Origin of the sequence: Ochrobactrum sp. BTU2, assembly GCF_024539785.1 — a bacterium.
In the GTDB taxonomy this organism is placed as follows: Bacteria; Pseudomonadota; Alphaproteobacteria; order Rhizobiales; family Rhizobiaceae; genus Brucella; species Brucella anthropi.
Map to the genome: position 1 here is coordinate 1 of NZ_JAHWRG010000013.1, position 54,046 is coordinate 54,046.

Below are 54,046 nucleotides of genomic sequence, written 5' to 3' on the forward strand. Positions count from 1 at the left end.
GGAATTATGGTAGATTGCAACTCACCGTGCAACTGCACAACAAAATGGCACCGCCAACGGATATGCCCCGCTTACCCGCTTAACCCCTGAACATTACCCGCACTCCATAGACTAACATAGTCAATGTATTGGATAAATTCTCCGATATGAAATCGAATAAATGCCTTACTTTCGTTACATAGACGCTATCTTTCTGTCCCTCTAACATCCGATAAGTATAGGTTATCGAAGCTTATTGATTTGAAGCCGCAAATCAGTGAAAGTCAGGCAAAGCCGCGCCGCTGAAGGCCCGTTTTCAGGCCCACCAAGGAGTTTTTTGCCCGTGTCATCACCGAAAGTTTCTTCTGAAGAACAGCGCGCCGAAACGCTCGACACAATTGCCGCCGTCTTGCCGATGAACCGGCGCGACATGCTGGCAGGCATTTTGACAGACGACGATGTCGAGACGCTGCGCCATCTGGTCAATGAAGGCATGGGTGAAAACACGCTACGCGCGCTGACTTCGGATCTGGCCTATCTTGAAGCCTGGTCGACGGCTGCAACCGGCAATCCCCTTCCCTTCCCGGCGCCGGAAGCACTGCTCCTGAAATTCGTCGCCCATCATTTGTGGCGCCCCCAGCAACGCGAGATCGAACCGGATCACGGCATGCCGGCTGGCGTGGAAGAGGAATTGCGCCAACAAGGCTTTCTGCGCGTGTCGGGACCGCATGCACCGGCAACCGTCCGTCGTCGTCTCGCCAATTGGTCGACGCTGACCCGCTGGCGGGGTCTGGAAGGGTCGTTTTCATCGCCGTCCGTCAAATCGGCAATCCGGCTTGCGGTGCGCGCCCTGAACCGGCCCCGCAGCCGCAAGAGTGCCAATGCCATTACCGGTGATATTCTGGGCAAGCTGCTCGCAACCTGTTCCGGCGAAGATCTCACCGCTATCCGGGATCGGGCTATCCTGATGGTGGCCTTTGCCTCCGGCGGGCGCAGGCGCAGCGAAGTCGCCGGCTTGCGTCTAGAACAGCTTGTCAAACAGGCCCCTGTCACCGATGTGGACGGCTCTCCCCTCCCCTCGCTCGGTATCCACCTCGGTCGCACCAAAACCAGTGGTGCCGATCACGATGAAACTGTCTATCTGACCGGCCGACCCGTCGAAGCCCTGACCCGCTGGCTGGAAGCAGCCAGGATCGACAAGGGCAGTGTGTTTCGAAAAGTCGATCGTTGGGGCAATGTTGCGGGCCGTGCGCTCGAACCAAGCGCCATCAACCAGATTGTCAAACAGCGTGTGCAAATGGCAGGACTCGACCCAAGTGAGTTTTCCGCGCACGGGTTACGCTCCGGCTATCTCACCGAAGCAGCCAATCGTGGTATTCCGCTCCCCGAGGCGATGGAACAATCGCGTCATCGCTCCGTGCAGCAGGCATCCGACTATTACAACAATGCTAAACGGCGGAGCGGGCGGGCGTCTAGGTTGATTTGAGGCTTAGGTTAGGGCAGAAAGACAGTAAAGTAGATGTTGCGAGTGAAATATAGATACAGAGGCAATGGAACTGCTTCGCGACCTCCCCACCCAATTATCTATGTCAGCTGATTAATCATTTCTAACGGGCCGTTACTGATCGAAAGAGAACCGCCGGGAGATAAGCAACTCTGAGCGAATTTGAATCACTTTATTTAGAACCAGATATAGTGTATTTTTCTGCTTCCTTTCCCTGACCATTTAATTTTAAGTCGTTCTTTGCTAGCAGGTAAGACTGCTGATATGACTCACCGTGTGCAAGAGCTCTGTAGAACGCCCTTGTAAACAGAATCGCAGCGGTGTCGCCTATTGAAACGTCGCAACCTATGACAGCCTCAACATGTGGTGAAATAAGTTTTGATACCGAGTCCGAAAAGCATGCATTTAGTACAACGCACTTAATTGTAGAAACTAGCTCGACAAGACCAGCAAGATCATCGCCTGATACTGCAACGGCTTTTCCTGCTGTATCCTCAAAGACCAACAACCCTGAGTCGCCGTGTCCACTAAAATGTAAAACATCGGGCCTGGAGTTTAGGATCTCGCGCTGAAGTTGATCAGTGCGGATGGCCCAAGCGTGCTCCACCACCACCGGAGATTTCGCGTCACGCACTAAAGCGAGCTGTTCTTTAAGATCGCTCGCCTCCTTGTCGATTTTCAATGGCACTTGGCCTATCGGATTTGCTGCTAAAAATAATACCTTCATTGTTTTTACCTTTTTTGACGGCTCGGGTGTCTTCTGGAACAACCCTGTAACGCCGTGCGTTGATCCAAACAAATCGGACATACCCTCTTTACGAATTAATGTCCTAATCTTTCCATACAGATATTTGCCCTCTGCTCCGAGGAGCACTCTATCTGCGAGCTTAGGATTCGCATCAACTATCTCGATTGCTTTATCGAAGTACGGACCGCTGTCATCAGAGAACCTAGCGAAATGCTCGGCGAGCAACTCGATCACATCCGGATCGTTCTCCACGTCGAACCAGCTAATTGTAAGGTCTTCCAAACCATCGTAATAGCTTAGCTTCAGTCCCTTCGCCAAACCCAGCCTTGCCTCGGGCAATTCGTTGAAACTGCCTTCATGGATTATCCGGTGGCGCGTCTTAAGATCGCTTTCTCGCTCAGCAGCGAGTTGCAACAACTTTGCCTGTACGTTGGAAGGTTGGGCTCCGATCATGTCGAATGATATTCCGAGGTCAGCAAGGGTTAATTGTTTATTCTCCAACACTGACCAGACGCTATATTGTCTAACTATGGGATCGTCGTGCTGTCCGAGTTGTTTCACTATTGTTCCATTTGAGTAACGAGGATGCAGCAGATTCTGGATATCCTTGTTCATGCCCACAACTAACAAAGCTAGCTTTAGGACCTCTTTATCTGATTTATCAATATTGATCGACAAACTCGATAAATCTAATTTATCTACGTCAGTCGTCTGCATCGCTGCAAGTATGCGAACGGACGGATCGACGAACGATAACTCAGGCACTGCTTCAAAGTGGCCATGATACATGCGAGAGAGAGCCGCAACAGCGGCAGCAACAATCTCCGGCTCATCTTGGTATTGTTTCATTGCCGCGGAAACATATCGACTGCTGCCTTGACGTGTGCCGATTCTGGCAAGCGTATTAAGGCACCAACGGACAACTTTGTGATCATTCTCACTTAGGACGATGCCATTAATGGTTTTCTCGAACGAGTTTTTCCCTTCGGCATTCAGCTTGTCGCCTTGACGATACCGGCGTGTAAGCTCTTGCAAGGCGACTTTCCGTCTCCTTGCATCACCGTTTTCAATTTCGAACTTAAGGAAGGCTGTCTGACCTGAAGAAATAATCGCCACTAAATTATGCCAACCTCTTCGATGGCTTCCAAAGTAGCCTTACTCCAAGGTTCGAAGTCTTCGATGTCGTTTGGCGAAACTCTCAGGTCAAGCCAGCGTGGATCGTTAAGTGATAACCGGCGAGTTGTTGGTTCAAACCACGAAGGACAAATCCAGTCTAAGACAACTAACAGGACTGGTTGCCCGTTACTACGATGCACGCGTATTGCAAAACGAGGCTGTGGATCTGCAAGTTTCTCGCCGTGAACCGCTACAGCAGAGATATCCAAATCAGATAAAATAGAGTTGAGAGCATTTTCCTTGGCGCCGTAGTCACCGTCAGAGAATAATGTGCAGTCAAAAAAGCTGATTACGCCGGGAAATCCTATAGTGCGTTTATTCGTGAATGTGTCAGCATCACTGCGGTATCGACCCGTTCTGTAAGAGAGAACCTCGGTGCCTCGTCGAACAACGGAGAATGTCCACACCACGAGCGCTCTGTCAGTATCCTCACGCGTTTGGAGATAGTGAAGCGCATTGGACGACTCAGCGGTTCTGATGAAGTCATGCCAGTTGGATACTAATTCCCCTCCAAGCCCATTTACAAAGGAAGAGTCCACCGCGAGGAACGGTGCGACATGCAGGTCCCGCGTACGTCTTCTTGCCTCATACTTCTCTTTGTACTTGGCGGGTATCGAAAGATCGCTAACTAATTCATTGAGGAAAAAATACCCCGGTTCTGTACGGAAAAATGCAGAATGTTGGTTGCGTAGTACGTCTTCGCTCAAACGCGCTCTAAGAGTCTTCACCTGGGTTTTGCCATAAAGGTGTCTTGGAACAATTGAAGCTGCGTAGGCTGTTTCAAGGATGCCACCCGCAGTCATAGGGCGCCGAGACGCTCTAAGTACCCGCTGAGCTATCTCAAGATACGAGTCCATCTTTCCTCACGTGAACAAACTACATTCATTTTATACGCCAAGCTTTTAAAGAACAAGACTTCGCTTATTTCAGTTAGCATCATCAAAAGTGGCGCCACCACAGGGAGTCGTGGCTTTATCTGTGCTCAAGAACCGCCATCAGGGTCTGACACCATCGTTATCGTTCTAGCTGAAGCGATCCAGGAAATGGGATTCATTATCAAGAATGCCTGCACGTGACAGCTATCGATATCGACCGCAGATAGCCTCCCGAATTATCACGAGGAATGGTACACGCCAGTCCATGTTAGGGGGAAGGGCAAAGCAGGCTCGCTAAGGCAAATGCATGTTCCCGTGGCGGGCGCTGTCGACGTGAGCGCCAATGTTCAGATAGTTGGCAGCCAGCCCAATGAAGCGGGGAATGGCGGCCAGTTTGCAGCTATTCGAGGCCGTGCCGACCATCTGATTTTCAAGACGAAGAGAAATAATTCTACCGCGGTAGAATCGCGATTAGCCGTGGGATTATTCGTGCTGCTCAATGGTAACATAGTGATTTCCATCAACATCTGATCGGCTGATCACAGACTTCTGATCAGGATTCTACCGCGGTAGAATCGTGATCGATTAGCGGGGCCGTATTGGAATCTCTCAAAAACGGCTTTGGTTAACAAGTTTGTAAAAAAGTAACGAATCGCGGATAGTCTGATTATCGGTATTTGGCACCCATACGAAGGCGTTACCGTTAATGAAGGCAGTAGAATGTTGATGAAGCGTGAATTCTCCTTGATAGATGAACACATCCCGTCGGTTTTGAAGGATGATGCAGCTGAGCTGCAGCATCAACTTAAAACTCATCAGGATCGTATCTATTCACCAACGTCAAAGAAGAGCCTTCGATCGTTTACGCCAAGTGAGGTGACGAACTATCTCGGCATAAGCGAAATCTATCTGAGGAAGCTGGCCCAGGAACTGGAAATTCCAGTCGGGACAAATGGCCGTCGTCTGTATACCCAGGGAGAGTTGAATTTTATTCGGGATGCTCTGCACGCCAAAAACTCCGATGCATTCTACAAAAAAAACCGGGTCGAAGGTGAAGCGCTTCAAGTCATCTCAGTAGTCAATTTTAAGGGTGGTTCATGTAAGACCACCACGGCAGCACACTTATCTGAGTATCTTGCATTTAGGGGACACAGAACGCTCGTTATCGATCTGGATGCACAGGCATCACTAACGGCGATGTTTGGTTTATTGCCTGAGAAAGATGTTCGCGAGGGTGAGACTTTGTATGGTGCTGTCACCTACGATAATCCCCGGCCAATCCAAGAGGTCATCAGAAAGACCTATATCGACAATCTGGATCTTATACCGGGTAATCTTGAGCTTATGGAATTCGACCATGAAGCTCCGTTGGCGATGCAGGCCGGTTCCAAACAGCCAATGTTTTTCACACGCATCTCCAACCGGCTGGAGGAGATTGAGGGCGAGTACGACGTCGTTATCATCGATTGTCCGCCGCAGCTTGGTTTTCTCACTATGTCGGCACTCTGTGCGTCCACGTCGCTACTTATAACTATTCACCCCGAAATGCTCGATGTTATGAGCATGTCCCAGTTTTTAAAGTCCACCGCTGATTTGATGGACGTTGTGGATAGAGCTGGAGGATCGACGACGTCGCGTTGGATACGTTATTTGCTGACGCGCTTCGAACCCAATGATGGCCCTCAACAGCAAATGGCCGGTTTCATGCGTTCAATATTTGGAAAACGATTGTTGAACAATCCCGTTTTGAAATCGACTGCGGTTTCGGATGCTGGGATCACAAAGCAGACACTCTATGAAATTGACCGCACTCAATTCCATAGAGCGACCTACGACCGTGCCGTGGAATCCATGAATAATGTGAATTCCGAAATTGAAGACCTCATCAGACAAGTTTGGGGGAGGGCGAAATAATGTCTCGTAAAAATCTCTTGCAGTTCGATGTTAGCCCTAGGGACAAGACCAGTAATGAAGAAGCAGCAAAAAGCTTTGGGCCATCGTCAGAGATTCGGAACATGGATCCGGCCAGCGACATACCTGCCAATCCGGTCAGCCGTGCTTTAAGAGGCATCGAAGAAAAAGCTGCGCGGTCGAACGAATACGACGAGAAAATTGCAGCGGGATTAGTCATCTATGAGCTAGATCATCAGCTTATCGATTTTTCGTTCATCAAAGATCGGATTGATCTTGAATCCGCAGCGATTGATGATCTGAAGGAGAAGATATCGGAAGTTGGTCAGAGTTCGCCTATTCTCGTCCGTCCGCATCCAACGGCAACTGGTCGGTATCAAATAGTCTACGGCCATCGTCGATATTTAGCGACAAAAGCGCTTGGTATCCCTGTTAAGGCAATAATCAAGGGCGTTGATGATAGAGAGTTGATCATCGCCCAAGGCCAAGAAAATAATGATCATGTGGGACTATCATTTATCGAACGTGCTCAGTTTGCTTTTGGCATACGCGCATTGGGCTATGAACTTGACGTTGTAATGCAAGCCATAAATGCTAATCAGTCGCTCGCTTACAAGATGCTGTCCATTGCTGAAAAAATTGGTCCGGAGCTTATCGCTAAGATCGGCCCTGCGCCTGGCATCGGACGTCGTAAGTGGGAAGAATTAGTCGATAAATTGAATGCAGCAAATTTCGCAGCAACTGACTTTCTGCAACAAAACGACATTCAGAAACTCGACAGCGATCAACGATTTGAAGCGTTGCTTCGATTTACTGATGAACAAAATGTCATCAGTAACGAGCCTCGAGCAAGACAGCTTTCTACCGCGGTAGAATCGAAAGGCCCTGAAACATGGACCTCGCCAAATAATGATTTGATAGTTCAAATGAAACCTAATGCGAAATCCTTTGAGCTTTCATTCAAGAAGCCTCAATCCCATCGCTTTGGGGTTTGGCTCTCCAACAGGATGAGCCAACTTTACAGCGAATTCCAAGATTCTGAGAACACTGAGAACAAAAACGGAGAGTAACGCGCAAAAAGAAAAAAGCTCCCAAAACGTCGCCGTCGTGGAAGCCCTTCTCGATTTGTAGCAGGATCAAGAATCGCATTTCCTCGAATCACTGTCAAGAGTCTTTGGCACCGTTTTGGTGAGTGGATTTCTTTTGCCTGAAGGAAGGTGAAGGACAATGCAGCTTGGAAATGTGACGACGCCCTTTGGGCGGCGGCCGGCGAAGCTTGCGCTCGTGAAGCGCCAGTTTGCCAAGCCCGAAGTGAGGGCAGGGCAGGCAGTCGACAAATGGAAAGTGTTCCGTGACGTATGCGAAGCGCGAACGATGCTTGGCATTCAAGATCGCGCGCTATCCGTATTGAACGCATTGCTGAGCTTCTATCCGGATGGCGAGCTGTCCGATAAGGCAGGTTTGATCGTTTTCCCATCCAATGCACAACTTACCGTTCGTGCCCACGGTATATCCGGCGCAACGCTTCGCCGTGCGCTCGCAGCGCTCATCGATGCAGGACTGATTGAGCGTCGTGATAGCCCGAATGGAAAGCGATATGCGCACCGGGATAGGGCAGGGAAGGTCGAAGAGGCGTTTGGCTTCAGTCTGGAGCCGTTGTTGGCCCGTCATGCAGAACTCGCGCAGCTGGCCCAGCAGGTGGCCGAAGAAGCCCGTCTATTCCGTCGCGCGAAAGAAGCTTTGACCATCTGTCGTCGCGATGTTCGGAAGCTAATTACAGCAGCGATGGAAGAGGGCATTTCCGGCAACTGGATTCATATGGAGACCGTTTACGTCGATCTTATGAGCCGCCTTCCACACTCTCCATCACGTCAAATCGTTGAAAGCTTACTCGAAGAGATGAAGTTGTTGCGCGAGGAAGTCATCAACCAGTTGGAAATTCACGCAAATTTCAATGAAATGAGCGGCAATGATGATCATAATGAGCATCACATACAGAATTCAAATACCGAATCCACCGCTGAATTTGAACCTCGCTCTAGAAAAGAGCAGGGGGCAACCGAAGCTCTAGTCGGACCAAAGACGAGCACGCCATTGAAAGCGTTCTCATTGGCTATGGTGCTGCAGGCATGTCCTCAAATCACCGATTATGGGCCGGCCGGCTCAATAGCAAACTGGCGAGACCTCATGTCAGCCGCGGTTGTGGTCCGATCGATGCTTGGTGTCAGTCCAAGTGCCTATCAGGAGGCCTGCGAAATAATGGGACAGGAAAATGCAGCCGTCGTGATTGCCTGCATTCTGGAACGTTCCGGACACATCAAATCGGCTGGTGGGTACTTGCGGGATTTAACTTCAAGGGCGGAGCGCGGCGAATTTTCACTTGGTCCGGTCATCATGGCTCTGCTCAGGTCAAACGCGCAGCATTTGAGCGTGGCGGGATAGTTATGTTTTTATGTGAACATTGCGCTTTTGAGAAAGCTTGTAATGTCAAAGGCGTCACGTCTAGCTTCGTAGTCGATAGACTATGAGGTATGTTGGCAAGCCGACAATCCAGGCGCCGTGTACTGTTAATACCATTGTTGCGAAGCCAAGCAAATCTTCGATGTTTGTGTCGTTTTTCACCCTCTTCGGCAACGGCCTCGATTATCTGGGCCTATCGGAACGAATAGTTCAATCCCGATTTTTGCCAAGCAGAGCAGCACGGATAAGGTCTCTCTTGCTTTGTGGATCAGCCACCACAAGAGGGGCGGAATGTTGCTTGGTAGTCTCGGTATTTTTCTGTTTAAACGTCGACAAGCATTTTTCAGCGTTCTGTCGATCATCGTCTGAAACAGGTTCCACAGGGTTGCCATTGCAATCATAACGCATGGCGCCTTCCTGGCGGCAAGCGAGATAATAGCGTTTAGAATGAACATATGCACCGATCGCACGACGTAATGCGGTTACACTGGCTTCTGAACTGAGGAGCGGAGAAAGTTGCTGGAAAAAACCAATTGATACCGGGCGGATGGGGTCACCGATCTCAGTAGGTAAAACGGCTAGCGATTGCGTCAATAAAGCCTGAATTGCGGAAGATCTACGGAGATCCTTTTCCGTAGCGATTATCGGCTTCTGATTCATTTTGAAAATACCCCCATCTAAAAGTTAGACTCGGCTTTATGAATAGAATGTGGGCACAGTTTGACCTTCGTCGCCGTTATGCTGCGCGGTATCTCTGAATTTGGATAAGGAAGTCTTTCGCCGCTCCCCAAGCCACTCCTTGCACGCGGGTAGGTTATAGCTTATATATTAGCTAAGTTAGCTAATGGAGGCTGAAATGCAGGTCACAGTCCACGCGGCAAAAACAAACTTGTCAAAGCTTATCGAGGCGGCACTGGCAGGCGAAGAGGTTATCATCGCCAAGGGCAAGCGTCCCGTCGTAAGGATCGTCCCCGTTCCTCAGAACGGATTCACGATTGGCCTGTTGAAAGGGCAACTGACAGGATCTGGACCCGATTTCTTCGAGCCGATGAGCGACGATGAGTTGGCGCTTTGGGAGGGTGGCGAGTGAAGCATATCCTGCTCGACACCCACACATGGACCTGGTCGCTGGCGGCGGACGCCCGCCTCTCAGTCATTGCCACGGAGGCCATTGAGCAGGCAGAGACGGTTTCAATCAGCGCCATTAGCTTGTTCGAGATTGGACAAAAGGTCCGGCTGGGCAAATGGCCGGAAATGGAGCCGTTTCTCCCCCGGTTGGTCGGGCTTGCCGACGAACAGGGCGGACGACTTGTGGAAGTATCGGCAGAGGCAAGCCTTCTTGCCGCTACGTTGGAATGGGCGCACCGCGATCCATTTGACAGGTTCATTGCGGCAACAGCGATCACGCGCGGATTGACGCTTGTCTCGGCTGATACTGCTTTCGATGCGTTGGTGTCCGAACCATCGTGGCCGGGACGGGTCTGGTGAGGTAAAAGTAGGATGTTGGAATCTATTTTGGGATATGGAATAATCCGCCGAAACAAGATCGGATGGAAAAGCGCCATGTTGCCCAAATATCTCCGGCCCGTGTTCGACCGTGAAGCCTATGGGCCGATTTCCAAGACGGAAAAGGCGGTACGCTTTGCCGTGTTCGTTCCCTTGTCTGTTCTATGCATGATTCCCGCTGTGGCGGCTCTTTTCTCCTTGGTAGCATCAAGGGGAATGATACCTGCGCGTATTTTTTCTGACGAAACAGGCACTATGACAACGCTACAAATCGCGATGTTCATTATAACGCCAATTCTATTTTTAATCGGTCTTGGCATACGGAAATATTGCTTGCCGTTTGATTGACTGTCGCAGGGGTGCGCATAAAAATACCGGCTCCAAGCCGGTATTTTTATGCCTTCTGAATTCCCGCTAATTCGTATCTTTGGATTTGTTCGTTCCTTCCAATCGTCGCTGTCTGTGTCCCAGTAGCGCGGCTCCAGACTGCTTAGTATCTGATTGCATCATTTTCATTTGAGCAGCAGCACTCAGGCCGGTACGGAGGGAAGACTGACTATCCAACTGGTCGCCAATGTCGTCGAACCAACGAAATACGCGGCCCGGGAAGGAGGCGATCAGCGAGAACGATAGTTCAATGATTGCCAGATATACGAAGACCATAAAAAACCCTATGACGCACATGCCTGCGTACCATGCGAAGCTAGTCCAACTGTCTGCTACTAAGGACTGCGAAGAGGTCAACGCATAATAAAGTCCAGCGTTCAAAAGATTGCCGGCAATACGAAATGCGATCATGCCCGCCAGCAAACCGAACAACATCAAAGTTGGCGTCAGGAGCAAGGAGAGCAGCAGGACATAACCCTTGCGAGCATGTGAGCCAGTCAGGCCATGCCCTCCCATCGAAAAGTGTGCGATGGTCCATAGAGGCGCTGCAAAAACTGCTTCAATCACTAGGATGATGAAGGAAATCAGCGCCATCACCCAAATGATGGTCGGCATCATGGGCATAACGAAGGCTAGAGTACTTCCAAAGGCCATTAGCGCAAGAAGCGCAGGCCCCATAATCGTTCCGAGCGTCGTCGCGGCACCGCCAACAAAGGGCATACCACCAAATAATACAATGGCAGCAGTAGCAATTCCGGCAATGGTCGTCATCTGGATACCAAATAGTACCAGAGCGTTCATAGGGTCAGTGACTGAGGAATCCGGTGCAAAGAGCGCAATGCTTTCCAGAACACCGCCAGAGGTTGGAAGGATGTTGGCCAGATCGCCGCCATTATCTGCGAAGGCCAGACGCTCATTTGTGAACGCCTTGATACCGCTCCGGGCGACAGATTCGTTCCACCATTCAACGGTTCCGTTATAGGTGGCGGTTATCTGGTTGAGGAATTTCTTTGCATCACCTTCGGCAGAGCCAAAAATGTAGGTGTTGTTGGCCGCATATTGTGATGACAGCGCAGTAAAGGACGAGCCGCTTGGATTGGACGCACCGCCAATAGCACCGCCTGGTGTAGTCGTCGGCATCATCAATCCAACTGAGTTAGCATCCGACGAAAGGCGGGAAATCAACTGATAATAGAAACCGGCCTGCGACCAGCCCCCATTTGTCACGTTGATGGAAAGCTTTTGTTCCTTGCTGTCGCCCGGTGTGATGATTTTTATATCGTCACTCTGATTAAACGCTGTTTGCGCAGACTGATTAATCCGGTCCGTACCGATGTATTTTGATAATAGCTCGCTCTGCATGCCGCGCCACAGTTCCATATCGGTGGCAAGGTTGCGGTAGGCGGGCAAGATCTGTCTTGTGGAGACTGCGACGGCCAGCTCGTCCGCCACTTTGGAAAACGCATTCGCCATGACGACAACGTTTGCCTGCTGGCCTTGCAGAAGCTCATTGAACTTGGCGCTGACTGTTTTGCTCAGATCATCCTTGCCGGTCGTATTGGCAGTTTCGGCCAGACGCCGGAAGCCAACAGTTTCGGTAGGCAACGAGACTTTGCCACAGGCCGCGCTATCTTCCGGAAGGCCGTATTGCAGAACACGAACACCGGCCAGAGTACTCCATGTCGCAGAAATGCCCTTCATGTCGTCGCCAGCCTTGGCGACTTCATAATTATAGACGGCACGGCACAGTTCCATGCGAAACAGAGCCTGCAAAAACTGGCCGTCTGCACTATCGGTATCGGCGGCAAGCACCGGCACTTTTTGCTCGACAACCAGTTTAGCGGTCTGATCCCAGAAGAAAGTTGCGGACGCAGTTCCGACCTTGACGATATAGGCCGAAACGACCTGGGCCGAATTGTAACCGCCGGGATGAACCGGAGCTAGCGCAGCAGCAGCAATAACAATTCTGACCGGAACCCAGATTGTGGAGTGGCGGCTACCGAGAACTTCGCCCTCATTGGCGGTATCGGCAGTCGCGATGAAGACGTTGTAGACGAAAATTACCAGCCCTATTGAGAAGAACAGGACGTTGAAATTAAACATCAGCGTCGAAATGAGTGTTTCGTCGTTCGGCCCGTCGAAGAGCGGCCCGAAGATCATATTCAGATAGGAATTGGTTCGTGGATCGCCATTGCCACTAATAATATCAACGACATTGATTTCCTCGGCGGCGCTGGCCTTAGAAACCGCAAAGGCTAAGAACGTCATCCATGACCATAGCAAGCGTTTAATCATCGGTGACTTTCCTTATTTCGGTCGATCCACGGTTTTTGCCAAAGAGAAATCCGCGCATTGATCCCATGCGTCGCTGCCTTATCTGCCAGCCGCGATAGGAAGCGCGCACGGCCAGCAGGAAAAAGGCGCAGCTAAGCAAAATGAGGCTGAAAATACCTGTCAGTGACAGGGTGTAAAAGAAATAGAGCGTGGGAATGAGCGCCAGACAAACGGCGGCAGAACCGAGAAAAATGGAGTTCTCTCGGTCCCACTTATAAATTGCGGCCTGAATATCCTCCTCACCAAGATCACCGACCAGATGCCAGAAACGGCGATAGCCGCCGTCATCATCTTGAAAGGAAAAGCCGCCTTCTTCTGGCTTGGGATAAGTGCGAAAGGCTCCCAAGCCGTCTTTTGCGGCTTTATATCCTTGCCGTGCGCCACGACCGACATCCTGATATGATTGAGCTCGCCACCGAACATATCGGCCAAAGACTCCAAATCGCTCTTTCTTTTCTCTGTCAGCCATGAGGCTTATCCTCTCTGATCGAATGCAGATCAGGTTCCGCTACCTGCTTCCATCGGAATATTCGTCGTGTGCGTGTCGCGGTTATCCAGAATCGTGGAAAGGACAGCAGCCAGAGCGATCGCATTGCGGCGCTCCAGATCAAAACGCATCCATTCGATTTGTTGTGTTAGCGCGGTTGCAAGCAACTGTTCGCGCTGAACAGCATCTGGCGACATACGCGCAAGCTGTTCATGCCATTTGGCGTTCGGGAAGCGGGAGCGCACGAAAATATCCATCGCCTGCAATTGCGATACCTGATCACCAATCTGATAGGGATAACCTTGCGGCGCGGCTTTCTTTGCCCATGCAGCCAATTCCGAGCTACCCGTAGGGGTCGCCAGATCGCCAATGTAGCTCATGATGGCATGTGCGGCTGATCTACGGCTTGCATCGACTTCACGGGCTGCAATCTGTGCACGGCCCGCTGGCGTTTTGCTTTCGGCTTCCGTAATGGGCTTGGCCGGGATCGGATCGACAATATTGTTTACGAGCCGGATATGTGCACCTGCAATTTCTTTCTTCGTCGTATCAAGCGTGATGGCGTCAGTGATCAGACGGGCATCGCTTGTCGGATCGGCAAAGCCGCCGACACCCTTAAAGCGGTCACGATCGGTAATAATGGCGTTGGCGACAGCAAGTCCGCCCTGGGCAACCGGTGCGCCGATATCTTCATTGCCATAAGACCAATTGCGGGAGGCATTGGTAATGTCCTTGCCGCTCAATCCTTGGCCACCGCCCGCCTTACCGATGGAGAATATGCCGGACAGATCCACACATGCCGAAGAAGCAGGATCATAGCGTCCACTTTCAGCGATACCGCGTGCAATTTGCTTCTGTCTGGTCACGTCATTGACTTGTGCAGCTTCGGTAATGCGCTTTTGAGCTTCCGTTGCCCGTTTGGAGTAGGCGCTAAGCTGCGCAACGCCCTGCAAGATCGTATTGGCAATATCATTGCCAACATCTGTCGTGTGGTCATTAACGCGGTTCACCCCGTCATTGACGATGTTGCGAATGCTACCGCAATCGCAATCCGCCAATGCCGACTGTGATCCTGCAATAATTGAAACGAATGACGCCGCAGCCAGAAATGCAATCTTCTTCATCGGCTCAGTTCCCGTACAAATTCTGGTAAAGATCGTTCATGATGGACTGCGCGTTTTCTCGCGGGCCGGAATCCTGCACGTTCGATCCGCTTTGGCCTATCCCGCCTTGCCCGATGCTGAAATCAATGTCCGGACCACCGCTGGCGCCCATGCCGGGAAGATTGAGACCCTGCAATTGCGGAAACTGAAATGCGTTCTGCAGCGGCTCGGTCAGCTTGCTAATTTGCTCTTGCGCCATCGAGCAAACCTGATTTTCCGCATCAGACAAAGCCTTGTTGAAAATTGCGGACAGGTCGGGAATCGTGATCGCAATATCCAGATTGGTGTCCATCAGGCTATCAAGGCAGCTTAGACCGGATAAAGGAGCAGGCATTTTCAATGCCGCTTCCTGCCGTTTGACTTCGCCCTCAATGCCGCTGTTGATTGCGTCCTTGAGGCTGACTTTCACCGTTTCAAGACAACCTTCGCCCGCGCCTTGGAAAAGGTCATCGCCAACTTCGGCATGTGCCGCCGCTGGAGCAGCCAGCAACAAAATACTCAAAAGAAGCTTGCGCATTACAGGTTCTCCTTTTCGCCCTGAAACGGCGGCCTTTCCTGAATAAGAACGGGCCGGACATTGCCGATGCCCGGAAAGCCTGCCGTGTCCTGAAACATGGGATCGCCGCCAGCAGGCGCACCGCCTATGCCGTTGCTGATACCGGAGTTGCCAGCACCGTTCGCCATGCGTTTCATGACGTAGGCTTGCAATTCCTCGTAGGATTTGAAGCCGTTTGCGGTCAGGTAGCTTGCGGGCAATACGCTTGGGTCAAATCCGGATGCGACCCATTGATTGAGAGCGCCCGCACCCAGAAAATGCGATGCCTGCAACAATCCATCTTCGGTAATGAGAACGCCATTGACGGTCTGCCCGACAAGTCCGCGTGTCTGCGAAGACATGGAAGCCCAATTCTCCGATGCCAATTCCTGATTAGCCCTGTCTTGCAGACTTGCGCCCGCAGACGAATAACGAAGATCGCTGACCGAGCTAACACCCGCAGCGGTTGCCTTATCCGTAAAGGAATAATTCGAATAATCCGATTTGCTGCCGGAACCATTGTAAGAAATATAGCCGAGATTTGCCCATGTTCCGGCTGTTATCTGGTAGCGTCCCAGAGCGGACGAGCCGCCTTGGTTCATGATGGAATAGGAGTTGCCGCCCTCATACTTGGCAATGCTGTCGTTATAGTCTGCCAAGGCTGCAAAGGATCCAAACGCCAGCGATAGCGCAAGAATGCTTGATCCGAAAAAGCGACGAGCATTCATTTGCGGTCCCTCCCGGCAATGATGGGTGTTTGGGCATCAATGGTGAAATCTGGCTTCAACCCGCCAAGCTGATATACGGTCAGTCCCTTGGACGTGACGGTTTCAATAAGCGGGTTGGCGTCCTTATCGCGAAGCGGAGAGGCACCGGCTTGCGATTCAATGGCATCGTAATTGCCGACAAGTTCCGACTTCTCATTGAGAACGAAAGCCGGACAATTCAATTGCCCGCAATAATATGGGCTTTGAATGGAAACGATTGCGCCGGTTCCGTTCTTCAAAGGAAGATCGAGAACCGAATAGGTCGTGTCGTCGCGCTTCTCACCTGTACCGGCTGATAGCGCCGCATCGACTGCCCGCTTTTCCTCTGGCTTGGCATCGCGATAAAGGAATTTGTATTCGGCAAGCCCCGGCCAGTATTCATCGCCGGTCCATTGCCACATGCGCGATCCATCATAGATTCCGCGCATTCCGTTATCGCCTAGCGGCCCAAGCTGAAATTCCTTGGCCGTACCCCGCCACAATTCCAGCCATTGCTTGTCATCGTAGAACAGGACGGCATAGGTGCAATTATCCGTGCAGGTACGTTCCGTCGAAAGACGAACAACCATTTGCTCATAGCCATCGTCAGGCTCCTTGAGCCAGACGCGCTTTGCATCGACAAGGCGAAATTTCTTGCCATACATTTTGCGGGCTGTACTCGTCGCCTGGGAATCCGAACCGTCAAAATCGACTTTGATTTCTGGTTGAAATTTCAGATAGCGCAGTTCGTCGCGGGCCAATGCGTCGGACAAACCGACAAGCGTTGATGCGCAGCCAATGCTCATGAAAAGTAATGCTCTAAACATCCCGGAACCCTCTGATAATTTCGTCTGCAATCTGTCGGATCAGGTTTTCTTTGGCGCTTTCATCGACAACGACACCGCGCGCTTCCATCTCGGTTTTGCGCACTTCGATCAGTTCGGACGCCGTACCTTGCGGGAAGCGCTTCGCCAAAACGCGTCGGCCCATTTTGGGGCCGAACGCTTCGTAAATGAGCGAGCGCAAGGCAGTATCGCCTTGGGTGGTGGAAAGCGCCCAACTCTCAATCGGGCCAATGTCGTTGAACAAATATTGCGTGTAGATGCCGGTTTTCAGCTTCATCATCGCTACGAAGGGAGCGCCTTGTCCTGCAATCGGGCCGTTCAGACCGCGCAAGACCGACTGGATTGTCGGTGAGAAATTGAAATTCTCACCTATCGACCTGATGGCACCTTCGGACGGTACATTGCAGAAAAAGAAATTGTTCGCGAGTTCCTGAACTTCTCTATCGAAGTCGTCGATCAGCTGCGAAGCGTAGACCTGTTGGACACCAGTCTTACGCCCAACGCGGGCATCATTTTCATTTTGCTTGCGGAAGAACGCCAGATTGCCGGTTCGATGATATTCATCGTAGGCGAGGCGCTTTTGCATCTGTTTATTGTTCGTCACCCTTTCCAAGTGATAGGCGCGAACATTGGCTGGAATGGAAACCTTATCCAGATCGTCTTCGTGCAGCCAGAAATCAGACGTGATTGTATGGCGGGTCAGCATGTACATAACCGCCGACTGGCGATGTGCATGTGCCCCGGTGTTGGAAGTCACTGCTTCCAAATCAAATGCGATAATACGAGCGTCCGCGACACTAAAGCGGGTAGGGCGGGCAAGGATCGGGAAGTCACGACAGGCGGCAGTCACCATGCGCTGGAACGCAACCACGACCGATTCACTCGTTGATTCAACGCGCATTTCCCGGAACGGCTCTTTGACCGTTTCGCGGTTGGACATGCTCACCAGATCGGCCATGACAGGCACCGCAAAGCGCTGCGCAAGCGTTGCCTCGTGATGCTTGTCCTTATCAAACAGGAACTTGACGACTTCCCACCACGTCGTTTGCGCGTCCGTTTCATATCCCAGAGCATCGAGTGCATTATCAACGTCAACGCTATCGGTTCTCGAATAGCGTTTCGGGTTCATGTCCTCCGAATAATACTCGTATGCTTCGTTGATTGCCGCACGCGCCAAGGCGCTAATGCCGTCATAAGGACTTTCCCGATCATCGGCAGTGCAGCACAGGCAAACGAGATTGACGAGAAATTCCAGTTCGTAAGGAAATGGCTTTTGAACGCACAAGTTCAGGTCGAACGGATTGACGGAATATTCTTCGCGATTTTGCAGCCGCAAATGCATCGCTTCATGACGGCGCGATGCTGGCAGTGCATCCTTGATCAGTTGTATAAGCCCCTGGCTTGAAGGGCCAATATCGATGATGGAAATGCGCGGCAGCAATGATGCGCCTGTTTTGGACCGTCCGACTTGCGGCGACAGGGCAATGGACAGGTTCATGGAATTAGACAGAACCGATTTGCCCGAACCCGGTTGGCCGACAATAATATCAACCCAACCAAGTTGCCGGGACGATCCGGGATTATACGGCCAAAGCTTACCGTCCTTTGTGCGGAACAGGATCACGCCACGCCGCCACGGACTGGACGGGCGCGATAATGGCGCAAGCGCGAACACGTCCGTCAGATAAGCCGATGCAACGGGAGCGGTAGACGCAGCATTAAGTCCCATTGTCGAGGACATGATGCATTCAACGGGATCGCCAACCTGCATATCGGTCTGGGTATTGCCCCAACCATGGACGGTCTGGCGAAGTGTGGCGATATCGGAAAGCAGTTGCTTTTCTTCGCCACGGTCACACCATGCCGCGAAAGAAGCGCGCCAGCGAACAATAGTTTCACCGTCACCATTGATTTCACGTGCCGCCTCAAATGCCCGTTTGATGCGACCGTTCGTTATTCTTCCGGTAAAGGTGAGCAGGCTCGCGTAGGTTTCCTTGAACGTTTGCCCCTGAAAACCGCCGCTATCGACCAGCATGGAGACACGCCAAGATATTTTGCGCCTCTGATCAAGCACACGGGAAATCAAGTCGTTGAAGTTGACGACCTGTTCGGGGCCAAGCACCACATCAAAGCCGCAATAGATTTTTGAGCCAAACTCAAAAATGCGGTCGCTTAGAAGCGTGCTGCCTTCGGACATGATCTGGGAACTAAGGGACGGCCAGAGCAGATGAGAAAAATCCTTGCCCTTGTTCTGCAATTCGGTGTCAGGCATTTTTGCCCGCAAATGGTCGCCGGGCAAAACCGCCTTCCAATTGTTGCTAGCCGCCAGAAATTCGGGATTGAGTACGCCTTTAATTTCACTCAATGCCTCGCGAACGTCCAACAATTCAATGTCGAAGCCGCAGCGGCGCGTTTCGCGCTGCAATGACTCAACGATGGAATTGTGGCGGGTCAACAATGCTGGCAAAGCCGGCATTGGTAATTGTGCGGTAGGCGCATGAGGCAATTGCTTCAATTCGTCTGTGACAACGGCGGCGGAGCTACGGCTTTCTTCTCGCGAAAGCAGCGCTGGCCGCGACCACAGGACGATGTAGGCGCGTTCGCCGCTCAGCTTGTCAGGCAAGCGTGAAGCGCGTTCCTCCAGAAGATCGCTCACATCGAGTTCGGCATTCCTCGCAACAGATGCCGTACCCGCCAAGATATTTTCCAGATCGGCCCGCCCGACTTCGGGCAGATGGCCGAACCAGAATTGAAGTGTAAAACCACGTTCACCGAATTGCGAAGCAAGCGACAAACGCAGCTCTGACACGTCTTTTGACAGTTCTGCCGAACCTTTAATGCTCCGGCAACCCTCCAGTCGAAACACACTGACGAGCGAGCCGTCATCAGCAACAAGGGCATTATCGCTATTTGCCGTCACCAGACGGCAATAGCTTTCCAGAGACTTGCGCAGGACGGGGCCGCTCAGGAAATAAGCAAGCCCTTTCAGTGTGTCACGAACAAAAGCCATTAGTTTATCGAGCGCAAAGAGCCGTCAACAGAGGTGGTTTCGGCACCAGAGCCGAAGAAGGTAGCAACGCCCACCCCCAGATATGCCGGAATACCAACGAGACCGGCAGCGACGATGAAGGACATTATGGCCTTGCTGACACCGCTATTGGGATCATGCGGGTTGCGACGATGCTGAAACAGCGTCCACAAGCCAAAGATTGCGGAGATAATGCCCGCGACAAATGCAAGTGAGCCGATCAGATCTGCAACCGGACCAACGGAGTCGGTGCGCAGGCTGGTCGCCATGTCACCAAGTCCGCCTTGCGATTGCGCGAAGGCTGGCGCAGTTGCGATTACCGCCGCAGCGGTCAGAAGGGACGTTTTCATCTTGGCAATCATCATTTGCTCCTAGTTGCCCAACAGGTGTTCTTGAAGTTTTTGCAGAACAGCGGGGAGGTTCATGAGAAGAACCCCGCCGATCATGTGCGTCAGACCTTTTGCGACCATTCCGCGATAGGGATAAATGGCCGACATGTTGGCCACGTAGATGCCACGGGCGAATGCAATCAGGCCGACGAACTGGAATATGCGGACCACAGCGATAACTACGCGCGTCCCCATTTCATTATTGACGGGTTTGAGAAGTTCGGGCGCGTAAGCAAACACTTCGCTTGCCGCATAGGTTTGATCCATCCCGAAGAACGACATAAGAAATGCCGATATGACGCTTGAAAGCGATACAAAGCTGATCGCAATAATCAGCAGAAATGCGGGGCCATGCCATCCCGCTTGTGACCAGCCTGTCGAAGCCTGACTTCTATCGCCAACGGCTGCAAACCCACGCAACGAATTAACCGCGCAAATCAGTCCAATCACATAGCAGATTGCTACAACCAGAGACTGGAATTGCGGCATTAAAGCCGCTGTTCTTTCGAGAAGTCCGACAAGCCCCTCCATGCTTATCAGGCCCCGTCTTTGGTTTCTGGTTTGTCGGAAGGTTCGGCCTTGGTCTCTTTCGCGGGAGCGGGTTGCGGCTCGGCTTCCTTTTTCTGGGGTGGCGTTACCACCATGAGCCGGGTAGGGGAGGCTACGTTTTGTTCTGTCATTGCGGCACCATCCATTCCCGATGCCGCAAGACCATTGGCTGGAAACCTCTCACCCATATCCGGCGCAGTATTGCCGGATCGCGTGACGATTTCAGACAACATCTGATTTTGCTCGCGCAATGTTTTGATGTGTCCGACTAGTCGGGCAATGATGCCATTGTCGCTTGTCAGGACCGCCATTTCGCGCCGAAGAGCCGCAGTTTCGGCAATCTGATCCCTCAGACTTGCCTCTAATCCCGCCGTCTCACTTTGTAGTTTGGTAATCTCGCCAGTATTCGGCTTAACGGTCGCAGGCGCTTGCATCTTGAAAACCGCATAGCTGCACGCCGTTGATATAACCGCCGATACAATCACTACCGACGCTATCCGCGTTGCGAATCCTTCATCGCCGGTCCTGCCATCCCATTGTATTGCCATGCGCTTCGCCGTCGACCCCGATTCCAATATCTTAGATTTTATGGCGGATAATGCCTATTAAGGCTTGCCTATTGAATCCTAATACATCATTTTACCCCAAAATCCACAATCTTTTACGGATCAGCATCTAATGAGATTATCGATAGCAAAAATAATAATTGCATCAATGACGATGATTGTTATTAAGGATGCGAGCGCACAAGAATTCAATATAAAAGCGCCAGATCAAGAGGAATTTACGCCGTATATTCAAAAATTTCTCTTTAAAGACAGTATTAAGACGCAACGATTATTCAAAATGGATGGGTTTCAGGTTTGGACTGTCCAGCTTCCTAACCAGAATCCGGAGACTGTTCTTACCTCCAAAGATGGTATTCTTATTCGGGGCAAAATCATTGGTCCCGACGGTCAGGATATTTCCGGTTCGTTCACGGGAATGACGGCTCCGGCTTTAGCCGGTTCAAAAGCGCCGGAATCTACCGCATTGCAGGCGGCACAAGTGGCCCCGGCCTCGCCTAGCGTGCAGAGGGTTCCGCAGACACCGCCGCAGACTAATGTGCAGCAGCCCGCCACCGCGCAGACCGAACCGCAGAGCGCCCCCGCAACCACTTTTGATGCCGCGCAGGCTAGTGGAATGAACGATGCCTCTATACCTGTCGCGAAGGATTTGGCCGAGTTCCGCCAGCAGGCGGATGACTTTTCCATGTGGGTACAGGCAAACAAGTTCAAGCCGGGTGCGCCCGTGCTTTACATGTTTGCAGATCCTCGCTGCCCTTGGTGTGCCCGGTCGTTTGTCGAGCTAAAGCCATATATGGATCGCGGCGACATTGAGTTGCGCATCATTCCAACGCCTATTCTCTCGCGGCTTTCGTTCCAGCTTGCCGTGAGTTTCATCCATGAAAAAAATCCAGGCGTTGCCTTCATCAAGCATTCCGACGAGATCATTTCCGGTTCTCCGGAACGCACCCCTATGCCTGATAGCGAAATGGACCAAAAGGTGGTGTCCGGCATGGAGCGCAACGTCAAATGGGTGCGCAAGAACGGGATCAGGCAGGTGCCATTCTTTCTCTACAAAGACGACAAGGGCGACCAAGTGTTAGCCGGTGCACTAGACGAAACGAAGATCAAGACAATCGTTGCTACCGGCAAGACAGACGGCAAGGGTAAAAATGACTAGTCACGATTACGGTAAGATTGAATCCATTCTCACGCGGGCGGACACGTACAAGGTCGCCTATCGTCGTATGAGTTTTGTCGCCCTGGCGCTTGCCGCAACGACTGTTATCAGCACTGCCGCCGCTGTGGCTTTGGCGCTCAGCAAGCCCGCGCCGGTCTACTTTGCTACGAACTCCGATGGAAGCATTACGCCGATCATTCCGGTATCGCAGCCGCATTTGAGTCCCGCAGAAGTGGCTAATTTTGCCACAGAAGCCGCTACGCGGTCGCTCACCTATTCGTTCTCGAATTACCGTGCGGAATTTGAGGACATGAAGCCTTATTTCTCAAAGCCTCGCGGTTGGAACTCATTCGTGGACGCCGTGAATAAAAGCGGTCAGCTCGAACTGGTCAAAAATCAGCGCCTTAATACAACTGCCGTCGCACAGCGCGCAGTCATCGTGCGTGAGGGCCTTAACCCGGACGGCATCTATGAATGGATCGTCCAATTGCCGTTGCGGGTGACTTATCAGTCGTCAACGCAGGTTACGGGACAAAATTTCACGGTCACACTCGCTTTGACGCGAATGGAATCCAGTGAATACCCCCGCACAATTGCAGTCTCGAATTTCAATGCAGCGCCGGGAGCCTGACCTATGAAGCGATCCATTTTGTCAGCGGCGCTCACACTGTTGCCCTTGGTTTCTTCCGCCTACGCGCAATCGGCCAGCGATATTCCTGCCGCCCAATTGCCACAGCAAACACAGACGGCACAACCGGTCACGTCATCGCAAACTAATGCGCAGCAAAGGCCCGATCCGTCGCGCTTTGGGCAAACGCGACCGTCCTCTAGTTCCGGTGCGCGTAATCAGAACAAGGACGAGTTGCCGCCAATCATCGGGACAAACCATTTGCTTCAATCGCTGGACGAGCTTGACCGGCCATTATCGCCAGAAGAAGCCACAGCATATGGTTCTGCCGTGCAGTCGCTTATGCCTATGACGCCAGACATGATCCGTGATTATCGCAGGCGCGTGGATGAAAACCAAAGAGCCGCATCGGAACCGCCGTCTGGCGTAAAGCCGACGCTCATAAGCGATGCCATCCGGCTTTCGCTGAAACCGAGCAAGGCGATATCGACAATATCAACCGCCCCTGACACCGTTTCTGTCATCAGCTTTTATGATCGAACGGGAAAAGCGTGGCCTGTCGCTTCTTATGTTGTCGGGCGCGCAGATCGTTTTCAGGTGTACGCTTTGCAGGAAGGTTCAAACAAGCTGGCAATCAGTGCATTGCAACCGCACGGCTATTCCAACTTAATCGTCTCTCTGGTCGAAGAAAGCCGCCCGATAGTGCTTAATCTCCAGACGAGCCAAGGCACAGCAATTGCGCGCCGCGATATTACGGTTGAAGCCTACGGCCCCAATGCCGCCGTCAACCCAACGACTGTTTCAACCAAGGTCGCGCCGAGCGACAATGTGATGATGGCATTCGTACAAGGCGCAGGGATGCCGAAAGGCGCGGTTCAACTTCGCACGACCGATCCAGACACGGACGTTTGGTCCTATTCCGGTGACTATTATGTCCGCACCCAGAATACGCTTGTTTCCCCTTCGTGGTCCTCTGTTCTGACTGGACCGGGCGGCGTGCACGCCTATCGCATCAAAAAAACACCTGTTGCCCTGATTTCGCGTAACGGCACCATTGAACGCGTGAGGATTTCAAATTGATCGACGATAATGAAAAGAATGCCAATTCGTCGGGATCGTCTGACAATGGCGAAGCGTCGAAGCAAGATCCAGCGAAGCAGTCAATTGAAGACGTGGAAAATGTCGGCTTGCGTTCGACCGTGATCAACAGGAGCAAGCGCGGCAATAAGAACAAGCCGCTTCTGGTGGCAGTTGGTGCGTTCCTCCTGGCCGGGGTGGCACTGACTGTCTACAAGGCATGGAACAACGAGTTTACGGGCGGTTCGCGTATATCGCGCCCGCCGTCGATTGACACGACACCCGCAGGCCAGCAGCTTGCCGAAAGCGAGCGCTATAAGCAAAGTCTCGACACAGTTAATCGTGAAGGTTCGCAACAGGCGGAGAAAGACGGAAGCAGCTTTATTGCGACGCCCGACGAGCCGTTGCGCGATATTGACGAAAAGCCCAAGGCACAAACGAACTTCCGCAAGCCAGTTGCGCCCGCCAATACGCCAGAGCCAGAAGTACGCGAGGCGATTGTAACGAAAAAGGCCGAGCAGGCTCCGCCGCCACCTGACTATTCGCGTATCAATCAACTGGCAGCACAGATCGCCGGTCAGGCGCGGGAATATCAAAGTGGATGGGCACCTGTCGGCTCCACGAACACGATTGTCCTCAATCAGACCTTGTATAAGACGCCGGAACAGCGCAGGCAGGAAGCGCTTGAGCGCCAACAGGCGGCGCAAGCTTCCGGACTTGTTACCGGCGACGGTTTGCCAAACAACGCGATCAATGCCGGTCAGTTTGCATTCGGTCGCGTAATCAACAGTACCGATTCCGATACACCCGGTCCCGTGGTCGTAGAAATCATGAAGAAAGGCCCGCTTTATAAGGCCCGCATGATTGGTGCGTTTCAGAAGAACAACACGACGAATGCACTTATCGTTCAGTTTGACCGGATTGTGTTTGCCGATGGCCGCGAAGCGCCAGCTTCCGCCTATGCAGTTGACGCCACCAAAGGTTCGATTGCGGTGAAATCCGAAGTCGATAGGCGACTGTTCTCACGCTATGCGCCGTTGATTGCCGCCTCATTTATTGAAGGTCTGGGGCAGACGCTTTCTGAAAGTGGCGATAAGGTAATCTATGGCTCCAATTACGCCACGGTATCACGAAATAAGCCACGGTTTGAGCAGGGGCTATATGCGGGAGCTGGTAAAGTTGGTCAGCGCATGGCGCAAGACATTGAGCAGTCAGCGCCAAAAGGGCCGCTTGTCAAACTCAATGCCGGTAAGACCGTGGGCGTGCTCTTCCTGCAAAGCGTGGAATTGCCACAATCGGCTTCTATCGACACCGGCGGATTCGAATAATGGATGGAGATATTTACGGACGAACCATTAAGTGGCGAGAAACAATGAGAAATCCATCATTCTTCATGCTGGATGGATATTTCATTATATTTCTGCCGATTTTCTTGTTCCATATCCGATGGTGGACTTTTGAATTGTTGGTTTTTGCGGCGATCATGTTTGGCGCGTTTCGCGTATTCAAGTATCGCCCCTCAAGCGCGTTCAGGGCTGTTCGATCTGCATTAGCAGGCTCTAATAGACCTGTCCGACCAAGCTTTAAAGCCAGATCAGCCATAGACTATGGATTTGAATACCGGCAGTCCCGATGAGTCTAAACGGCTTTGAACCACTTATACAACTATAGTATATGAACGGATATCTATATTTGTATGAATGATGTATTATCATATGCGAAATGAATGTTATTCAACATTAAAAACTCGATTTCATGTAATAATATATACATTCCGTTGCATCAACTCTTACTTATAGGAGCGGATTCGATGATAATGTTGTTATTCAGTAAAATTTTGCTATCCTCCGTCCGAAATGAATCGCGGGGATGGTGTTAAACGAGATATGTCAAACAAAAGAAAAATAAAGCAAAAGCTTGTTTATTTTGATGGCGTGCCAATTGAAGCAGAACTGGCAGGCGGTGAAAGTGGCGTAAACAAAGAAATTCTTGACAGAATTAAGGCGCATCCCGTTTTCACAAGAAAAAAGTGGCCTTTAATTCTTGATCAAATGGTGGAGAACCATTTTGAAGATGCAACGGTTGCTGACTCTGCTTCATTGGCGAATTGGGCCGATGTTAATTATAACACGGTATGGCGATTAAAGAACTTTTTAATAGAGAATGATTATTTGGTTTTGATCAATAGAAACGGTCTTGCCGGGTTTAATCCGGATTTTGTACTTGTGAAGGATCACGCCGGGAAAATTATCATTCCGAAATTGCAGGTGCGATTTTAAGATTTTAAGATCGTATAAGTAATTTCATTTGAAACTATTAGGAAGCCCGCTTTTGCGGGCTTATTATTTTCCTTTTTTCTTTTGCCCCTATCGCCAGTGCAATTTTCCGTCAATGGACAAGCGCAAAGCGTTGCAGCCGAAACAAAAACGGCTTTCTGGCTGCGCCCGAACCTTCCGTTTTTATTCCGTCTGCAATCCTTGACTGAAAATCACACTGTCTGGGGGCGGTCTGCGCCCGCCCCCTCTGCCGGGGTTAATGCACGAGGCATTACCCGACAAAGGGCGCGGCTTCGCCCACTGGCAAAAGGATTTCAAATATGGCTAGTCCACGGCGCGATGTTTATCAGGAGATTACCAACAAGATCATTGCCATGCAGGAAGAAGGCAAGCGCCCTTGGTTGCAGCCTTGGCAGGATGGCGAAGGTGTAGCTTCATTTCCCATCCGTTCGACCGGCGAACCATATCGCGGTATCAATGTCTTGCTTTTGTGGAGTGAAGCCGCAGACAAAGGCTATAACTCGCCTTACTGGTTTACTTACAAGCAGGCCGCAGCGCTAAAAGCCCACGTGCGCAAAGGCGAAACGGGAACCACCATCGTTTACGCTGGCAGCATCCAGCGCACCGACACCGACGAAGCGACGGGCGAGGATAGTGCGACAGATACCAACGCAGGAGAATGCCCCTATGCGCGCTTTATATCGTCTCACATCGAGCGTTTCGTTCGGTTTGGTGATCGCGCTCCATCTGACCGGAAATGCGAACGCGGCGGCTGGAGAGGAAAGAAGCGGACTTGTCGTCAATGTTGTGGATGGTGATACGCTGAAACTGGTCGAGAACGGCCAGAAAATCCGACTTACCGGCGTTGACGCCTGCGAAATATCGCAAAAGGCCAGATCGCCGCTCGGCCAGACAATCGACTGTGGCACGGACGCGAAAGCAGCGCTTATCCGCTGGACAGCGAATAAGACAATCACATGCCAGATTGACGGACAAGACACGTATAAGGGTTGCTGGCAACCTGTGGCAATGACGAGATTCCGGACTTTGCCGCAGAGCTAATCCGGCAGGGCCTAGCAGTCGCCTACCGTTACAAGGGCCGCGTCACCGAACCTGTTTACGAGCAGATCGAGCAAACAGCGAAACAGGGAAAAGTCGGCCTTTGGGCACTCGATTTTGATCAGCCGTTGACGTACCGTCGCCACAATTAACGGTGCGGTTCGTTATCAATTTAGCTCTTACGATAAAAGCACCCAGACAACCAATACGACCATCAAACCCAACAATGCGACGAGGTAGATTCCTATCCCCGGAATCCCGAATAGCTCTATCATCAATTCTCTATACATGTGCGGTCCCAACGCGGGACCGCGCTTCTTATGGCGTAGTCTAATTTTCGTTGATCACGGCTTTCATACGATCCCGCAGCGACGGTTCAACCAAATGTGGTTGCATACTATAAATGCGAGCGCCGATTGTATACGCGGCGCTTTGCATCATCTGGTCCGTCAGCCAATCCGGGCGATCACCGGGAAAGCCTTTTTCGGTCATCAAAAGATTGACCAGTAATTCAAATCGATCCCTGCATTGATCCTGATCGTCGGGAAGGATGATATTAAGCCCGGATTTTTTGAGCCTTATGATAAAATCGCAGGCATCACTTACCGCTTTTTGCAAATCATCTTCGGTTGCTGATCTCAGTTGGTGTTCGACAAGGAAACCACGGTCGATATTGTGCATTGTTATCTCACCCGTTTTTGAAAACCGGCTTGCCTTCCCATTTTTTTATTCGTTACATTTGTCTTGAGCGCAGCGGTGAGGAAACCGCGTTCCGTTTCCCCCCCATCATTGTTGCGCTCAACCTTTTTGGCGCTCACGCGCATGCGGGTGTCGATAGCCCGATGCGACTAGTCGTCAGGATTATCAACGTCACAACCCACGCCATGGCAGCCCATGTAATTGCCTTGCGTGTCAAAGTTCGGATTGCCGTCCCGGTCGAATTGTGGCCGATTGTCTATCTCGCTTTCCTCGCGGCGACGGCGTTCCTTTTCCTTCTTGCGCTCGCGCTTGCGTTCCTCACGCGCTCGGTCCTCTCGTTCCCATTCCCGTCTTTTTTCGTCAGCGCGGGCGCTTTGCTCCATCATGCAGTTTGCGAATGCGTCTGTACCTGGCTTGAAACCGAAAGAGGCACATGTGTCCTGATCGACCTCCTCCGCTGTAACGCAGCCGGCAACCGCCAGCGGGACCAGTGCAAGCAATAAGTATCTGAGTTTCAGCTTTGTCATGAACGCTCCCATAGAAAATGCCGCTTGGCTGGTTTCAGTTTTGATGACGGCGCATTCGACCGAATGCCTTGTTGTCGGCGTCGGGTATAAAGGCTGGACCTACAATACGGATTGAGCGTGAAGGGGCGGGACGAAGCGATTGCGATGGAATTTCAGCCACAGCCACCGGGTCTTGATCGTCTGGCCTCACACCCGGTTTTGGTAAGACGGCATCGGCAAGGTGCTTCGATTGCCTTTTGGCCGCAAAGCCCGAACTGACTTTCCGAACGTAGCCGTTCCAATCGCAGCGTTCGAACTTACCTTCACCGTGATAATCATAAGCTGTTGCGAGATCCGCATAGACCTCACCAGTCAGGACCGAAACCATATCGGCGGCTTCTTCGTTTTGGTCGTTGATATAAACCGCCATAGCGTCGGTCTTGCAGATCATCTTGCATTGAATGAGAGCGGCATCCGTACCGCCTTTTTGCTTGTACTGCGAATTGGGCGTCGGGAAATAATAGCCATCCGACAGGCGCACACAGTATTGAAGGGCATTTTTCGGCCCGCGCACCTTTTTCGGGGCTTCCGTTGCTGGTTGTGGTCGAGCATTGCCTGCAGCCGACACCTTCATGGCTTTCGGCTTGGTAGGCGCCTTGGCTGTTCGGGCTTCGGCCTTGCATTCATTATTTGCAGCCGCAGTAGCGCGTAACTCCTACTGCACCTCATTGATTTTCATCCCCACTTCACGGCAGGCATTGAAAAGTCCGCCGCCCGTGTCACCGGGCTTGCAGCCGCGCCCGCGCTGGATCGAGCGCAAAGCCGATAACTGCCTTTGCAGCATCTTCACGGCGGGGCTTTGACCCGAAATTCCAGAGCCGCATGAAGCGGCCATTGCTGTATCGGGAAAAGCCGCGGCTACAACCACCAAGGAAATTGCAGTCAGTTTCGTCATCATGTCCGTTGCCCTTCGGAACTGATTATCGAACAAGCCTCAATTGAACCGGATCGGCCGGAATTTCGGAGTGATACGCAGCGCGTACAAACATCGGGTAGGGCTGCAAGCCGTCCATCATGGCAGTCAGTGCAAGTTGCAGATATAGCGGCGCATCCGGACGTTCGATTGATTTGAGCGCCGCACGCGATAATCCTAACCGGCTCGCAAGCTGACACTCGGTTGTGTTCAGTCTCTTGCAGGGGTCACGACAAGAACACCGCGAAATCGTACGCGACTTTGGACGAACCGTGAACACACCCAGTATCAGGCCTGTGTGATTGCACCATTCCAGCCGATGCGGCTCAATGTATCGATGAGTGTCGATCGAGGAATGTTGAATGATCGGCAGACGGACGCTTTGCTCGTTCCGGCTTTCAAGGCTGCGAGGATCTGTTCCATCTTTTCGGGATCAATCGCGAGTGGCCTGCCACCCTTACGTCCTCGTCGGCGCGCTGCTGCCAATCCCGCATTCACCCTTTCCTGAGTGAGGGAACGTTCATATTGAGCAAGGGCGCCGAAGAGCGAAAAGAAAAGTTCGCCCTGCGCTGTCGTCGTGTCCATCTGTTCGGTCAAGGAACGAAACGATATGCCTCGGCTCTTGAGATCGTTGATGATCGACAGCAGGTGCGGCAGGGAACGGCCGAGACGATCAAGTTTCCAGACGATCAGGCAATCACCGGATCTCAAATCTGCCAGACATGATTTCAATCCCGGCCGATCGTCGCGAGCACCGCTTGCCTTGTCGGAATGCAGATGACGCTCATCGACGCCCGCAGCAATCAGAGCATCCCGTTGCAGGTCAACATCTTGACGATCATCTATGGATGAAACACGCATATATCCAACAAGCATGTACGAAAAACCATATTCTTGATGTATTCGTACATAGCATCATTCCGACAGGGTTTTCCATATAAATATAAGCATCCAGGATCGCCGTATTACTGCTGATCGCAGTTGCAGACGGAAAACATGTGTTTTCCGTCAGAGCGTGTAATTGCAGATTGCCCTGGTACTCATGATATGCGCAAACATGTTTGCGATCGATTAACCATTGTTACCAATCGAACGCATTTCCGGAACTGAAGGATTGGCTCTCGTTTTTGTAGTACCGGTTGGCGGAGCCCGAGGGTAGAAGTACCTCTCTGCAACATTTCCATACGCTCCGAACGCAATATCTGCTATACTCTCTCAGGGAGTATTGCGAGGAGTGCAGTCATGCGCAACCTATCGATGAGCATGCTTGTTGCATCGCTTTTCGGAGCAAATGTTGCCTATGCGGAGCCCGTCATTTTCCATACAGAAACATTCGGTGATCAAACCACCGTTACCATGGCACTGACTTCAAGCTCGGCATTGTTGCAACAGGAATACGATTATGGCGTCACCATAAATCTTGTCGAAACCGATGGGACGGATTCATCGGTTTATCGTGACAACGGTTTACACAAAGCGCTCGTGAAATGCCGCGAGACTCCCGGAAAGATATTTGTCGGAGGCAAGGAATACCGGGTTGTTGCGGGCTTGAATGCGTCGTTCCATGACAAATGGAAAAATGAACTCTGGCGGGCAGTTTGCCTGCAGCCCCCGATCTCGTGAAACTGTCCATTTACATAGTTCCCGGTTACCGCTTGATCCCGTTGGACATTCCACACGCGATACAGCATTAATTGCGCCGATATTTCGAACGGTACGCAACGCGGAGCCTTGAATGTTTTTCATAATATCCAAAGTGCTCGGCTATCTGATATTGCCGTCGAATTTCATAGGTATTCTTGGTGTTCTCGGCATGTTGGCTTTGCTCTTCGGAATCCGACGAGCCGGAGTTTCGCTGTTGGTGATTTCTGCCTTCCTGTTTGCCGTCGTCGGCTGGTCTCCGCTCGGGCCCGCGGCCCTGATGGTTTTGGAGGACCGTTTTCCGCAACCCACGATTTCGGGATCGGTGGCAGGCATCGTAATGCTCGGCGGCGCGGTCGACACCCATATCACAGGCGAGCGCCACAGTCCGGCGCTCAACGAAGCGGGCGAACGGGTGACGGCGACCGCCGAGCTCGCCCGGGATTACCCTGAGGCCCGTCTCCTTCTTTCGGGTGGAGCAAATCACCTTGTCCATGACAACACTCCAACGGAATCGCAGATCGCCAGGGATGTGCTGGTGAAGATTGGTGTGCCTGAGAGCCGCATCACAGTTGAAGAGCTGTCCCGCAACACCTGCGAAAACGGATCGCAAAGCGCGGCGGTATTTCAGACGAAACCCGGGGAACAATGGCTGCTCGTCACTTCCGCGAGCCACATGCCGCGTGCTGTCGCATGTTTTCGGGCGGCCGGAGCCAAAATCATTCCCTATCCCGTGGATTACCGTACCCGCGGCAGCGCTGACCTCCGGAGACCCGTGGCGACGATTGCCGCCGGCCTTGCCACATCCGATCTCGCCGCGCATGAATGGCTGGGTTTATTGATCTACAGGGCGCTCGGATTGACCGACGAGTTGTTTCCTGCCGCGTAGACCGGATCCTGAGGCGAACGCACATTCTTCTGCGATGGGAACAATATCTGCCTGCCGCCGTTTCGGGGATGGAGGCCACACTCGAGCATGTTCGACATCGCAAGGTTCACCCAAATCCTTATAGCTTGCCTTTTGGCCGTCGTTCTGGCGGCGGGAACCATGCCAGCGCGTGCCGACAATCATTTCACGACAACCAATCAGGCAATAGCAGACTGCGCCAAGGAACATCGGACCTCCGGTGATAAGCACACTGCTAAATATCCTTCGGGGCAGGCACAATGCTGCTCGATTGGACACTGCTGGGTGGCAACCGAGATCGGTGCCCCTTTCTTTGCCGTTGCTGAAACAAGACTAAAGGTTGCCGATCTCACGAACCTGATGACCGTCAGCCACCCCTCCGCACGGCTTGAGCGACCTCCGCAAACGATCTGACTTCACTCGTTTCAACGTTATGCCTCACGCGTTCCGGCGGAGGCATTGATTCAATCCACGTTTCGTGAAGGAAGAAAACAATGCGTATTTTAACTCCAATACTGACTGCCGTGATGCTGCTCGGAGGTACTTCGTTTGCCTTGTCACAGGAAGCGATGAGCAAGGACCATAAGATGGATGCAATGGCTTCCGAAATGTCTGCCGCCTGCAAAGCTGCCGACGGCATGAAAATGTCGAAAACCCGGACCCCAATGCATAAGATGCCCAAGATGGACGCTGCGCATTCCGATCTTATGGACGCCATGATGGGCATGATGAAGCCTGCCGCCATGCAGGGCATGATGGCGAAGGACCCGGATGTAGCATTCGTGTGCGGCATGATCGTCCACCATCAGGGCGCGATCAATATGGCCAACGCCGAACTCAAGAACGGGGATGACCCGTGGGCGAAAGACATGGCCCAAAAGGTCATCGATGCCCAGACCAAGGAAATTGCCGACATGACGACATGGCTGGACAAGCAAGCGAAATGACGTTAAACGAAGAAGGAGGATCATCATGATGAACCATACAAACGCCGACATGAAAGCCTGCATCGAACATTGCCTGGCCTGTTACGCGACATGCCTTTCCACCGCAACCGGACACTGCCTTGAGAAGGGCGGCGAGCATACCGAGAAGAAGCATTTCACATTGATGCTCGCCTGTGCTGAAATCTGCCGGACGTCGGCCCACTTCATGCTTATCGGCTCACCGCATCACAAGCATACTTGCGGAGAGTGCGCGGAGATATGTGCGGAGTGTGCGGACGACTGCGAGAGGATCGGCGACATGCAGGAATGTGTCGACGCCTGCCGCCGCTGCGCCGAATCCTGCAGGAAAATGGCCGCCTGAAGCCAGTCACGCGCGGGTGGCAATAATAGTGCCGCCCGCGCGGATTTCCGCTTGTGCTTCCAGTAAGTGGAAGCTTTACTTTGCCTCGATGTTGCCGGGAAAACATATGCGATTTCGTACTTGCACGTCTGCAGACAGACGTACGGTTTTACGGTTGCTTTGACCGTCGGGGTTTCGTGCGCACTTTTTTCGGGCGCTTGGGCGGACCCCGAAATCCGCGGCATCGTCAAGATGCGGCAGGAATCCATGAAGGAAATGGCGAAGGCGGGCAAGACCATAGCGGGGATGTTTGAAGGCAAGATTCCCTATAGCGCCTCCGACTTCAAGCAGGCAGCCGAAACGATCAAGACTCGGTCCGGCGACGCGCTCATTAAGGAATTTCCCGCCATGTCGCTCGGCCCGCCGTCAGCTGCGAAAACCGAAATTGAACTGTCGCATGACGAGTTTGACGCACTCGCCCGCAAGGTCGCTGAGTTTGGCCGTTGTTTCCGCATCGGCGGACAAGGCACCGGACGGAATATCGCAGGACATGCGGATGGGCGCTTCGGTGTCCACTACGGGCAGCAGTCTTCTTTGGAAACGCAGGGCAGGTCGGGACGAAAAACAAGACATCAGCAAGATTCCGGCCGAGCATGCCTTTCATCTCATGATGCAGGAATGTTGGGCCTGTCACACCAAATTTCGGGAAAAGGTCCAGTAACAGTCGGCATTTGCCGTCAACGCCAATGAATTGTGCACGGAGAGCCTACCATGTTCGTTCAACCGATCGATTACATCCTTGCAGCCTGGTTTGTCCTCGCCGCAATCAGCACGGCCTACGTGGCGTGGGACCAATTCCACAACAATCCCGAACCGGCCGTGATGAAGTGGGGTTTCATTCTCGTCACCCTCTATCTCGGACCTGTCGGCCTCCTGCTCTACGTGCTGGCCGACAAGGAGCCGAGACCCGGCACCCATGAAGAATTCATACAGCCGCTGTGGAAGCAGGGCATCGGCAGCACCATTCACTGTGTCGCGGGCGACGCCACCGGGATCATCATCGCGGCCACCATCACTGCAGTGATCGGTTTGCCCATGTGGGTGGACATTATCATCGAGTATATCGCTGGCTTTGCCGTGGGCCTGTTCATCTTTCAGGCGCTGTTCATGAAGAACATGATGGGCGGTACCTATTGGGAGAATGTCCGCAACTCGTTCATGCCTGAATTCATCAGCATGAACGCCATGATGGCGGGGATGGCTCCGGTAATGGCCATACTGATGATGGGCCGCGACATGCGTGCCATGTGGCCGGGAGAACTCCTGTTCTGGGGAGTCATGGCTCTCGGCATCGGTGTCGGTTTCGCGGTGGCGTATCCCTTCAATGTCTGGCTGGTCTCCAAAGGACTCAAGCACGGCCTGATGACCGAGCGCAAGGAGCGCGTGGCGCAAGCAGCGCATGCCCACCACGCAAAAGCAAAGTCGAGTGCGCACGAAGGACACAGTGCGCCTGATCAGGACAACCAACCGCAACAAGGCAAACATGGGCAGGACAAGAAATCCGCTCACGGCCAACACAGTGGGGGTCTGCCTCCCGCTTTCGCCCCGACACGCACGCAGGTTGCCGCAATGGCGACATTCACCACATTGATGCTGGTCGGCGGCTTCGCGTATCCGTTTACCAAGGTCAACATGCAGCTCACGGCGCACGAAGTCGGCGGCACGATTATGGCTCCGGGTATGATCATGGATTTCGACACCCCGGCCGATTCCATGCGCGACATGGCTGCCGTCGATCCTCGACTTACAGCCTTCAAGGCCGAAGATGATGCCCAGGGAGGCAAGGTGTTGGAACCCCGCATCGAAGATGGAGTGAAGGTGTTCGATCTCGAGGCGTCGGTCATCCGGTGGTCGATCCTGCCCGGAGAAACGGTCGAGGCGTATGCCTATAACGGCGAGGTGCCGGGTCCCACGCTTCGCGTGACCGAGGGCGACCGCATCCGCATCAATGTCACCAATAAGCTGCCCGAAAGCACCACGATCCATTGGCACGGGCTGATCCTGCCCAACGAGATGGACGGTCCCGCTGAAATCACGCAGGAGCCGATCCAACCGGGCAAGAGCTTCACGTATGAGTATACCGTTGGACAGCACGGCACCTATTTCTATCACACGCACGACCATGTCGATCGCCAGCAGTCGCTTGGCCTTTACGGCGCACTGATAATCGATCCGAAAGACCCGGCCGACGATATCGTCGCCGATCTAGAATATACCGTTCAGTTGCAGGAATGGTTGAAACGGGAGTGGCTGACTTTTCCGTCGATGCCGATGGAGGGCGGCTTTCCGAACTTCTTCACCATCAACGGAAAGGCGTTTCCGGCCACGGACACCATCAAGATGAAGCAGGGGCAGCTGCTGAAAGTGCGGTTTGTCGGATCACACACGACCGCCATCCATCCCATGCACATCCACGGCGGACCGTTCCAGGTGGCCGCGGTTGACGGGGAAACGTTGCAGGAATCTGCCCGGTATATGGCGGATACCGTGAATGTCGCGCCGGGACAACGCTACGATGTACTTTGGCGTGCGCAGCGCCCCGGCAAATGGCTCGTCCACTGTCACATCCCGCATCACACGACCAACAACAATGTCGAAATGAAGGGCGGTGGCGGCCTCATGCTGGTGATCGATGTGGAATAGGGATTTGAACAAAAGAGTTGTCACGGCCGTGGTAAAGGCCGTGACATTGGATGTCTCAGGCAGATGCCCGAACCGGAGCGGTGAAGCGTTTCAGCCGCACCGCATTTCCGAGAACAAAGACGCTCGAAAGCGCCATTGCCCCCGCAGCCAGCATCGGCGAGAGCAAGGTTCCTGTAACGGGATAGAGCACGCCCGCCGCAACCGGGATCAGGCTGACATTGTAGGCGAATGCCCAGAACAGGTTCTGGGCTATGTTACGCATCGTCTCCTTGGACAGGGCGATCGCATTGGTCACCCCGAGCAGGTCGCCAGACATCAACACGACATCGGCGCTTTCGATAGCCACATCGGTCCCGGTGCCGATGGCAATACCGACATCGGCTTCAGCAAGCGCCGGCGCGTCATTGATGCCGTCACCGACAAACGTGACTGTCCGGCCGCCAGCCCTCAGGCGCTTGACCGCCTCGACCTTGCCGTCCGGCAGGACTTCGGCAACGATCTCGTCGATGCCCAGTTTCGCGGCTATGGCTTCTGCAGTCCGGCGGTTGTCTCCCGTGATCATAGCAACCTTCAGGCCAAGCCCATGCATCGCACGAATGGCCTCGGCCGTTGTTGGCTTGATCGGATCGGAGACCGCAACGATCGCGGCAAGCCTGCCATCGACAGCCGCGTAGAGCGGTGTCTTGGCGTCATGACCCATTTGCCCGGCTATAGTTGCGAAAACGCCGACATTGACGCCGAGTTTCTCCATGTAGCGGTCAGCCCCCACGGAGACGGTGACGCCGCCGATATTGGCGGTGACTCCATATCCGGGAATCGCTTCAAAGTCTTGGGCGTCATCGATTTTGATGCCTTCCGACTTCGCCGCTGCGACAATGGCCGCCGCAACCGGATGTTCCGAAGAGGCTTCAACCGAAGCGATCAGCGACAGCACAGGCGCGCGGTCGAATCCTTCGGCCACTTGGACGTCGGTCAGTTCAGGACGGCCTGCTGTAAGCGTTCCCGTCTTGTCGAGGGCTACGACGTGGGTACCCTTCAACGTTTGCAGGGCTTCGCCATTGCGGAAGAGGATGCCAAGCTCGGCGGCGCGACCCGTGCCGACCATAATCGAGGTAGGCGTCGCCAGCCCCATTGCACAGGGGCAGGCGATGATCAGCACCGCAACCGCGTTGACCAGAGCGAAAGTGAGGGCTGGGTCCGGACCGAACAGCAGCCAGGTAACGAACGTCAAGGCCGCAGCCGCCACGACCGCAGGGACGAACCATGCCGTGACCTTGTCGACGAGTGCCTGGATCGGCAGCTTAGAGCCCTGCGCGGTTTCCACCATCTTGATGATCTGGGCGAGCAGGGTGTCCGACCCGACCTTTGTGGCCCGGTAGGTGAAGCTACCGGTCTTGTTGATTGTGCTGCCGATAACTTCGTTACCTGCCGTCTTGGCCACAGGGATTGGTTCGCCCGATATCATGGATTCGTCCACATAGGATGAACCGCCGAGAACCTCGCCGTCGACCGGGACCTTGTCGCCGGGGCGTACCTGGATGATGTCGCCGACCTGCACGTCCTGAAGGGCGACGTCGACAGATTCGCCGTTGCGCTCGACGCGGGCGGATTTTGCCTGAAGGCCCATCAGCCTTTTGATTGCCTCGCTCGTGCGTCCCTTGGCTTTTGCTTCCAGAAACCGTCCGAGCAGGATCAGCGTAATGATGACGGCGGATGCCTCATAGTAGACGTAAGCAGTGCCCTCAGGCAGCACATGCGGGGCGAACGTCGCAATGACCGAATAGGCCCACGCAGTACTCGATCCCAATATGACCAGTGAGTTCATCTCTGGAGCAAAACGGGCGAGGGCGGGCAAACCCTTTTTATAAAACCGCAACCCGGGACCGAACTGGACGATGGTCGCCAGAACGAAGTAGAGAATATAGAGAGGTTGTTGTCCGACGACAGTCAGAAGCCAATGATGCATCGCCGGAATAAGGTGAGACCCCGTTTCGAGAACGAAGATGGGAAGCGTCAGGACTGCCGCTATCGACAAGTCCCGTTTCAAGCTCCGTAGTTCCCGGTCCTTTGCTTCCTGGCGGGCGTCGCCGTCCGTTGCCGCAGCAGTCTGGCGGCTCGGTTCATAGCCTGCCTGCCGGATCGCGGCATCTATAGCGGTGGACGGTGTACCCGCCACCGTTTCAACAGTGGCGCGTTCAGTGGCTAGGTTGACCGAGGCCTTGACGACGCCGGGTACTGCGGCAATCGCCAATTCCACGCGGCGTACGCACGAGGCGCAGGTCATGCCTTCGATGCCGATTTCGGAGACCTCGGTACCGACCTCATATCCTGCGCCTTGAATGGCGGCCATGACCTCTTGAGTTTTCATCGGACCATTGAAGCCAACCGCAGCCGTTTCAGTGGCGAGATTTACCGAGGCCGACATTACTCCGGGAACTTTGGCGATCGCCATTTCCACGCGGCATACGCAGGAAGCGCAAGTCATGCCTTCGATCCGTCTTGCCGAGGATGAAACCGATCAATTGTCCGCCTGCCACCCCGCCCAATGTGCCCATCACGGCATTCCAGAACGCACCCACATCAGCGACATGAACGATTTTCCCGAACACGGAACCGCCGAGAAATCCGCCTAATAATTGAGCAATAAGAGAAACCATTAGCTTCCTAATAGTCGAACTTGGATCAATACAGGAAGAGGCTATTAAATAATGCTTCCTGCTTCTTAGGATCAGTTTTGGACTGCAAATCTGTCTAAACATAAAACAACAGTAATGTTGCTATATCAAGCCCCATTTTCGCCACATTAGGAACTAGTTAAGAGCAGCCACGAGCAGTTGTAATCGTTTGATTGACTGTGAATAACTGCTCTTCATGTACCAATATGGTACACATTATTCTAATCGCGGATACGTTGCAGACGATCCATCGCACAAGGAATGGGGTTATTCGCCGTGAGCCGGTACAGAATCTTGGTTCTGAAAGACGACGAAACCGACGAAGAAGGCGCAATTGGTTACGATCGTCCAATGAGATCGTTCTTTTTTCAGGGCTTTGTCAACCAAGACCCGGAAGATGACAGACCGGAAATCTGGCTTGGTAACATTCTGGACGAATACCCAACCCTCGAAACCTTGCTCAATGAAGTGAAGCGCAGAGGCTACAAGATCGGTGCGCTTGAACACAGCGCGATCATCGAAATGATGCGCGAGGCAGGAGAAAAGCCCGTACCAAGTCTTGCAGAACGTCTTGGTCTTATGATCTGACACCATGAAAGGGCAATAACTTACCTATGAACGGAAAAGAATTTCACCGGAAAATCTGGGAAATATTAGAGCCTCTCGATTCCTCAAATTTTCAGGTTCTTCGTGCTGTGGCAGCAGCGAATAACGATATCGAAAAGATCGAAGCTCAGACCGAAATCAAACTTCCAGACTACTACAGGGATTTTGTCAGTTCGGGGAATTGCAATGGCTTGGCCGTTTGCGCGCGCGAAGAAGTCTGGCCAGCTCCAAAAGAGGGCGACATAGCGCCCGCATGGACCTTTTATCGCGGCGTGACTTTGCTTGGTATTGATGCGCCCGATCTACCCGAATTTGCGAGCATTGCCGAAACGCATGATAGGCTCATAGCCAAAGGCATCGAAAACGTTTTGCCGCTCATCAAGATTTGGGGCAATGGCAGTTCATTTTATGGCGTCAACCGTTCTGGTGAAACCGTCATTGCCGAAGATGACGAAGTGACGATCTTAAAAGGCGATCTTACGGACGTTTATGCGGAAATGATCGCAAATCTAGTCCAATATCAAAAGGACATGGAAAAGAGGCTTGAAGCCTCACGCGGCCTGTTTGGCAAAAGCAGATAAATGAAGCGGCCCGTAGGCCGCTGCTTTTATTCTTATTTAATCGGAACGCATGGAATTTTTTGCGCAGGGATTACACCCGTCTTTATATCAGCTGGGCCGGTACGTGCTGCCGAGCAACCAAACAGGGACTTATCATCCTGCAGAATGATAAGCGGTCCGACCGTTCCTTTAATTTCAAAGCCTTCTGACACAAGCTCCACGATGGATTTTTGCCCCTCGGTCAACTGAGCAGGCTCATTCGTGGTGAATCCTTGAGCAAGGGCCGGGTTGGACACAATAATCAGCGCCGCAGACGCCATGAGAACGGTTTTCATGGTTGTTTCCTTTTCGTTGTCGATACCTGGAGCGGCCATTTATTGGCAGTTAATCGGCATAGTAATTGCTTGGAATCCCTTTCGGGCCTTCGGATAGTGAATGACGCCGGAATCTGCCTTGCAGCCGGTGGCCGTTGAAATCAATTTTTCCGCGTCATTACTCCAAATCGACAATTCATCGTTGTAAGTTAGCGTGGCTTCCGTCTTTGCTGTCCTGTCCCAAGAAACTTGTACGTCCGAGCCTTTGAATTGTACCGTCTTCACTTCCTTTGTCGTAACTGTATTCACGTCACTGCTTGAAGTCGTGGAACATGCAGAAACAGTCATCGCAAGAGCGGTCAGAGCAATAAAATTCGTACACGGTTTCAAAAGGTTCTCCAATTCTTTCAGTCTTATCCTAACGCGCAATCTTCGTTGCTTCGCTAGTCATTTTTATCATGGCGCATCGAGCGAATGACAGTCGCAATATTGTCTTCGTCAACTTCTGTCGCAAAATCGCGCATCAAGTGGTTTTTGGCTAACTCGTGGAGCGCTTGAAGCACTTCGATTTGGACCCATCCCGCATCCACGCCACGATCTGTCAGCGCTATAAAGGCATCTTCCAGAGCCTCTTGGCAGTGAATATCGCGGTCGGGATAATCGCCAAGTTTGCGCGGCCCGCGTATTTTCTGTTCTTCGCTCATGGTTTCGTTCCCATCTTTTAAGCTATTCAAACCAAGCAGAATATAATTCAGGACAAACCGCTGTCGCGACCGCGCTCTATTCGCTTTGCTCACCGAGCCAGCAAGCCGTCTCGGCCCATGCGGGTAACGATCGCTTTTGCAATCATGCCATTTTTTCGTGCGATGACACAAAAACACGTCTGGCACGTTTATGCAGTATGGCGCGTTCAATTAAATCTTCGCAAACCGTTTTCGACCCAATGCCGGAACGCATAGAGCCGTGTCTGGCGCTGTTGGTTCCACGCCCGCCAAAAGGGCCAGATTGGGGTTTTGAGGTCAAATGGGATGGCTATCGTCTTGCGATCCACGTTGAGCCGAACCGCCTGCGTGTCCTGACCCGTGGGGGTCATGACTGGACGCCCCGATTCAACCACATCGCGCAAGCCGCTCTGGATCTCGGCCACGCTTCAATGATCCTTGATGGTGAGGCTGTTGTACTTGATGATAGCGGGCGGTCTGATTTCGGAGCCTTGCAACGGGCGCTTGGTGGCCGTGGCGGCAAGCGCTTTGCCGCTGAATCCCTCTTTTACGTCTTCGATCTTCTCTATCTGGACGGGCGCGATCTGACAGGCATGCCCTTGCGCGAGCGGCGCGCAAAGCTCGCCAGTCTGCTTAGCGCAAGACCCTCGCCGGTCATCCGCTTTTCCGAGACAATGGAAGCCGATGGAGAGGCATTTTTCAAAATCGCATGCGCACATGATCTGGAGGGCATTATCGCCAAAAGGCTTGATAGCCCTTACAGACCGGGGAGACATGGCGAATGGCAGAAAATCAAATGCATCCAGAGCGACAGCTTCGTCATTGTCGGCTTTGAGCCGTCCACGACGATGCGCGGCGCAATTTCCCGGCTTTTGCTTGGAGCGCGCAAAGGCAAAAGCCTTGTTTATGTCGGTGGCGTCGGAACCGGTTTCAGCCATAAAATGGCCCGCGACCTGAAAATGCGCCTGGAAGCTATTCCGGTCACAAAACCGCCCGTTGCACTCAAACGCAAAAATGCGGTGTTCGCCCGGCCCGAATACATCGCTGAAATCGAATATCGGGCTTGGACAGACGATGGCAAGTTGCGCCACGCTTCGTTCAAGGGGCTTCGCGAGGCTGCCGACAATGCCGATATTTTCGAGATAAAGGGGGACACGTGACGATAGCGCCTATGCCAATCCACCGACAAAACCGCTCATTTCATCGAGCCGCACTTTCGCCAGACGTACCCGGCCCTTGCAGCCCCGTGCACGGCATGTCGATTGTGCTTCCACCTCGTCAATATAACGCTGGCTTGCTTCGGCATCGGTGCATAGGATCTCACGCGTCAGATAATGCACATGCCCGCAAATGCGGCATCGTGCTTCAAGCTTGTCCGTATCGCTCAAGTCGCTTGCGCGCAGTTGTTGTTTCCATCCCATAATGTCACCAAAAATCTTCCGCTGAAGGAATACGGGTAAAGCTGATCTTTCCTCCTGCATGACCGCCTTTCGGCGGTCGCCATTCGCCAACGCTCACCACCGTACCGGCATAGCGCGTGTTCAGACGATCTATCGCCATCGATGCGGATTCCCATCGACGCCGTTGACGATCATCATTGTTCAGCAAGTCCAACTGGCGTTCGCTGGCGTCGGAAAGATCGTAAAGCGTTACACCAACCCGGAAGATTGTCAGCCCACGCGGATAGGTCTTTGCGACCTCGGCCCAAAGTTCCGCCAGCGCTGACAATATGGCTTGGTCGTCATTGACGACCGGCAATTGCCGCTTGCCCATCCAAGACCCGTCCCGGATCGATAGCCAAAGCCAAAGACCCGACGCATAGAAATTTTCACGGCGCATCCGCCGCGCCGCTTTTGTCAAAAGCAGGCGAGTGATTTCCGATGCGCCGCTTATCGTCCGGCTGTCTGGTGGAAGAACGCGGCCATGACCGAACATGCCCCGCTTGGACGCGGGAGCCTGAATATCGTAGCCATGCAGCGCATACCACATGCGCTCGCCGGTTACGTTGCCCCACAGCTTGCGCATGTGTTTTGGCTGAATTGCGTAAAGCTGTTCAGTCGTGAAAATGCCAGCCCGATAAAGCCGCTTTGCCATATTGCCGCCGACGCCGGGAATATCTTCCATATTCACGGCCATCAGTGGCGCGGGCATCGCTTCGGGACGCCAGATCGCCACGCCATTGCCATAGCCGCCCGCGTAGCTACGCTTGCTTGCCTTGCAGGCCATCTTGGCAAGCTGGCGGTTGGCTGCAAATCCCATGCTGCATGTGATCCATGGCCCTACCAGCTCGAAGATTGCATCCTTGACATTGCGGGCCAGCCCTTCGGGGTCTGCGCGGGCATTTTCATCAAGCCGACACGTCAGCTCGTCGATGGATTTTGCCGTATCAATGGGAATGACGGCTTCTATTTCCGACAACAAGGCATTATGCGCCCGTCGATAAAGGTCAGGCTTTTGCGGCACCAGAACTATGTCCGGACACAGCCGCCTTGCTTCATCGACCGGCATCACATTCTTGACGCCACGTATCTTTGCCTCACGCGAACAAGCGATAATTGACGTGCGCGTTGTCCCTTCAAACGGCACAACGCCAACCGGACGACCACGCAGCCGCTTGTCTGCCAGCATTTCAACGGAAGCGAAAAAACCGTCGAAATCCATATAGACCCGCTCAATGGTCTCTGGCTTGCGCATTGTTGCTCCGTTTACAAGGACGAACGAACCCACTCCGGCGCACATAGCGCGCAGGAATACATTCCATTTCTGTGAAGATGTTCCTATTATGTTCTCATGCGTGCCGGTGTCAACTGGCAAGCCGAAATGTGGATAAAATAGTCAAATGGGCCCCGTCTCCGTTTGACCAGGCGCAGCGTTGCTTTGCGCTTGGTCAAACGTAACCGAGCGTGTCTTCCTTTAATGAAAAGGCTTCTAATCGTTGGCGGAACTGTCCGGCGCAAACAGAACCGGGCCGCTGTTGCGCGAAAAGCCCGCTGGCTGGCTGTTATAGTAATAGCTCAGCGTGAGCGCCGCAGATTGCAAAGCCGCTTCGATCCCTTCGCGGTTCGCAAGCTCGATCAGTGCATTCCTGAAAGCATCTGCAAGTTCGGAGTTATCCATGCGCAAAGTGTACTCATCCTCGCCGCAAATGCCAAATTCCCGTTACCAGACTGGTTAACTCCGCCAGATTGGACGGGATGCGGAAATCAGCGGTCAACCCGGCACCTTGCGCGGGAACAAAGCAACAGGAGCGTTGACGATATCAGCCCCAAACCTTCGCACGAGCCGTTTTCCTTGCGGTTGAGCCGGTAGCGCAGCCTCGTTTTTCTCCAAAGAGATCAAGGCCGGCTACAATCCCTTCGAACGCAAAATCTGGACCGCCGCGCGCGTGTCGCAAGGCCACGGTTATGCGGTTACGCAACGTCAATTTTCCCCGGCCAGACGGCCTTCCTCGCGCCCGCTTACGCTCCAAAATTGACTTAACCGAACCTTGCGCCCCGCGCTTTTACGGCAGTCTTACCGATTTGCACGAAGGGAATTGGCCCTCGATCAAGGAGAAAGAACATGGCTACCATCGGTTACGTCACCCGCAAGGAAAACGGCTCTTACGAAGGCCATCTGCGCACTCTTACACTCAACGCACCCGTCACCTTTGTTCCGATCGAACGCACGAGCGAAAAAGCCCCTGATTTCCGCATCCTGTCCAACCGCTCGGAAGTTGGAGCCGCATGGATCAAGAAAGGGCAGCAGAGCGGAAGCGAATACGTCTCCGTCACCATCGACACCCCCGAACTGCCGCATCGCATCATCGCCAATCTCGGGCAAGCCGCAGGCCAGGACGACCCGGACGTGTTCGCCATCATCTGGAACCGCCCATAAGCGCCAGTTAGCAAAAAAGCCCGCCAGAACGGCGGGCTTTTCGCTATCTACAGCGCAAGTGCAAGCGGTTTGACCTGTTATTTTTCCGTCCATCGCATGGCATTGTAAACCGTCATGCGCGAGATACCGTAATGGCTGGCAACACGGTCAACGCTGACACCTAGTCGAACCATCCGTCTCAAAAGATCATAGCTGACCTTCTGGTCATGACGTTTGTTCCGGTTGATACGACCGGCCTTCTCCGCTTCTTCCCGCTTGATACGCTGTGCGTGCAAGCCCTTATTTGCAAGGCCGTTGTTCTTGGCAGTGGAGCGGTGAACCAGCTCCAAATCTAAAGCCTGCATCAGCGTATGTTCGGGCAAAGCCCATTTTGCCTTGTACGCTTGAGGTGTCAGTCCATGTGCAGCATTGATATGACGGGTCAATGTGCGCAAATGTCTACCGCATTCTAGACATACGATCTTCTCATTGCTCATAGCCGCATTTTAGATAAGGAAGCCAGATTATCAATCTGGCTGGTTTTTCCTTTTCTTTTGCCCCTATCGCCAGTGCAATTTTCCGTCAATGGACAAGCGCAAAGCGTTGCAGCCGGAACAAAAACGGCTTTCAGGCTGCGCCCGAACCTTCCGTTTTTCTTCCGTCTGCAATCCTTGACTGAAAATCACACTGTCTGGGGGCGGTCTGCGCCCGCCCCCTCTGCCGCGGTTAATGCACAAGGCATTACCCGACAAAGGGCGCGGCTTCGCCCACTGGCAAAAGGAACCTTCGATATGGCAAAACTGACCAGAGCGCAGCGCAAGGCACATGCGGAGGCAGAACGCATTTTGTCGAAAGATCGTCTCACCGAAGATGAGCGCGAGTTTGTTTTCAACAACTGGCATGAAGGCGCTGACTTCAACAATGCTCATGCAGGTGCCTTTTTCACGCCCTACGATATGGCCGCTGATTTTGCCATCGATGCAGGACAAGGCCGCGTCATCGATCTTTGCGCGGGCATTGGCGTTTTGTCCTACTTCACGATTGCCCGCAGCCGTTGGGCAACCGAACCCGCCTCGGTGACTTGTATCGAACGCAACCCGCGATATGTCGAAATCGGGAAAAAACTCGTACCGGATGCCCATTGGATTTGCGCCGATGTTTTCGACTGGCGCGAATGGTGGCACGATGATCTAGGCGGAAAGACTTTTGATTGGGCCATAGGAAACCCGCCTTTTGGCCGCGTTCGTCGCACGGAAAACGGCCCCCGTTATCACGGCCCCGATTTTGAATTTCACGTGATCGATATAGCATCGCAAATGGCCGACTACGGAACCTTTATCATTCCGCAGCAATCGGCAAGCTTCCAGTATTCCGGACGCCCCTATTACGAACGCCGCACAAATGGCCGTGGCGTCGAGTTCGAGAAACTGACCGGCCTTGTCATGGAATCCGGCGCTGGCGTTGATACGTCGATTTTCAAAAATGAATGGAAAGATACAAGTATCATCTGCGAAATCGCCTGTTTCGAGTTTGCAGAAGCGCGAGAACACCGCGAAAGGGAAATCCAGCGTATCGCCGCAAATCACGTCACCGCCCCCGCCCGCCCCGCCGAACAACTGGCGTTTTTCTAGGAGGTACGGCCATGAACGAATTTGGCAACAATCGCCGGTCAAGCGTTGAAGTTTACGACACAGATTCCGGGCTTGGCGGCTCTTTTACCGTTGAGATTGTCGAGGACGTTGACGCGGATCGCGTCAAAGTCCGGGTCTGGTATGGTCGGGCAACCCCGTCAGGTTGGGAACGCTGGCACGAATGGGACGGATATCGCTTTATTGTGCGCCGTGATGCGCTCCGAAACAAAAGACAAATGGCGCTGTCAAAACCGGCATAAACTGCCATCGACAGCAGGAAAGCAGCAATTCAGGGAAACAACGATTATGAAAACATGTGTGATAGAGCCATCCTACGGCAAAGACGAGTACGGCAATCGTATCGTGGAACACTACACAGCATGGGACACTACCTATGCAACCAGTAGCGAAGATGATGTCATAGAGCAATACACGTCTAATTCGAAAATGAATCTCATGATCCATGACCTTCGGTCACAAGGCTACACTGTTGAGACGTGGCAGGAGCTAAAAGAGAAAATTGAAGTTGCTGGAAAAGTACTACTGGACAGAATTGATGATGCTCGCTCTGATCAGGCCACGCTTGAATTAGCCAAAATCGATGCAGCGCAGCTTGTAAAATCAAGATGGGGCGGAAAGTTTTCGCCTCCGCAGCTTGCCGAATTTATCCGGAAGGAGACATTTTCATGAACAAGATTGTCATATCCGGTGCATTGATTGCTTTCATCGCGCTATCAGGATGCGCCGCAGACCGAACCCAGACGGCGCAGCCGCATAAGACTGAAAAGGTCTGCGATTCCAAGAATGCCGCTATCACGGAGAAAGGCGTTATTGTCTGCAAGAATGCGATAACGCTTTAGCCCGGAACATTTTATCAAGCCACCATCACTTTGCATCAGGACCTAAGTCAACAAGTGCGGAATGTCCGCACTTTTTCATTGACCAACGTGCGGAATTTCGGTATATATAATTTATGCAAACAGTCATCGAAACCCCGGCTTATCTGGCATCTGCCAAGGATGAAAACGTCTCGGATCAGGAGCTAAAAGACATTGTTTCGTTCATCGCGGCAAACCCGGATGCAGGCGATATTATGCCGGGAACCGGCGGCGCTAGGAAATTGAGATTTGGCGGAAAAGGTAAAGGCAAAAGCGGCGGCTATAGAATTATTACCTTTTATGCCGACGAAAACATGCCGGTGTTCTTGCTGGATATTTACAGCAAGGACACGCAAGCGAACCTATCACAAGCAGAACGGAACGAACTCCGCAAACTGCTGACAGCGTTGCCCGGCGAGTGGCGCAAGCACTCGGCAGCGAGGCAAATCAAGAGCAGGAGACATTGATATGAGCAAAGCAGGTTCACGCATCTTGCAGGGTGCAAAGGAAGCATTGGCATTTGCGAAGGGGGAAGCCGATGCGGCGGATTTTGTGGTTCATATCCCGCCATCGGTTGATGTGAAGTCTATTCGCCGCAAGACCGGCCTTTCGCAAAGGGAGTTTGCGGCCCGATATGGTTTCTCATTTGGTCGGGTACGGGATTGGGAACAAGGCCGATCTAACATCGATGGACCGTCAAGATTGTTGCTTACCATCATCGATAAAGAACCCGAAGCGGTCGAACGCGCATTATCCGCAGCCTGATCATAAAGGTGGTGAAGGGATAAGGCATGACCTTTGGAAAAGAGCTTATCCAGAGTGCAAATGAAGCGCTGGCAATCGCACAAAGGCGAGCAGAACCCGCAGCCGTTTTCGTCCCTGAAAGCATTGACGTTGCGGCGATCCGTAAACGCTTGAAACTATCGCAGGCCGAATTTGCAAAGCGGTACGGCCTGCCCGCTGGCACAATCAAGGATTGGGAGCAAAAACGGCGGCAACCAGATCGCGCCGCAATGCTGTTCTTGAAGGTAATTGAACAAGCTCCCGATATGGTGGCGCGAGCTATCCGCGCATAATCGGGCTATGGCCTAAACCCCAAACCGTCCGGCGCCCGCATCGAGCGGGCACCGAACGGTACGAGGAACCCCCCGGTCCCCGGTTCCTCGCGCTCCTCCCCCCGGAATGGTGGATGCCCCGCAAGCGGCTCATCCAGTTAGCCTGTTTAGGTTTTGTCGGCGTCAACGGTCGTTTGCTGATCCAGCTCCACTCCAGCGAGAGTGTGACGGAAACCGAACTTCGTTCGGTCGAGATTTGCCGGTTGATAAACTGGCGAGGCGTCCGTGGCCTGTACCTCCGTGTTTTCATGGTGCTTGTCCTCTTTTCCTGAAAGTGGCCATGCGCAATCTAATCGCTTCGCACGATACGGCATCCGCGGCCTTATACGCGCAACCCCTTCGGGGTTCTCCACTCCGCTACGCTACGTTTCGACCGCAAGCGGTGCGCGCGTCCGCTACTGCCGTATTCGAGCTACGCGATTGCGCACAACCACTTTCAGGAGGACAAGCACCATGAAAACACTCATCGCATTTTGCCAGAAGACCGGACGCCGCTAGCGCCAGTTTATCAACCGGCAAATCTCGAAACTGACCCGTGCGGGCCAGTTTAAATTTTCCGTCACACTCTCGCTTCCGTTCATCGCGAAAGTCGAGATCAGCTATCAAACGAGCGTCAGCAAAGCCGACAAAACCTAAACAGGCAAACCGGAAGATCGCAGCCGAAAGGCTGCGATCTTCCGCCATTCCCCCCGACCCTGACCGCGAACCAATTTGGCTGCGAGACTAAAGACGAGACAGAAATAACACGGCCATAGTCGCGCCTGGCGCTATGCACCAGCCGCGAAAATGGAATGCCAAAGCATACAAGCCTGATACCGCCCCCCTGCCATCGAAAAGACGATCAGTGAAGGGGCAAGCGCGGCGAGCCGCTTGTCGCGTCAAAAAAAACGGCTTTCAAGCTTACGCCCGAACCTTCCGTTTTGTTTTGCCCCGACCCCTTCACAGACCGCCTTTTGGCCGGGGATCGGGCTGCGCCCTCCCCCCTATGACCGGGAAAAGCTGTTGCTTCCCCGATCAAAGGGAAGAGGTCTCGCCCAATGGGGCGATTAATGGAGCGCAGAAAATGGAAGACGCTGAAAAGGCAAATTACGCAATCCGTCTTATCGAAGGTCGGCACCTGACAGCCAGCAACAAATGCCATATCTCGGCTCTTCTAGAGCGCGGTTGGTGGAGCGGCCACAGCAGGCATATTCAGTATGAAATTGCTCGCCTGACAGATGACACGTATCGCGTCATCATCACGCAACGCGAGCGAGACGACATGAAACGGGTGCAAACCCGCACCATGCATGTAACCATTCTCGCAACCCCCCGGATGATAATAAGACGCCGTTAGGCGTCTTTCCAATCTCCGGAACGAACCGATTAATCGCCCGATTTCATATCTGCTTTCTGGCGACTTTTAACGCCATGGATATAGGCGGCAATTTCTTCATCGGTCGCGAACTTGCCGTCAACCTTGAATGTCGTCGTCCATTCAGCCGGTATTGCCGGATCGCGTGCCTTATCAGTGAATGAGGCTTCAAGCGGTACGACGACCTTATATAAATGCTCGCCCACACCAGATACCAAGCATCTAACGCCGTGCTTATCGGTTCCGAGCAGGGTGCTAAATTCAGTAGAGCGAAACGGCGCTTCTTCCACGCGGTTATCGACCCATTGCAAACCGCCCATAGTTCCAAGAGGTTTGCGCTTCCATTCAAGATAACTGGTTTTTCCGAAATAGCGTTCTAACGTCAGCGCCGTTTCGCCATGGTTTACTTGCACAATTATCGTCGTGCCCACGCTCGCCATGAGCGTCTTTAGCGCGTCCTGACCATATTTCTCTGATACCTGAGCGGCATCTTGCAACCCAAGAACAACGCAAATACCCTTGGACCGGCCAACGGTAACAAAGGTCTGAAACTGGTTGATGTGCGGGAGTTGCGCCCATTCATCCATGAAGAACCATATGCGCCGCAAATCGTCATCGTTTAGCGATTTGCTGTCAGTAACGGTATTGATCGCAATCGCGTAAATAGAGGAAATCCAAGCGTCTGACAGCGCGGAAAACTGACCATCATGCTTGATAATGACGGTTCCGAATTTAACTTCGTCCTTCAACCATTCGCGGATCGAGAACAGTTTCTTTCCCTCATAAGACGGCCATGCGGTCGCCAGCATATCCAGCATTCCCATATGCGCTTCAAGTGTGGATCGCGTGGACATGACCTGTTTGAAATCAGCTTCAAGGAAGAGATTTGTACCACGGCTGTACTTTAATGCCGTCGCCAGAAGTGTTTCATTGTCCTTTCTGGTCTCGTCCAGAAGGTCAGCCCATGTCCATTTACCCGGATTGGTCGCCATTAGTTTAATGATGCAAACCGCCAGCACTGCCCGCGCACTGTCAGAGAAAAATCGATTGGCCGCTTGAGGTACAAGACGATTGGCAAGCTCAATTGCTTCCTGTGAAACAACCAAATCCCTTGCAATATCCCAGACTGCCGAACGGTCATCAGTGGGACTTAGAATTGTCGGTTCATAACCCATGGCACCGACAATATTGGGTGGAACGATTTTGGTGTAATCGCCCTTTTGATCGAAGATAATAACTTTGTCATTCCGCTCAACAGCAGCATGAATCATGCGCGACATGATTATGGTTTTACCGCCACCGGGAGCGCCAATGATATTGAAGTGGCGCGTTTCACGCGGCAAAGACACGTGCCAGCCGTCAAACATATGGATGCCTGATACCGCAGGATACTTGCTAGTTTTCTGTTCGTATCTGGCAGCGTCGAGAAGATCCGGCAAACGGCCAACGGTCAAGCCGCTGAGAATGTCTATCGGTTTCACACGCATATAATGAAACCATATTACAAAGCCCCCGAGCAACAGAAGCGCCACCAGTGGCGATGCAATTGTTATCTGGTAACTTAGCATTTTAGCTGGCGCAAATCCTCCATGAGAGGCGATCAGATCGACACAGCGAGAAGGATAGAGATGCAAGTAGCAGGTCAGGCTTTCACGAAACGAAAGCCTTGAACTGCTCATAGGCCAATCACGTAAAAGGTAGCCGAAGACAAAGGCCAGTACCGAAAGCACCGCCAAAGTGATGCCGATAAATGTATATGCCGACCAAGACGGACGCGGTTCCTTTTCAATCATTCTTGAACGCCTCTTTGCCAATCGCGGTCATTTCGTGGACATATGCGCTATCGTCTTGCTGCCTTGCTGCCGTGATCAGAACACCGAGAAGAAACGCCTTATCGGCATTTCTTAGCCCGGCTTTAACGGCAAGCCCGCCCAACTGGATTTTCTCATGCGCATCCTTAGCGCGGTCAGATTTTTTCAGCATTGCAAGCTTACCTTTCAGATTACGCAGTCGGTTTCTAAGCCGACCGAGATCACTTATCGGCGCTGTCGCGAAATCGTTTTGCCAATTCCTGAAACGCTTTCTTGAGTTCAGCGGTTGGAACATCAAGCAACCCGCATTCTATTGCCAGTTCGCCAATCTTTTGCGCTTGAGCCGCTGTTGCCTCTTGAAGCTGCGCTTGGAGAGCGGCAATTTCAGCTTCAATCTGTGAGACCGATTTTGTGCCTTTAGGACGCGCCATGAAATGTGTTCCTTTCCATTTCTAAGATATTAGAAGTTACGTTTAATCTTGTAATGGCTATCTCTTTTCGACGCAAGAAACATGCGCAAGAATGCAGAAAAAGGCGCTGATAACCGGAGACAGCCCGCGCAACCTAAATAGCGCCGTAGGGCTGGCGGAGGTAGATAATAGAAATCGTTCGATGCGATTTGTATTATGAGAAAGGGCTTACCCTGCTCATAATGGTATCAGGAAATGGCACTGATACCGAAGCTATTCCGCGCAACTCAAATAGCGCTGTAGGAATAGCGTAGGTCGAATAATAAGACGCTCGATGCGTCTGATTATTCCCACACTATGCGATTGGCGTAAGTGAGTCACGTTAGTTCGGCTCTGGTCCGTGTGTCATTTATTGCAGATAAGACCTCGCGCAGCGCGGACGATATTGTTAAATCGGATGAAGCCTTATTCAAATGAATTTCAACTCAATAGCGAATATCCGGCTGCTATTAACACGGTAAGATCTAGGTGTGTATCGTTCGATAACCCCGGCGGAAGACATTACACCATGAAGCGCGAAAGCCCTGCTCATAGCTAATCCGCCGATGGGGGTTCGACATTTGTTGTTAATACCGATGATTGATCCACAGCACCAGTCCCGGAGAACCGAGAGCGAAGCGAACGAAAGTTCTCTAAGGGCGCACTTAGAAGTTTTTATCAAAACTTCTTTATGGTAGTGCTTACGCCATGGCGATTTATCATCTGAGTGTAAAGGAGTTCAGTGTAGCGCGGGGGCAAAGTGCCGTCGCGGCTGTCGCCTATCGCCGTGCCGCGAACCTGATCAATGAATCCACCGGCCAATATCACTCCTATAGCAACAAGCCTGCCGTCATCCATTCTGAGATTGCTATTCCCGATGGATCGCCAAAATGGGTCAGGGAGCTATTGGAGTTGCCGGGCAATCAGTCTTCGCAAAAATTCTGGTCGCAGGTCGAGCATCATAATACTCGTATCAATTCGCGGTTAGCCAATGAAATAGTGCTTGCCTTGCCCATCGAACTGACCAGTGACCAGAACATTGATCTTGTTCGACAGTTTGTTTCGGACAAACTGACTTCACGCGGTTTGGTGGCTGACTGGTCTTATCATGCCGTCCCGGAAAATCCGCATGTCCATATAATGGTTCAGACGAGGCCGCTTGCTGAGAACGGTTTTGGACCGGTCATGAAGCCAGTTCTTGATAACGAAGGGAATATCAGTCGGGACAAGAACGGCAAGCTTCAGTATTCCCTTTTCGGTATAAGCAAGCTCGATCTTCCGGGCATTCGTGAGGCATGGGCCAATGTTCAAAACCATCATTTAGCCATGCACGGTCATGATGTACGTGTTGACCATCGTTCCTACGAAGAGCAAGGAATAGCACTTGTACCTACTACCCATATTGGTGTCGGTGCCAATGCAATAGCTGCCAATGGTGGTCAATCAGATCGCATCGAGCGCAACAACGAAGTCCAGTCGATCAATCGTCAAGCTGTACTGGATAATCCGGAAATTATTCTCGATAAAATTACGGCTCAGAAATCCGTCTTCAATGATCGGGACATAGCGCGGGAGGTGTTTAAGTACACGGATAACCGGGCAGATTATCAAAGCGTCATACTTCGCATTGGCGCATCAGATAATCTAATCGCACTCGCCGCCCCTGTTTATGATCCTGTTTCGGATAAAGAGATTACGCCTGCTACTTATACCACGCGGGCCGTCTTTGAAAACGAATACAGCATTCTTGAGAACGCCGAGAAGCTTCACGGGCAAGACACGTTCTATGTTCCTGAAAAGCGCGTTCAGGCTTCAATTAATTCGTTTGAAAAAGACAAGGGCTTTTCTCTTTCGGACGAACAGAAGGCGGTTATTCGGTACGTTACGCAAGCTCAAGGTATTGCAACGGTTGTTGGCTACGCGGGTGCTGGTAAGTCAACAGTAATGAATGTCGTGCGACAGGCATATGAAGC

Annotated in this window: 66 protein-coding genes (1 of these 66 cut by a window edge); 36 read left to right on the plus strand and 30 right to left on the minus strand. The window is 52.6% G+C overall.

Annotated features, from left to right (window positions below):
* The first annotated feature begins 322 nt into the window (after positions 1-322).
* On the plus strand, positions 323-1,465 hold the full coding sequence (locus KWJ32_RS23150) for a site-specific integrase (RefSeq protein ID WP_256886285.1): 1,143 nt from the start codon (positions 323-325) through the stop codon (positions 1,463-1,465).
* Positions 1,466-1,655: 190 nt separating this feature from the next.
* Here the strand turns inward: KWJ32_RS23150 and KWJ32_RS28315 are convergent, their stop codons facing one another.
* Both KWJ32_RS28315 and KWJ32_RS23160 read right to left on the minus strand, forming a co-directional pair.
* Positions 1,656-3,347, minus strand: coding sequence for a CHAT domain-containing protein (locus tag KWJ32_RS28315; protein ID WP_256886286.1), 1,692 nt, complete (start codon positions 3,345-3,347; stop codon positions 1,656-1,658).
* Positions 3,347-4,264, minus strand: coding sequence for an HTH domain-containing protein (locus KWJ32_RS23160; protein ID WP_256886287.1), 918 nt, complete (start codon positions 4,262-4,264; stop codon positions 3,347-3,349). The genes KWJ32_RS28315 and KWJ32_RS23160 overlap by 1 nt, the downstream gene beginning before the upstream one ends.
* A gap of 351 nt (positions 4,265-4,615) precedes the next feature.
* On the opposite strand from KWJ32_RS23160, the gene KWJ32_RS23165 reads away from it, so the two are divergent.
* The 4 genes from KWJ32_RS23165 (at position 4,616) to repC (ending at position 8,635) form a co-directional block, all read left to right on the plus strand.
* Positions 4,616-4,813 carry a hypothetical protein gene (locus KWJ32_RS23165; RefSeq protein ID WP_125302212.1) on the plus strand — a complete coding sequence of 66 codons (198 nt, stop codon included), beginning with the start codon at positions 4,616-4,618 and terminating at the stop codon, positions 4,811-4,813.
* Between the two features lie 189 nt (positions 4,814-5,002).
* Positions 5,003-6,196: a plasmid partitioning protein RepA gene (gene repA / locus KWJ32_RS23170; protein WP_125302214.1), complete on the plus strand. Its 1,194-nt coding sequence runs from the start codon at positions 5,003-5,005 to the stop codon at positions 6,194-6,196.
* On the plus strand, positions 6,196-7,263 hold the full coding sequence (gene repB / locus KWJ32_RS23175) for a plasmid partitioning protein RepB (protein ID WP_125302217.1): 1,068 nt from the start codon (positions 6,196-6,198) through the stop codon (positions 7,261-7,263). The genes repA and repB overlap by 1 nt, the downstream gene beginning before the upstream one ends.
* A 157-nt stretch (positions 7,264-7,420) precedes the next feature.
* Positions 7,421-8,635: a plasmid replication protein RepC gene (gene repC / locus KWJ32_RS23180; protein WP_256886289.1), complete on the plus strand. Its 1,215-nt coding sequence runs from the start codon at positions 7,421-7,423 to the stop codon at positions 8,633-8,635.
* A gap of 228 nt (positions 8,636-8,863) precedes the next feature.
* Here the strand turns inward: repC and KWJ32_RS23185 are convergent, their stop codons facing one another.
* Positions 8,864-9,313, minus strand: coding sequence for a ProQ/FINO family protein (locus KWJ32_RS23185; protein ID WP_109989713.1), 450 nt, complete (start codon positions 9,311-9,313; stop codon positions 8,864-8,866).
* Positions 9,314-9,509: 196 nt separating this feature from the next.
* Here KWJ32_RS23185 and KWJ32_RS23190 point away from each other — a divergent pair, with 196 nt between their 5' ends.
* Genes KWJ32_RS23190 through KWJ32_RS23200 form a run of 3 tightly spaced genes read left to right on the plus strand, consistent with a single transcriptional unit; the run spans position 9,510 to position 10,507 of the window.
* The gene (locus tag KWJ32_RS23190; RefSeq protein WP_038594974.1) at positions 9,510-9,743 is read left to right on the plus strand and encodes a type II toxin-antitoxin system prevent-host-death family antitoxin; all 234 of its coding nucleotides are present in this window, start codon (positions 9,510-9,512) and stop codon (positions 9,741-9,743) included.
* Entirely contained in the window at positions 9,740-10,141 is a 402-nt protein-coding gene (locus tag KWJ32_RS23195; protein ID WP_256886290.1) for a type II toxin-antitoxin system VapC family toxin, read from the plus strand. Before KWJ32_RS23190 ends, KWJ32_RS23195 begins: the two co-directional genes overlap by 4 nt.
* Positions 10,142-10,153: 12 nt before the next feature.
* Complete coding sequence (locus KWJ32_RS23200; RefSeq protein WP_256886291.1) at positions 10,154-10,507, plus strand: hypothetical protein; 354 nt, start codon at positions 10,154-10,156, stop codon at positions 10,505-10,507.
* A 66-nt stretch (positions 10,508-10,573) separates the two neighbouring features.
* Here KWJ32_RS23200 and KWJ32_RS23205 read toward each other — a convergent pair whose 3' ends face one another.
* The 10 genes from KWJ32_RS23205 to KWJ32_RS23250 are packed head-to-tail and all read right to left on the minus strand — an operon-like array spanning position 10,574 to position 21,170.
* Positions 10,574-12,841, minus strand: coding sequence for a DotA/TraY family protein (locus tag KWJ32_RS23205; protein ID WP_256886292.1), 2,268 nt, complete (start codon positions 12,839-12,841; stop codon positions 10,574-10,576).
* Positions 12,834-13,349, minus strand: coding sequence for a hypothetical protein (locus KWJ32_RS23210; protein ID WP_128095003.1), 516 nt, complete (start codon positions 13,347-13,349; stop codon positions 12,834-12,836). The genes KWJ32_RS23205 and KWJ32_RS23210 overlap by 8 nt, the downstream gene beginning before the upstream one ends.
* 29 nt (positions 13,350-13,378) lie before the next feature.
* Positions 13,379-14,491 (minus strand): hypothetical protein, encoded by a 1,113-nt coding sequence (locus KWJ32_RS23215; RefSeq protein ID WP_256886293.1) that lies wholly within the window; start codon positions 14,489-14,491, stop codon positions 13,379-13,381.
* 4 nt (positions 14,492-14,495) lie between these two features.
* Entirely contained in the window at positions 14,496-15,047 is a 552-nt protein-coding gene (locus tag KWJ32_RS23220; RefSeq protein WP_038594986.1) for a hypothetical protein, read from the minus strand.
* A complete protein-coding gene (locus KWJ32_RS23225; RefSeq protein WP_128095002.1) occupies positions 15,047-15,793 on the minus strand; it encodes a hypothetical protein in 747 nt (248 codons plus the stop codon). The genes KWJ32_RS23220 and KWJ32_RS23225 overlap by 1 nt, the downstream gene beginning before the upstream one ends.
* Entirely contained in the window at positions 15,790-16,617 is an 828-nt protein-coding gene (locus KWJ32_RS23230) for a hypothetical protein (RefSeq protein ID WP_038594990.1), read from the minus strand. The genes KWJ32_RS23225 and KWJ32_RS23230 overlap by 4 nt, the downstream gene beginning before the upstream one ends.
* Before the next feature lie 13 nt (positions 16,618-16,630).
* Entirely contained in the window at positions 16,631-19,666 is a 3,036-nt protein-coding gene (locus KWJ32_RS23235; protein ID WP_256886294.1) for a hypothetical protein, read from the minus strand.
* Positions 19,666-20,034 carry a hypothetical protein gene (locus KWJ32_RS23240; protein WP_125302236.1) on the minus strand — a complete coding sequence of 123 codons (369 nt, stop codon included), beginning with the start codon at positions 20,032-20,034 and terminating at the stop codon, positions 19,666-19,668. The genes KWJ32_RS23235 and KWJ32_RS23240 overlap by 1 nt, the downstream gene beginning before the upstream one ends.
* A gap of 21 nt (positions 20,035-20,055) precedes the next feature.
* Positions 20,056-20,604, minus strand: coding sequence for a hypothetical protein (locus KWJ32_RS23245; protein ID WP_128095001.1), 549 nt, complete (start codon positions 20,602-20,604; stop codon positions 20,056-20,058).
* 5 nt (positions 20,605-20,609) lie between these two features.
* Entirely contained in the window at positions 20,610-21,170 is a 561-nt protein-coding gene (locus KWJ32_RS23250; protein ID WP_151577096.1) for a hypothetical protein, read from the minus strand.
* Positions 21,171-21,336: 166 nt separating this feature from the next.
* On the opposite strand from KWJ32_RS23250, the gene KWJ32_RS23255 reads away from it, so the two are divergent.
* The 7 genes from KWJ32_RS23255 to KWJ32_RS23285 all read left to right on the plus strand — a co-directional run bounded on the left by KWJ32_RS23255 (position 21,337) and on the right by KWJ32_RS23285 (position 27,539).
* On the plus strand, positions 21,337-22,347 hold the full coding sequence (locus KWJ32_RS23255; protein ID WP_256886295.1) for a thioredoxin fold domain-containing protein: 1,011 nt from the start codon (positions 21,337-21,339) through the stop codon (positions 22,345-22,347).
* Positions 22,340-22,978 carry a type IVB secretion system apparatus protein IcmL/DotI gene (locus KWJ32_RS23260; protein WP_038595002.1) on the plus strand — a complete coding sequence of 213 codons (639 nt, stop codon included), beginning with the start codon at positions 22,340-22,342 and terminating at the stop codon, positions 22,976-22,978. Before KWJ32_RS23255 ends, KWJ32_RS23260 begins: the two co-directional genes overlap by 8 nt.
* A 3-nt stretch (positions 22,979-22,981) precedes the next feature.
* Positions 22,982-24,055, plus strand: coding sequence for a DotH/IcmK family type IV secretion protein (locus KWJ32_RS23265; protein ID WP_171380685.1), 1,074 nt, complete (start codon positions 22,982-22,984; stop codon positions 24,053-24,055).
* Complete coding sequence (locus KWJ32_RS23270) at positions 24,052-25,380, plus strand: TrbI/VirB10 family protein (RefSeq protein WP_256886296.1); 1,329 nt, start codon at positions 24,052-24,054, stop codon at positions 25,378-25,380. The genes KWJ32_RS23265 and KWJ32_RS23270 overlap by 4 nt, the downstream gene beginning before the upstream one ends.
* A gap of 558 nt (positions 25,381-25,938) precedes the next feature.
* Positions 25,939-26,331 (plus strand): hypothetical protein, encoded by a 393-nt coding sequence (locus KWJ32_RS23275; RefSeq protein WP_256886297.1) that lies wholly within the window; start codon positions 25,939-25,941, stop codon positions 26,329-26,331.
* Between the two features lie 317 nt (positions 26,332-26,648).
* Entirely contained in the window at positions 26,649-27,146 is a 498-nt protein-coding gene (locus tag KWJ32_RS23280; RefSeq protein ID WP_256886298.1) for an ArdC family protein, read from the plus strand.
* A 192-nt stretch (positions 27,147-27,338) separates the two neighbouring features.
* A complete protein-coding gene (locus KWJ32_RS23285; protein ID WP_256886299.1) occupies positions 27,339-27,539 on the plus strand; it encodes a thermonuclease family protein in 201 nt (66 codons plus the stop codon).
* A 178-nt stretch (positions 27,540-27,717) separates the two neighbouring features.
* Here KWJ32_RS23285 and KWJ32_RS23290 read toward each other — a convergent pair whose 3' ends face one another.
* The 5 genes from KWJ32_RS23290 to KWJ32_RS23310 form a co-directional block, all read right to left on the minus strand.
* A complete protein-coding gene (locus KWJ32_RS23290) occupies positions 27,718-28,068 on the minus strand; it encodes a hypothetical protein (protein ID WP_125302256.1) in 351 nt (116 codons plus the stop codon).
* Between the two features lie 167 nt (positions 28,069-28,235).
* Positions 28,236-28,613 (minus strand): hypothetical protein, encoded by a 378-nt coding sequence (locus tag KWJ32_RS23295; RefSeq protein ID WP_125302258.1) that lies wholly within the window; start codon positions 28,611-28,613, stop codon positions 28,236-28,238.
* A 34-nt stretch (positions 28,614-28,647) separates the two neighbouring features.
* Positions 28,648-29,226 carry a DUF2865 domain-containing protein gene (locus tag KWJ32_RS23300; RefSeq protein WP_128094994.1) on the minus strand — a complete coding sequence of 193 codons (579 nt, stop codon included), beginning with the start codon at positions 29,224-29,226 and terminating at the stop codon, positions 28,648-28,650.
* Between the two features lie 81 nt (positions 29,227-29,307).
* On the minus strand, positions 29,308-29,550 hold the full coding sequence (locus tag KWJ32_RS23305; RefSeq protein WP_128094993.1) for a hypothetical protein: 243 nt from the start codon (positions 29,548-29,550) through the stop codon (positions 29,308-29,310).
* A gap of 303 nt (positions 29,551-29,853) precedes the next feature.
* Complete coding sequence (locus KWJ32_RS23310) at positions 29,854-30,441, minus strand: recombinase family protein (protein WP_256886300.1); 588 nt, start codon at positions 30,439-30,441, stop codon at positions 29,854-29,856.
* A 366-nt stretch (positions 30,442-30,807) separates the two neighbouring features.
* On the opposite strand from KWJ32_RS23310, the gene KWJ32_RS23315 reads away from it, so the two are divergent.
* The 7 genes from KWJ32_RS23315 to KWJ32_RS23345 all read left to right on the plus strand — a co-directional run bounded on the left by KWJ32_RS23315 (position 30,808) and on the right by KWJ32_RS23345 (position 36,103).
* Positions 30,808-31,188, plus strand: coding sequence for a hypothetical protein (locus KWJ32_RS23315; RefSeq protein WP_125302265.1), 381 nt, complete (start codon positions 30,808-30,810; stop codon positions 31,186-31,188).
* A 112-nt stretch (positions 31,189-31,300) separates the two neighbouring features.
* A complete protein-coding gene (locus tag KWJ32_RS23320; protein ID WP_125302268.1) occupies positions 31,301-32,095 on the plus strand; it encodes a YdcF family protein in 795 nt (264 codons plus the stop codon).
* An 87-nt stretch (positions 32,096-32,182) separates the two neighbouring features.
* Positions 32,183-32,527, plus strand: a complete 345-nt coding sequence (locus KWJ32_RS23325; RefSeq protein WP_125302270.1) for a hypothetical protein — start codon at positions 32,183-32,185, stop codon at positions 32,525-32,527.
* Positions 32,528-32,607: 80 nt separating this feature from the next.
* Entirely contained in the window at positions 32,608-33,060 is a 453-nt protein-coding gene (locus KWJ32_RS23330) for a DUF305 domain-containing protein (RefSeq protein ID WP_256886301.1), read from the plus strand.
* A gap of 28 nt (positions 33,061-33,088) precedes the next feature.
* The gene (locus tag KWJ32_RS23335; protein WP_128095014.1) at positions 33,089-33,421 is read left to right on the plus strand and encodes a four-helix bundle copper-binding protein; all 333 of its coding nucleotides are present in this window, start codon (positions 33,089-33,091) and stop codon (positions 33,419-33,421) included.
* 246 nt (positions 33,422-33,667) lie between these two features.
* Positions 33,668-34,150: a cytochrome c gene (locus tag KWJ32_RS23340; RefSeq protein ID WP_256886302.1), complete on the plus strand. Its 483-nt coding sequence runs from the start codon at positions 33,668-33,670 to the stop codon at positions 34,148-34,150.
* A gap of 21 nt (positions 34,151-34,171) precedes the next feature.
* A complete protein-coding gene (locus KWJ32_RS23345; protein ID WP_125302276.1) occupies positions 34,172-36,103 on the plus strand; it encodes a multicopper oxidase domain-containing protein in 1,932 nt (643 codons plus the stop codon).
* 55 nt (positions 36,104-36,158) lie between these two features.
* Here KWJ32_RS23345 and KWJ32_RS23350 read toward each other — a convergent pair whose 3' ends face one another.
* Both KWJ32_RS23350 and KWJ32_RS23355 read right to left on the minus strand, forming a co-directional pair.
* Positions 36,159-38,588 (minus strand): heavy metal translocating P-type ATPase, encoded by a 2,430-nt coding sequence (locus tag KWJ32_RS23350; RefSeq protein WP_256886303.1) that lies wholly within the window; start codon positions 38,586-38,588, stop codon positions 36,159-36,161.
* Positions 38,500-38,760: a hypothetical protein gene (locus tag KWJ32_RS23355; RefSeq protein WP_256886304.1), complete on the minus strand. Its 261-nt coding sequence runs from the start codon at positions 38,758-38,760 to the stop codon at positions 38,500-38,502. Before KWJ32_RS23355 ends, KWJ32_RS23350 begins: the two co-directional genes overlap by 89 nt.
* 294 nt (positions 38,761-39,054) lie before the next feature.
* Here KWJ32_RS23355 and KWJ32_RS23360 point away from each other — a divergent pair, with 294 nt between their 5' ends.
* Positions 39,055-39,366, plus strand: coding sequence for a hypothetical protein (locus KWJ32_RS23360; protein WP_247870374.1), 312 nt, complete (start codon positions 39,055-39,057; stop codon positions 39,364-39,366).
* A 26-nt stretch (positions 39,367-39,392) separates the two neighbouring features.
* Positions 39,393-39,965, plus strand: coding sequence for an SMI1/KNR4 family protein (locus tag KWJ32_RS23365; RefSeq protein WP_125302284.1), 573 nt, complete (start codon positions 39,393-39,395; stop codon positions 39,963-39,965).
* Between the two features lie 32 nt (positions 39,966-39,997).
* Here KWJ32_RS23365 and KWJ32_RS23370 read toward each other — a convergent pair whose 3' ends face one another.
* Complete coding sequence (locus KWJ32_RS23370; protein WP_125302287.1) at positions 39,998-40,279, minus strand: hypothetical protein; 282 nt, start codon at positions 40,277-40,279, stop codon at positions 39,998-40,000.
* Positions 40,280-40,701: 422 nt separating this feature from the next.
* Positions 40,702-40,962, minus strand: a complete 261-nt coding sequence (locus KWJ32_RS23375; RefSeq protein ID WP_235824466.1) for a hypothetical protein — start codon at positions 40,960-40,962, stop codon at positions 40,702-40,704.
* 197 nt (positions 40,963-41,159) lie between these two features.
* On the opposite strand from KWJ32_RS23375, the gene ligD reads away from it, so the two are divergent.
* On the plus strand, positions 41,160-42,140 hold the full coding sequence (ligD, locus tag KWJ32_RS23380) for a non-homologous end-joining DNA ligase (RefSeq protein WP_139975401.1): 981 nt from the start codon (positions 41,160-41,162) through the stop codon (positions 42,138-42,140).
* Positions 42,141-42,149: 9 nt separating this feature from the next.
* On the opposite strand, the gene KWJ32_RS23385 is transcribed toward ligD, so the two are convergent.
* From KWJ32_RS23385 to KWJ32_RS23395, 3 genes are all read right to left on the minus strand, one after another.
* A complete protein-coding gene (locus KWJ32_RS23385; RefSeq protein WP_109989690.1) occupies positions 42,150-42,401 on the minus strand; it encodes a hypothetical protein in 252 nt (83 codons plus the stop codon).
* 4 nt (positions 42,402-42,405) lie between these two features.
* Positions 42,406-43,674 carry a type VI secretion protein ImpB gene (locus tag KWJ32_RS23390; protein WP_256886305.1) on the minus strand — a complete coding sequence of 423 codons (1,269 nt, stop codon included), beginning with the start codon at positions 43,672-43,674 and terminating at the stop codon, positions 42,406-42,408.
* A 234-nt stretch (positions 43,675-43,908) separates the two neighbouring features.
* Positions 43,909-44,097: a hypothetical protein gene (locus tag KWJ32_RS23395; RefSeq protein ID WP_256886306.1), complete on the minus strand. Its 189-nt coding sequence runs from the start codon at positions 44,095-44,097 to the stop codon at positions 43,909-43,911.
* 444 nt (positions 44,098-44,541) lie between these two features.
* On the opposite strand from KWJ32_RS23395, the gene KWJ32_RS23400 reads away from it, so the two are divergent.
* A complete protein-coding gene (locus KWJ32_RS23400) occupies positions 44,542-44,856 on the plus strand; it encodes a DUF736 domain-containing protein (protein WP_038595044.1) in 315 nt (104 codons plus the stop codon).
* Between the two features lie 77 nt (positions 44,857-44,933).
* On the opposite strand, the gene KWJ32_RS23405 is transcribed toward KWJ32_RS23400, so the two are convergent.
* Complete coding sequence (locus KWJ32_RS23405; RefSeq protein ID WP_171380672.1) at positions 44,934-45,332, minus strand: MucR family transcriptional regulator; 399 nt, start codon at positions 45,330-45,332, stop codon at positions 44,934-44,936.
* A 294-nt stretch (positions 45,333-45,626) separates the two neighbouring features.
* On the opposite strand from KWJ32_RS23405, the gene KWJ32_RS23410 reads away from it, so the two are divergent.
* The 8 genes from KWJ32_RS23410 to KWJ32_RS23445 all read left to right on the plus strand — a co-directional run bounded on the left by KWJ32_RS23410 (position 45,627) and on the right by KWJ32_RS23445 (position 48,731).
* Complete coding sequence (locus KWJ32_RS23410) at positions 45,627-46,466, plus strand: methyltransferase (protein ID WP_256886307.1); 840 nt, start codon at positions 45,627-45,629, stop codon at positions 46,464-46,466.
* 11 nt (positions 46,467-46,477) lie between these two features.
* Positions 46,478-46,726, plus strand: coding sequence for a hypothetical protein (locus KWJ32_RS23415; protein ID WP_256886308.1), 249 nt, complete (start codon positions 46,478-46,480; stop codon positions 46,724-46,726).
* A 46-nt stretch (positions 46,727-46,772) separates the two neighbouring features.
* A complete protein-coding gene (locus tag KWJ32_RS23420; RefSeq protein ID WP_256886309.1) occupies positions 46,773-47,156 on the plus strand; it encodes a hypothetical protein in 384 nt (127 codons plus the stop codon).
* The gene (locus tag KWJ32_RS23425; protein ID WP_182512192.1) at positions 47,153-47,326 is read left to right on the plus strand and encodes a hypothetical protein; all 174 of its coding nucleotides are present in this window, start codon (positions 47,153-47,155) and stop codon (positions 47,324-47,326) included. Before KWJ32_RS23420 ends, KWJ32_RS23425 begins: the two co-directional genes overlap by 4 nt.
* Positions 47,327-47,439: 113 nt before the next feature.
* Positions 47,440-47,811 (plus strand): type II toxin-antitoxin system RelE/ParE family toxin, encoded by a 372-nt coding sequence (locus KWJ32_RS23430; protein ID WP_256886310.1) that lies wholly within the window; start codon positions 47,440-47,442, stop codon positions 47,809-47,811.
* A 1-nt stretch (position 47,812) separates the two neighbouring features.
* On the plus strand, positions 47,813-48,109 hold the full coding sequence (locus KWJ32_RS23435) for a helix-turn-helix domain-containing protein (RefSeq protein WP_038595055.1): 297 nt from the start codon (positions 47,813-47,815) through the stop codon (positions 48,107-48,109).
* Between the two features lie 26 nt (positions 48,110-48,135).
* The gene (gene nadS, locus KWJ32_RS23440; RefSeq protein ID WP_038595057.1) at positions 48,136-48,420 is read left to right on the plus strand and encodes a NadS family protein; all 285 of its coding nucleotides are present in this window, start codon (positions 48,136-48,138) and stop codon (positions 48,418-48,420) included.
* A gap of 113 nt (positions 48,421-48,533) precedes the next feature.
* A complete protein-coding gene (locus KWJ32_RS23445) occupies positions 48,534-48,731 on the plus strand; it encodes a hypothetical protein (protein ID WP_256886311.1) in 198 nt (65 codons plus the stop codon).
* Positions 48,732-48,816: 85 nt separating this feature from the next.
* On the opposite strand, the gene KWJ32_RS23450 is transcribed toward KWJ32_RS23445, so the two are convergent.
* The gene (locus KWJ32_RS23450; protein WP_256886312.1) at positions 48,817-49,143 is read right to left on the minus strand and encodes a hypothetical protein; all 327 of its coding nucleotides are present in this window, start codon (positions 49,141-49,143) and stop codon (positions 48,817-48,819) included.
* Between the two features lie 379 nt (positions 49,144-49,522).
* On the opposite strand from KWJ32_RS23450, the gene KWJ32_RS23455 reads away from it, so the two are divergent.
* Entirely contained in the window at positions 49,523-49,795 is a 273-nt protein-coding gene (locus KWJ32_RS23455) for a hypothetical protein (protein ID WP_256886313.1), read from the plus strand.
* A gap of 29 nt (positions 49,796-49,824) precedes the next feature.
* Here KWJ32_RS23455 and KWJ32_RS23460 read toward each other — a convergent pair whose 3' ends face one another.
* Genes KWJ32_RS23460 through KWJ32_RS23470 form a run of 3 tightly spaced genes read right to left on the minus strand, consistent with a single transcriptional unit; the run spans position 49,825 to position 52,055 of the window.
* Positions 49,825-51,606, minus strand: coding sequence for a type IV secretion system DNA-binding domain-containing protein (locus tag KWJ32_RS23460; RefSeq protein WP_256886314.1), 1,782 nt, complete (start codon positions 51,604-51,606; stop codon positions 49,825-49,827).
* The gene (traD, locus tag KWJ32_RS23465; protein WP_109989678.1) at positions 51,599-51,796 is read right to left on the minus strand and encodes a conjugal transfer protein TraD; all 198 of its coding nucleotides are present in this window, start codon (positions 51,794-51,796) and stop codon (positions 51,599-51,601) included. The genes KWJ32_RS23460 and traD overlap by 8 nt, the downstream gene beginning before the upstream one ends.
* Before the next feature lie 49 nt (positions 51,797-51,845).
* The gene (locus KWJ32_RS23470) at positions 51,846-52,055 is read right to left on the minus strand and encodes a TraC family protein (protein WP_038595237.1); all 210 of its coding nucleotides are present in this window, start codon (positions 52,053-52,055) and stop codon (positions 51,846-51,848) included.
* A gap of 726 nt (positions 52,056-52,781) precedes the next feature.
* On the opposite strand from KWJ32_RS23470, the gene traA reads away from it, so the two are divergent.
* A protein-coding gene (gene traA, locus KWJ32_RS23475) for a Ti-type conjugative transfer relaxase TraA (RefSeq protein WP_256886315.1) crosses the window boundary here: on the plus strand, positions 52,782-54,046 show its 5' portion. 2,485 nt of this gene lie beyond the right edge of the window; only the first 1,265 of its 3,750 coding nucleotides appear in the window; it begins with the start codon at positions 52,782-52,784; the stop codon falls past the right edge of the window.

What these genes read in the sequence shown, in the direction of transcription:
- KWJ32_RS23230 (WP_038594990.1), bottom strand. Translation starts at nt 16,617, where the DNA reads ATGAGCATTGGCTGCGCATCAACGCTTGTCGGTTTGTCCGACGCATTG.
- KWJ32_RS23325 (WP_125302270.1), top strand. Translation starts at nt 32,183, where the DNA reads ATGTTCGACATCGCAAGGTTCACCCAAATCCTTATAGCTTGCCTTTTG.
- KWJ32_RS23470 (WP_038595237.1), bottom strand. Translation starts at nt 52,055, where the DNA reads ATGGCGCGTCCTAAAGGCACAAAATCGGTCTCACAGATTGAAGCTGAA.
- KWJ32_RS23415 (WP_256886308.1), top strand. Translation starts at nt 46,478, where the DNA reads ATGAACGAATTTGGCAACAATCGCCGGTCAAGCGTTGAAGTTTACGAC.
- KWJ32_RS23430 (WP_256886310.1), top strand. Translation starts at nt 47,440, where the DNA reads ATGCAAACAGTCATCGAAACCCCGGCTTATCTGGCATCTGCCAAGGAT.
- KWJ32_RS23255 (WP_256886295.1), top strand. Translation starts at nt 21,337, where the DNA reads ATGACGATGATTGTTATTAAGGATGCGAGCGCACAAGAATTCAATATA.
- KWJ32_RS23420 (WP_256886309.1), top strand. Translation starts at nt 46,773, where the DNA reads ATGAAAACATGTGTGATAGAGCCATCCTACGGCAAAGACGAGTACGGC.
- KWJ32_RS23215 (WP_256886293.1), bottom strand. Translation starts at nt 14,491, where the DNA reads ATGAAGAAGATTGCATTTCTGGCTGCGGCGTCATTCGTTTCAATTATT.
- KWJ32_RS23220 (WP_038594986.1), bottom strand. Translation starts at nt 15,047, where the DNA reads ATGCGCAAGCTTCTTTTGAGTATTTTGTTGCTGGCTGCTCCAGCGGCG.
- KWJ32_RS23350 (WP_256886303.1), bottom strand. Translation starts at nt 38,588, where the DNA reads ATGACTTGCGCTTCCTGCGTATGCCGCGTGGAAATGGCGATCGCCAAA.
- KWJ32_RS23425 (WP_182512192.1), top strand. Translation starts at nt 47,153, where the DNA reads ATGAACAAGATTGTCATATCCGGTGCATTGATTGCTTTCATCGCGCTA.
- KWJ32_RS23390 (WP_256886305.1), bottom strand. Translation starts at nt 43,674, where the DNA reads ATGCGCAAGCCAGAGACCATTGAGCGGGTCTATATGGATTTCGACGGT.
- KWJ32_RS23205 (WP_256886292.1), bottom strand. Translation starts at nt 12,841, where the DNA reads ATGATTAAACGCTTGCTATGGTCATGGATGACGTTCTTAGCCTTTGCG.
- KWJ32_RS23340 (WP_256886302.1), top strand. Translation starts at nt 33,668, where the DNA reads ATGAAGGAAATGGCGAAGGCGGGCAAGACCATAGCGGGGATGTTTGAA.
- KWJ32_RS23280 (WP_256886298.1), top strand. Translation starts at nt 26,649, where the DNA reads ATGGCTAGTCCACGGCGCGATGTTTATCAGGAGATTACCAACAAGATC.
- KWJ32_RS23370 (WP_125302287.1), bottom strand. Translation starts at nt 40,279, where the DNA reads ATGAAAACCGTTCTCATGGCGTCTGCGGCGCTGATTATTGTGTCCAAC.
- KWJ32_RS23210 (WP_128095003.1), bottom strand. Translation starts at nt 13,349, where the DNA reads ATGGCTGACAGAGAAAAGAAAGAGCGATTTGGAGTCTTTGGCCGATAT.
- traD (WP_109989678.1), bottom strand. Translation starts at nt 51,796, where the DNA reads ATGCTGAAAAAATCTGACCGCGCTAAGGATGCGCATGAGAAAATCCAG.
- KWJ32_RS23435 (WP_038595055.1), top strand. Translation starts at nt 47,813, where the DNA reads ATGAGCAAAGCAGGTTCACGCATCTTGCAGGGTGCAAAGGAAGCATTG.
- KWJ32_RS23240 (WP_125302236.1), bottom strand. Translation starts at nt 20,034, where the DNA reads ATGAAAACGTCCCTTCTGACCGCTGCGGCGGTAATCGCAACTGCGCCA.
- KWJ32_RS23320 (WP_125302268.1), top strand. Translation starts at nt 31,301, where the DNA reads ATGTTTTTCATAATATCCAAAGTGCTCGGCTATCTGATATTGCCGTCG.
- nadS (WP_038595057.1), top strand. Translation starts at nt 48,136, where the DNA reads ATGACCTTTGGAAAAGAGCTTATCCAGAGTGCAAATGAAGCGCTGGCA.
- KWJ32_RS23315 (WP_125302265.1), top strand. Translation starts at nt 30,808, where the DNA reads ATGCGCAACCTATCGATGAGCATGCTTGTTGCATCGCTTTTCGGAGCA.
- KWJ32_RS23355 (WP_256886304.1), bottom strand. Translation starts at nt 38,760, where the DNA reads ATGGTTTCTCTTATTGCTCAATTATTAGGCGGATTTCTCGGCGGTTCC.
- KWJ32_RS23305 (WP_128094993.1), bottom strand. Translation starts at nt 29,550, where the DNA reads ATGATGACGAAACTGACTGCAATTTCCTTGGTGGTTGTAGCCGCGGCT.
- KWJ32_RS23450 (WP_256886312.1), bottom strand. Translation starts at nt 49,143, where the DNA reads ATGGCGGAAGATCGCAGCCTTTCGGCTGCGATCTTCCGGTTTGCCTGT.
- ligD (WP_139975401.1), top strand. Translation starts at nt 41,160, where the DNA reads ATGGCGCGTTCAATTAAATCTTCGCAAACCGTTTTCGACCCAATGCCG.
- KWJ32_RS23455 (WP_256886313.1), top strand. Translation starts at nt 49,523, where the DNA reads ATGGAAGACGCTGAAAAGGCAAATTACGCAATCCGTCTTATCGAAGGT.
- KWJ32_RS23385 (WP_109989690.1), bottom strand. Translation starts at nt 42,401, where the DNA reads ATGGGATGGAAACAACAACTGCGCGCAAGCGACTTGAGCGATACGGAC.
- KWJ32_RS23310 (WP_256886300.1), bottom strand. Translation starts at nt 30,441, where the DNA reads ATGCTTGTTGGATATATGCGTGTTTCATCCATAGATGATCGTCAAGAT.
- KWJ32_RS23275 (WP_256886297.1), top strand. Translation starts at nt 25,939, where the DNA reads ATGTCAAACAAAAGAAAAATAAAGCAAAAGCTTGTTTATTTTGATGGC.
- KWJ32_RS23295 (WP_125302258.1), bottom strand. Translation starts at nt 28,613, where the DNA reads ATGACAAAGCTGAAACTCAGATACTTATTGCTTGCACTGGTCCCGCTG.
- KWJ32_RS23400 (WP_038595044.1), top strand. Translation starts at nt 44,542, where the DNA reads ATGGCTACCATCGGTTACGTCACCCGCAAGGAAAACGGCTCTTACGAA.
- KWJ32_RS23160 (WP_256886287.1), bottom strand. Translation starts at nt 4,264, where the DNA reads ATGGACTCGTATCTTGAGATAGCTCAGCGGGTACTTAGAGCGTCTCGG.
- KWJ32_RS23405 (WP_171380672.1), bottom strand. Translation starts at nt 45,332, where the DNA reads ATGAGCAATGAGAAGATCGTATGTCTAGAATGCGGTAGACATTTGCGC.
- KWJ32_RS23345 (WP_125302276.1), top strand. Translation starts at nt 34,172, where the DNA reads ATGTTCGTTCAACCGATCGATTACATCCTTGCAGCCTGGTTTGTCCTC.
- KWJ32_RS23335 (WP_128095014.1), top strand. Translation starts at nt 33,089, where the DNA reads ATGAACCATACAAACGCCGACATGAAAGCCTGCATCGAACATTGCCTG.
- KWJ32_RS23235 (WP_256886294.1), bottom strand. Translation starts at nt 19,666, where the DNA reads ATGGCTTTTGTTCGTGACACACTGAAAGGGCTTGCTTATTTCCTGAGC.
- KWJ32_RS23375 (WP_235824466.1), bottom strand. Translation starts at nt 40,962, where the DNA reads ATGAGCGAAGAACAGAAAATACGCGGGCCGCGCAAACTTGGCGATTAT.
- KWJ32_RS23225 (WP_128095002.1), bottom strand. Translation starts at nt 15,793, where the DNA reads ATGAATGCTCGTCGCTTTTTCGGATCAAGCATTCTTGCGCTATCGCTG.
- KWJ32_RS23245 (WP_128095001.1), bottom strand. Translation starts at nt 20,604, where the DNA reads ATGGAGGGGCTTGTCGGACTTCTCGAAAGAACAGCGGCTTTAATGCCG.
- KWJ32_RS23410 (WP_256886307.1), top strand. Translation starts at nt 45,627, where the DNA reads ATGGCAAAACTGACCAGAGCGCAGCGCAAGGCACATGCGGAGGCAGAA.
- repC (WP_256886289.1), top strand. Translation starts at nt 7,421, where the DNA reads ATGCAGCTTGGAAATGTGACGACGCCCTTTGGGCGGCGGCCGGCGAAG.
- KWJ32_RS23265 (WP_171380685.1), top strand. Translation starts at nt 22,982, where the DNA reads ATGAAGCGATCCATTTTGTCAGCGGCGCTCACACTGTTGCCCTTGGTT.
- KWJ32_RS23300 (WP_128094994.1), bottom strand. Translation starts at nt 29,226, where the DNA reads ATGAAGGTGTCGGCTGCAGGCAATGCTCGACCACAACCAGCAACGGAA.
- KWJ32_RS23260 (WP_038595002.1), top strand. Translation starts at nt 22,340, where the DNA reads ATGACTAGTCACGATTACGGTAAGATTGAATCCATTCTCACGCGGGCG.
- KWJ32_RS23460 (WP_256886314.1), bottom strand. Translation starts at nt 51,606, where the DNA reads ATGATTGAAAAGGAACCGCGTCCGTCTTGGTCGGCATATACATTTATC.
- KWJ32_RS23365 (WP_125302284.1), top strand. Translation starts at nt 39,393, where the DNA reads ATGAACGGAAAAGAATTTCACCGGAAAATCTGGGAAATATTAGAGCCT.
- repB (WP_125302217.1), top strand. Translation starts at nt 6,196, where the DNA reads ATGTCTCGTAAAAATCTCTTGCAGTTCGATGTTAGCCCTAGGGACAAG.
- KWJ32_RS23250 (WP_151577096.1), bottom strand. Translation starts at nt 21,170, where the DNA reads ATGGCAATACAATGGGATGGCAGGACCGGCGATGAAGGATTCGCAACG.
- KWJ32_RS23290 (WP_125302256.1), bottom strand. Translation starts at nt 28,068, where the DNA reads ATGCACAATATCGACCGTGGTTTCCTTGTCGAACACCAACTGAGATCA.
- repA (WP_125302214.1), top strand. Translation starts at nt 5,003, where the DNA reads ATGTTGATGAAGCGTGAATTCTCCTTGATAGATGAACACATCCCGTCG.
- KWJ32_RS23190 (WP_038594974.1), top strand. Translation starts at nt 9,510, where the DNA reads ATGCAGGTCACAGTCCACGCGGCAAAAACAAACTTGTCAAAGCTTATC.
- KWJ32_RS23185 (WP_109989713.1), bottom strand. Translation starts at nt 9,313, where the DNA reads ATGAATCAGAAGCCGATAATCGCTACGGAAAAGGATCTCCGTAGATCT.
- KWJ32_RS23330 (WP_256886301.1), top strand. Translation starts at nt 32,608, where the DNA reads ATGCGTATTTTAACTCCAATACTGACTGCCGTGATGCTGCTCGGAGGT.
- KWJ32_RS23200 (WP_256886291.1), top strand. Translation starts at nt 10,154, where the DNA reads ATGTTGGAATCTATTTTGGGATATGGAATAATCCGCCGAAACAAGATC.
- KWJ32_RS23445 (WP_256886311.1), top strand. Translation starts at nt 48,534, where the DNA reads ATGCCCCGCAAGCGGCTCATCCAGTTAGCCTGTTTAGGTTTTGTCGGC.
- KWJ32_RS23395 (WP_256886306.1), bottom strand. Translation starts at nt 44,097, where the DNA reads ATGGATAACTCCGAACTTGCAGATGCTTTCAGGAATGCACTGATCGAG.